The organism is Wenjunlia tyrosinilytica, assembly GCF_014646055.1.
In the GTDB taxonomy this organism is placed as follows: domain Bacteria; phylum Actinomycetota; class Actinomycetes; order Streptomycetales; family Streptomycetaceae; genus Wenjunlia; species Wenjunlia tyrosinilytica.
Genome location: NZ_BMMS01000027.1, coordinates 1 through 56827 on the forward strand (window position 1 = coordinate 1; position 56827 = coordinate 56827).

48 protein-coding genes and 2 pseudogenes are annotated in these 56827 nt (G+C 71.2%); 20 read left to right on the forward strand and 30 right to left on the reverse strand.

The window, feature by feature from the left end; all coding sequences use genetic code 11:
• Both IEY86_RS26580 and IEY86_RS26585 read left to right on the forward strand, forming a co-directional pair.
• A partial coding sequence (locus IEY86_RS26580; protein ID WP_189134400.1) for a 1-deoxy-D-xylulose-5-phosphate synthase N-terminal domain-containing protein occupies positions 1-1421 on the forward strand: 1421 nt, incomplete at its 5' end.
• A gap of 8 nt (positions 1422-1429) precedes the next feature.
• Positions 1430-2833, forward strand: coding sequence for an aspartate aminotransferase family protein (locus IEY86_RS26585; RefSeq protein ID WP_189134401.1), 1404 nt, complete (start codon positions 1430-1432; stop codon positions 2831-2833).
• Positions 2834-2942: 109 nt separating this feature from the next.
• Here IEY86_RS26585 and IEY86_RS26590 read toward each other — a convergent pair whose 3' ends face one another.
• Entirely contained in the window at positions 2943-5942 is a 3000-nt protein-coding gene (locus IEY86_RS26590; protein WP_189134402.1) for a glycoside hydrolase family 2 TIM barrel-domain containing protein, read from the reverse strand.
• A gap of 152 nt (positions 5943-6094) precedes the next feature.
• On the opposite strand from IEY86_RS26590, the gene IEY86_RS26595 reads away from it, so the two are divergent.
• Positions 6095-6385, forward strand: a complete 291-nt coding sequence (locus IEY86_RS26595; RefSeq protein ID WP_189134403.1) for a hypothetical protein — start codon at positions 6095-6097, stop codon at positions 6383-6385.
• A gap of 96 nt (positions 6386-6481) precedes the next feature.
• Here the strand turns inward: IEY86_RS26595 and IEY86_RS26600 are convergent, their stop codons facing one another.
• From IEY86_RS26600 to IEY86_RS26610, 3 genes are all read right to left on the reverse strand, one after another.
• Positions 6482-6769, reverse strand: a complete 288-nt coding sequence (locus IEY86_RS26600; protein WP_189134404.1) for a YiaA/YiaB family inner membrane protein — start codon at positions 6767-6769, stop codon at positions 6482-6484.
• Between the two features lie 64 nt (positions 6770-6833).
• Positions 6834-7652 carry a tyrosine-protein phosphatase gene (locus IEY86_RS26605; protein WP_189134405.1) on the reverse strand — a complete coding sequence of 273 codons (819 nt, stop codon included), beginning with the start codon at positions 7650-7652 and terminating at the stop codon, positions 6834-6836.
• A gap of 126 nt (positions 7653-7778) precedes the next feature.
• On the reverse strand, positions 7779-8735 hold the full coding sequence (locus IEY86_RS26610) for an STM4015 family protein (protein WP_189134406.1): 957 nt from the start codon (positions 8733-8735) through the stop codon (positions 7779-7781).
• A gap of 279 nt (positions 8736-9014) precedes the next feature.
• On the opposite strand from IEY86_RS26610, the gene IEY86_RS26615 reads away from it, so the two are divergent.
• Genes IEY86_RS26615 through IEY86_RS26625 form a run of 3 tightly spaced genes read left to right on the forward strand, consistent with a single transcriptional unit; the run spans position 9015 to position 11922 of the window.
• Positions 9015-9953 (forward strand): ATP-grasp domain-containing protein, encoded by a 939-nt coding sequence (locus tag IEY86_RS26615; RefSeq protein WP_189134407.1) that lies wholly within the window; start codon positions 9015-9017, stop codon positions 9951-9953.
• Between the two features lies 1 nt (position 9954).
• The gene (locus IEY86_RS26620; RefSeq protein WP_189134408.1) at positions 9955-11217 is read left to right on the forward strand and encodes an ATP-binding protein; all 1263 of its coding nucleotides are present in this window, start codon (positions 9955-9957) and stop codon (positions 11215-11217) included.
• A gap of 54 nt (positions 11218-11271) precedes the next feature.
• The gene (locus tag IEY86_RS26625) at positions 11272-11922 is read left to right on the forward strand and encodes an alpha-ketoglutarate-dependent dioxygenase AlkB family protein (protein ID WP_189134409.1); all 651 of its coding nucleotides are present in this window, start codon (positions 11272-11274) and stop codon (positions 11920-11922) included.
• Here the strand turns inward: IEY86_RS26625 and IEY86_RS26630 are convergent.
• The gene (locus IEY86_RS26630) at positions 11919-12641 is read right to left on the reverse strand and encodes a cytochrome b/b6 domain-containing protein (protein ID WP_189134410.1); all 723 of its coding nucleotides are present in this window, start codon (positions 12639-12641) and stop codon (positions 11919-11921) included. The two genes, IEY86_RS26625 and IEY86_RS26630, sit on opposite strands and share 4 nt — an antisense overlap.
• Positions 12628-13341 carry a molybdopterin-dependent oxidoreductase gene (locus tag IEY86_RS26635; protein ID WP_189134411.1) on the reverse strand — a complete coding sequence of 238 codons (714 nt, stop codon included), beginning with the start codon at positions 13339-13341 and terminating at the stop codon, positions 12628-12630. The genes IEY86_RS26630 and IEY86_RS26635 overlap by 14 nt, the downstream gene beginning before the upstream one ends.
• Positions 13342-13723: 382 nt before the next feature.
• Between IEY86_RS26635 and IEY86_RS26640 the strand changes: the two genes are divergently transcribed.
• From IEY86_RS26640 to IEY86_RS26650, 3 genes are all read left to right on the forward strand, one after another.
• A complete protein-coding gene (locus tag IEY86_RS26640) occupies positions 13724-14095 on the forward strand; it encodes an MmcQ/YjbR family DNA-binding protein (RefSeq protein WP_189134412.1) in 372 nt (123 codons plus the stop codon).
• A gap of 89 nt (positions 14096-14184) precedes the next feature.
• The gene (locus IEY86_RS26645) at positions 14185-15837 is read left to right on the forward strand and encodes a peptide-N4-asparagine amidase (RefSeq protein WP_373287098.1); all 1653 of its coding nucleotides are present in this window, start codon (positions 14185-14187) and stop codon (positions 15835-15837) included.
• 302 nt (positions 15838-16139) lie between these two features.
• Positions 16140-16316, forward strand: a complete 177-nt coding sequence (locus IEY86_RS26650; protein ID WP_189134413.1) for a tail-anchor membrane protein — start codon at positions 16140-16142, stop codon at positions 16314-16316.
• Between the two features lie 59 nt (positions 16317-16375).
• On the opposite strand, the gene IEY86_RS26655 is transcribed toward IEY86_RS26650, so the two are convergent.
• The 5 genes from IEY86_RS26655 to IEY86_RS26675 all read right to left on the reverse strand — a co-directional run bounded on the left by IEY86_RS26655 (position 16376) and on the right by IEY86_RS26675 (position 23097).
• Positions 16376-17269, reverse strand: a complete 894-nt coding sequence (locus IEY86_RS26655) for a glutamate ABC transporter substrate-binding protein (protein ID WP_189134414.1) — start codon at positions 17267-17269, stop codon at positions 16376-16378.
• A 244-nt stretch (positions 17270-17513) separates the two neighbouring features.
• A complete protein-coding gene (locus IEY86_RS26660; RefSeq protein WP_229698778.1) occupies positions 17514-18482 on the reverse strand; it encodes an anti-sigma factor RsbA family regulatory protein in 969 nt (322 codons plus the stop codon).
• A 187-nt stretch (positions 18483-18669) separates the two neighbouring features.
• The gene (locus tag IEY86_RS26665) at positions 18670-21201 is read right to left on the reverse strand and encodes an ABC transporter permease (RefSeq protein ID WP_189134415.1); all 2532 of its coding nucleotides are present in this window, start codon (positions 21199-21201) and stop codon (positions 18670-18672) included.
• A gap of 58 nt (positions 21202-21259) precedes the next feature.
• Positions 21260-22081: an ABC transporter ATP-binding protein gene (locus IEY86_RS26670; protein WP_189134416.1), complete on the reverse strand. Its 822-nt coding sequence runs from the start codon at positions 22079-22081 to the stop codon at positions 21260-21262.
• 134 nt (positions 22082-22215) lie between these two features.
• Positions 22216-23097, reverse strand: a complete 882-nt coding sequence (locus IEY86_RS26675) for a hypothetical protein (protein WP_189134417.1) — start codon at positions 23095-23097, stop codon at positions 22216-22218.
• Positions 23098-23308: 211 nt separating this feature from the next.
• Here IEY86_RS26675 and IEY86_RS26680 point away from each other — a divergent pair, with 211 nt between their 5' ends.
• Both IEY86_RS26680 and IEY86_RS37620 read left to right on the forward strand, forming a co-directional pair.
• On the forward strand, positions 23309-23527 hold the full coding sequence (locus IEY86_RS26680; protein WP_189134418.1) for a hypothetical protein: 219 nt from the start codon (positions 23309-23311) through the stop codon (positions 23525-23527).
• A 115-nt stretch (positions 23528-23642) separates the two neighbouring features.
• Positions 23643-23771, forward strand: a complete 129-nt coding sequence (locus IEY86_RS37620) for an LPFR motif small protein (RefSeq protein ID WP_265805606.1) — start codon at positions 23643-23645, stop codon at positions 23769-23771.
• Between the two features lie 353 nt (positions 23772-24124).
• Here IEY86_RS37620 and IEY86_RS26685 read toward each other — a convergent pair whose 3' ends face one another.
• The 3 genes and pseudogenes from IEY86_RS26685 to IEY86_RS26690 all read right to left on the reverse strand — a co-directional run.
• Positions 24125-26407 (reverse strand): molybdopterin-dependent oxidoreductase, encoded by a 2283-nt coding sequence (locus IEY86_RS26685; RefSeq protein ID WP_229698780.1) that lies wholly within the window; start codon positions 26405-26407, stop codon positions 24125-24127.
• A 33-nt stretch (positions 26408-26440) separates the two neighbouring features.
• Positions 26441-27343 (reverse strand): beta-sandwich domain-containing protein, encoded by a 903-nt coding sequence (locus tag IEY86_RS38630; RefSeq protein ID WP_506016883.1) that lies wholly within the window; start codon positions 27341-27343, stop codon positions 26441-26443.
• 15 nt (positions 27344-27358) lie between these two features.
• Positions 27359-29707: pseudogene (locus tag IEY86_RS26690) on the reverse strand (GH92 family glycosyl hydrolase); the annotation flags it as partial.
• Between the two features lie 523 nt (positions 29708-30230).
• Here IEY86_RS26690 and IEY86_RS26695 point away from each other — a divergent pair.
• Positions 30231-30764 carry a methylated-DNA--[protein]-cysteine S-methyltransferase gene (locus IEY86_RS26695; RefSeq protein WP_189134420.1) on the forward strand — a complete coding sequence of 178 codons (534 nt, stop codon included), beginning with the start codon at positions 30231-30233 and terminating at the stop codon, positions 30762-30764.
• Positions 30765-30780: 16 nt separating this feature from the next.
• On the opposite strand, the gene IEY86_RS26700 is transcribed toward IEY86_RS26695, so the two are convergent.
• The 4 genes and pseudogenes from IEY86_RS26700 to IEY86_RS26715 form a co-directional block, all read right to left on the reverse strand.
• Positions 30781-31053, reverse strand: coding sequence for an alpha/beta fold hydrolase (locus tag IEY86_RS26700; RefSeq protein ID WP_373287099.1), 273 nt, complete (start codon positions 31051-31053; stop codon positions 30781-30783).
• 338 nt (positions 31054-31391) lie between these two features.
• Positions 31392-32012: pseudogene (locus IEY86_RS26705) on the reverse strand (DedA family protein); the annotation flags it as partial.
• Between the two features lie 202 nt (positions 32013-32214).
• Positions 32215-33417 carry a YncE family protein gene (locus IEY86_RS26710; RefSeq protein ID WP_189134422.1) on the reverse strand — a complete coding sequence of 401 codons (1203 nt, stop codon included), beginning with the start codon at positions 33415-33417 and terminating at the stop codon, positions 32215-32217.
• A 44-nt stretch (positions 33418-33461) separates the two neighbouring features.
• On the reverse strand, positions 33462-35336 hold the full coding sequence (locus tag IEY86_RS26715) for a glycoside hydrolase family 5 protein (protein WP_189134481.1): 1875 nt from the start codon (positions 35334-35336) through the stop codon (positions 33462-33464).
• A 205-nt stretch (positions 35337-35541) separates the two neighbouring features.
• Between IEY86_RS26715 and IEY86_RS26720 the strand changes: the two genes are divergently transcribed.
• Complete coding sequence (locus IEY86_RS26720; RefSeq protein ID WP_189134423.1) at positions 35542-36423, forward strand: acyl-CoA thioesterase; 882 nt, start codon at positions 35542-35544, stop codon at positions 36421-36423.
• A gap of 38 nt (positions 36424-36461) precedes the next feature.
• Here IEY86_RS26720 and IEY86_RS37625 read toward each other — a convergent pair whose 3' ends face one another.
• From IEY86_RS37625 to IEY86_RS26740, 4 genes are all read right to left on the reverse strand, one after another.
• Positions 36462-39182, reverse strand: coding sequence for a protein kinase domain-containing protein (locus tag IEY86_RS37625; RefSeq protein WP_189134424.1), 2721 nt, complete (start codon positions 39180-39182; stop codon positions 36462-36464).
• Between the two features lie 118 nt (positions 39183-39300).
• Complete coding sequence (locus IEY86_RS26730) at positions 39301-39840, reverse strand: FcoT family thioesterase (protein ID WP_189134425.1); 540 nt, start codon at positions 39838-39840, stop codon at positions 39301-39303.
• A gap of 102 nt (positions 39841-39942) precedes the next feature.
• The gene (locus IEY86_RS26735; RefSeq protein WP_189134426.1) at positions 39943-40215 is read right to left on the reverse strand and encodes a GlsB/YeaQ/YmgE family stress response membrane protein; all 273 of its coding nucleotides are present in this window, start codon (positions 40213-40215) and stop codon (positions 39943-39945) included.
• Positions 40216-40296: 81 nt separating this feature from the next.
• Complete coding sequence (locus tag IEY86_RS26740) at positions 40297-40731, reverse strand: hypothetical protein (protein ID WP_189134427.1); 435 nt, start codon at positions 40729-40731, stop codon at positions 40297-40299.
• 118 nt (positions 40732-40849) lie between these two features.
• Between IEY86_RS26740 and IEY86_RS26745 the strand changes: the two genes are divergently transcribed.
• Both IEY86_RS26745 and IEY86_RS26750 read left to right on the forward strand, forming a co-directional pair.
• Positions 40850-41695 (forward strand): helix-turn-helix domain-containing protein, encoded by an 846-nt coding sequence (locus IEY86_RS26745; RefSeq protein WP_189134428.1) that lies wholly within the window; start codon positions 40850-40852, stop codon positions 41693-41695.
• Positions 41674-41964, forward strand: coding sequence for a DUF397 domain-containing protein (locus IEY86_RS26750; protein ID WP_189134429.1), 291 nt, complete (start codon positions 41674-41676; stop codon positions 41962-41964). The genes IEY86_RS26745 and IEY86_RS26750 overlap by 22 nt, the downstream gene beginning before the upstream one ends.
• A gap of 13 nt (positions 41965-41977) precedes the next feature.
• On the opposite strand, the gene IEY86_RS26755 is transcribed toward IEY86_RS26750, so the two are convergent.
• Positions 41978-44083 carry a restriction endonuclease gene (locus tag IEY86_RS26755; RefSeq protein WP_189134430.1) on the reverse strand — a complete coding sequence of 702 codons (2106 nt, stop codon included), beginning with the start codon at positions 44081-44083 and terminating at the stop codon, positions 41978-41980.
• A gap of 348 nt (positions 44084-44431) precedes the next feature.
• Here IEY86_RS26755 and IEY86_RS26760 point away from each other — a divergent pair, with 348 nt between their 5' ends.
• The 3 genes from IEY86_RS26760 to IEY86_RS26770 all read left to right on the forward strand — a co-directional run bounded on the left by IEY86_RS26760 (position 44432) and on the right by IEY86_RS26770 (position 48089).
• A complete protein-coding gene (locus tag IEY86_RS26760; protein WP_189134431.1) occupies positions 44432-45721 on the forward strand; it encodes an ABC transporter permease in 1290 nt (429 codons plus the stop codon).
• Entirely contained in the window at positions 45718-47217 is a 1500-nt protein-coding gene (locus tag IEY86_RS26765) for an NADH-quinone oxidoreductase subunit NuoF family protein (protein ID WP_189134432.1), read from the forward strand. The genes IEY86_RS26760 and IEY86_RS26765 overlap by 4 nt, the downstream gene beginning before the upstream one ends.
• Positions 47218-47348: 131 nt before the next feature.
• Entirely contained in the window at positions 47349-48089 is a 741-nt protein-coding gene (locus tag IEY86_RS26770) for a DUF4142 domain-containing protein (protein ID WP_373287100.1), read from the forward strand.
• A gap of 211 nt (positions 48090-48300) precedes the next feature.
• On the opposite strand, the gene IEY86_RS26775 is transcribed toward IEY86_RS26770, so the two are convergent.
• Genes IEY86_RS26775 through ku form a run of 3 tightly spaced genes read right to left on the reverse strand, consistent with a single transcriptional unit; the run spans position 48301 to position 51459 of the window.
• Positions 48301-49335 (reverse strand): PHP domain-containing protein, encoded by a 1035-nt coding sequence (locus tag IEY86_RS26775; RefSeq protein ID WP_189134434.1) that lies wholly within the window; start codon positions 49333-49335, stop codon positions 48301-48303.
• Positions 49336-49345: 10 nt separating this feature from the next.
• Positions 49346-50320, reverse strand: a complete 975-nt coding sequence (ligD, locus tag IEY86_RS26780) for a non-homologous end-joining DNA ligase (RefSeq protein ID WP_189134435.1) — start codon at positions 50318-50320, stop codon at positions 49346-49348.
• Positions 50321-50334: 14 nt separating this feature from the next.
• Positions 50335-51459 (reverse strand): non-homologous end joining protein Ku, encoded by a 1125-nt coding sequence (gene ku / locus IEY86_RS26785; RefSeq protein WP_189134436.1) that lies wholly within the window; start codon positions 51457-51459, stop codon positions 50335-50337.
• A gap of 31 nt (positions 51460-51490) precedes the next feature.
• Between ku and ligD (IEY86_RS26790) the strand changes: the two genes are divergently transcribed.
• Positions 51491-52393 carry a non-homologous end-joining DNA ligase gene (gene ligD, locus IEY86_RS26790; RefSeq protein ID WP_189134437.1) on the forward strand — a complete coding sequence of 301 codons (903 nt, stop codon included), beginning with the start codon at positions 51491-51493 and terminating at the stop codon, positions 52391-52393.
• Positions 52394-52420: 27 nt separating this feature from the next.
• Here ligD (IEY86_RS26790) and IEY86_RS26795 read toward each other — a convergent pair whose 3' ends face one another.
• Positions 52421-53731 (reverse strand): cytochrome P450 family protein, encoded by a 1311-nt coding sequence (locus IEY86_RS26795; RefSeq protein ID WP_189134438.1) that lies wholly within the window; start codon positions 53729-53731, stop codon positions 52421-52423.
• A 332-nt stretch (positions 53732-54063) separates the two neighbouring features.
• Here IEY86_RS26795 and IEY86_RS26800 point away from each other — a divergent pair, with 332 nt between their 5' ends.
• Entirely contained in the window at positions 54064-54672 is a 609-nt protein-coding gene (locus IEY86_RS26800) for a flavodoxin family protein (RefSeq protein WP_189134439.1), read from the forward strand.
• Here the strand turns inward: IEY86_RS26800 and IEY86_RS26805 are convergent.
• The 3 genes from IEY86_RS26805 to IEY86_RS26815 all read right to left on the reverse strand — a co-directional run bounded on the left by IEY86_RS26805 (position 54650) and on the right by IEY86_RS26815 (position 56779).
• Positions 54650-54874: a DUF6332 family protein gene (locus IEY86_RS26805; protein ID WP_189134440.1), complete on the reverse strand. Its 225-nt coding sequence runs from the start codon at positions 54872-54874 to the stop codon at positions 54650-54652. The genes IEY86_RS26800 and IEY86_RS26805 overlap by 23 nt on opposite strands.
• Positions 54875-55137: 263 nt before the next feature.
• Complete coding sequence (locus tag IEY86_RS26810) at positions 55138-55620, reverse strand: SseB family protein (protein WP_189134441.1); 483 nt, start codon at positions 55618-55620, stop codon at positions 55138-55140.
• A gap of 403 nt (positions 55621-56023) precedes the next feature.
• Positions 56024-56779, reverse strand: a complete 756-nt coding sequence (locus tag IEY86_RS26815) for a crotonase/enoyl-CoA hydratase family protein (protein ID WP_229698791.1) — start codon at positions 56777-56779, stop codon at positions 56024-56026.
• Positions 56780-56827: the final 48 nt, after the last annotated feature.

The following is a 56827-nucleotide window of genomic DNA, read 5'->3' on the forward strand; positions in this document are numbered from 1 at the left end:
ACAACATCGCGGCGGCCAAGGACCGGCCGCTGGTGATCGTGGTCAACGACAACGAGCGGTCCTACGCGCCCACCATCGGCGGGCTGGCCAACCACCTGGCCACGTTGCGCACCACGGACGGCTATGAGCGGTTCCTCCAGCGCGGCAAGGAGATCCTCGAGCGCACCCCCGTCATCGGCCGCCCGCTGTACGAGTCCCTGCACGGGGCGAAGAAGGGCTTCAAGGACGCGTTCGCACCCCAGGGCATGTTCGAGGACCTGGGCCTCAAATACGTCGGGCCCATCGACGGCCACGACGTGGAGGCCGTCGAGTCGGCGCTGCGCCGCGCCAAGCGGTTCCACGGCCCGGTGCTCGTGCACGTCCGCACGGTCAAGGGCCGCGGCTGCGACGCCGCCGAACGGGACGAGGCCGACCGCTTCCACGCGGTGGGCCAGGTGGACCCGGTCACCTTCAAGCCGAGGGCGTCGTCGGGCCCCTCGTGGACATCGGTGTTCGGTGACGAGATGGTGCGCGTCGGCGCCGAGCGCGAGGACGTCGTCGCCATCACGGCCGCCATGCTCCAGCCGGTGGGGCTGGGGAAGTTCGCCAAGGCGTACCCGTCGAGGGTGTACGACGTCGGGATCGCCGAGCAGCACGCGGCCGTCTCCGCGGCGGGACTGGCCACCGGGGGGCTGCACCCCGTGGTCGCGGTCTACGCCACCTTCCTCAACCGCGCCTTCGACCAGGTCCTGATGGATGTCGCCCTGCACAAGTGCGGGGTGACCTTCGTCCTGGACCGGGCGGGTATCACCGGGTCGGACGGCGCCTCGCACAACGGCATGTGGGACATGTCGGTCCTCCAGGTCGTCCCCGGGCTTCGGCTGGCCGCCCCCCGCGACGCCGACCAGCTGCGCCTCCAACTGCGCGAGGCCCTCGCGGTGGACGACGCGCCCACCGTGGTGCGCTTCCCCAAGGAGTCCGTGGGGCCCCATGTGCCCGCTTCGCGGCGGATCGGCGGTATGGACGTCATCCGCGAGAGCGGGGCGGAGCGGACCGATGTGCTGCTCGTGTCGGTGGGCGCGCTCGCCCCCATGTGCCTGGAGACCGCCGAACTGCTCGACGCGCAGGGGATCTCCACCACCGTCGTCGACCCCCGGTGGGTCAAGCCGGTCGACGAGGCACTGCCCGCGCTGGCGAGCGAGCACCGGGTCGTGGTCACCGTCGAGGACAACGGGCGCGTGGGCGGTGTCGGCTCCGCCGTGGCCCAGGCCCTGCGCGACGCCGGAGTCGACGTCCCCCTGCGTGACTTCGGCATCCCTCCGCGCTTCCTCGACCACGCCTCCCGCAAGGAGGTCCTGGCCGAGGCGGGCCTGACCGCACCGGACATCGCCCGCGCCGTAGGAGCGCTCGTGGCCAAGCTGGGCGCAGCACAAGAGGAGTGAGGTCAGACGTGACATCCGACGCCGGCCCCGAGAAGGGCTTCGACCTGGGCAGGCTGCTGGTCGAGCGTGCGGGGGAGCGCTACGCCCTGCACGCCCGGCATCTGAACCACCAGTTGCCGCGGATGCTGCACACCATCGGCTTCGACAAGGTCTACGAGCGGGCCGAGGGGGCCTATTTCTGGGACGAGGACGGCCATGACTACCTCGACATGCTCGCGGGGTTCGGCGTCTTCGGCCTCGGCCGCCACCACCCGGTGGTACGCAAGGCGCTGCACGACGTCATCGACGCGGGGCTGGCCGACCTGACCCGCTTCGACTGCCCGCCCCTGCCCGGACTGCTGGGCGAGCGGCTGCTCGCGCACAGCCCGCATCTGGAGCGGGTGTTCTTCTGCAACAGTGGGACGGAGGCGGTCGAGAGCGCGCTGAAGTTCGCCCGGTACGCCACCGGGCGGCGCCGGATCCTCTACTGCGACCACGCGTTCCACGGTCTGACCGCGGGATCGCTGTCGGTCAACGGCGAGGACGGCTTCCGCAAGGGGTTCGATCCTCTGCTGCCCGACTCCGCGGTCCCGCTGGGCGACCTCGACGCCCTGGAGCGGGAGCTGCGCAAGGGCGATGTCGCGGCGTTCATCCTCGAGCCCATCCAGGGCAAGGGGGTGCACGCCGCCCCGCCCGGCTACCTGCGGGCCGCCCAGGAGCTCCTGCGCAGGCACAAGGCCCTGCTGATCGCCGACGAGGTGCAGACCGGGCTCGGCCGCACCGGCGACTTCTACGCCTATCAGCACGAGGACGGCGTGGAGCCGGACATCGTCGCGGTCGCCAAGGCGCTGTCCGGAGGCTATGTGCCGGTCGGCGCCACCCTCGCCAAGGGGTGGATCTTCGAGAAGGTCTACTCCTCGATGGACCGTGTCCTCGTCCACTCGGCCAGCTTCGGGTCCAACGCACAGGCGATGGCCGCGGGACTGGCGACCCTGGCGGTCATGGAGGACGAGCGGACCGTCGCCAACGCCCGCGTGACCGGTGACCTGCTGAGGACACGGCTGGCCGCGCTGGTGGACCGGTACGAGCTCCTGCACGATGTGCGGGGGCGGGGGCTGATGATCGGCATCGAGTTCGGGCGGCCGAAGTCACTGAAGCTGCGTGGAGGCTGGACGATGCTCCAGGCGGCACGCAAGGGCCTGTTCGCCCAGATGGTCGTGGTCCCGCTCTTCCAGCGCCATCGCATCCTCACCCAGGTCTCGGGCGACCATCTCGAGGTGATCAAGCTGATCCCGCCGCTGATCATCGGGGAGCGGGAAGTGGACCGGTTCGTCGAGGCGTTCACCGATGTGATGGACGACGCCCATCGCGGCAGCGGTCTGATGTGGGACTTCGGCCGGACGCTGATCAAACAGGCGGTGGGCAGCAAGTAGTCGTGCGGCTGGCTGCCGTCTCCGGTTCGGGGGCGGTCGGGCGGGGACCCCGGGGCTCGAGCGAGCGCCGGGCCGGAGCAATGAGGCCGCCGACGGCCGCACGGCGCCTTCACCGCGCGCTGAACGACAGCCGGAACATCTCGGGTCGGGGAACCAGCCGGTGCTGCGGAAGGACACCGGGTCCGCATGACGCGGAGCCGATCCCCTGGTGCGCCAGGTCGAGATTGACGTAGACCCGGTCGCGTCGGCGCAGTTCATGCGTATGGGCGGCAGCCTCCAGGTCCTCGCTCGTCCAGCGGCGCACCGCCAGGTCGAACAGGGGGCCGCCGTCGACCCGTAGCCCGCTCCTGTCGGGCGCCGTCAGACGAGCCCACCGCACCCGGGTGCGGTTGCCGTTCTCCTGCGGGAAGACGTACGGGGTCTGCATCCGGTCCACACTCAGCCGGTGCAGGCCCACCCTGGCCGCGCGGCCCGCATCCCGGTAGGCCTCGCCGGGGCCGTCCCCGAACCACTCCACGGTGCCGAACCGCTCGGGCAGGGCCAGCCGCACCCCGAAGCGGGGGAGGGTCCGCGACCACTCGCCGACCGGTTCGGCGCTCAGCTCCAGGTGCAGACGCTCCTCGTCCCCGGTCCACTGGTAGGACACGAGGTAGTGGTGGTCATGGGCGGGAGGGGCCACCCGGGTGCGCACGACCATGGCGTCGTCGCTCCTGTCGACGGAGACGACACGGTGGCGCAGGCGGTCCAGTCCCACGACGCGCCATCCGAGGTCCTCGCTGAGGCCGTGGTGGCCGCGGTCGTTGTCCGTGGGCGCCCGCCACAGGTCCAGCCGCGGGCCCTCCACCTCCACGCCGCCGATCCGCAGCAGGGCTCCGGTGCGGGCATGGAAGACGCCGGGACCGATCCGCAGGGTGCCGTCGTCGCCGTCGCGCGGCCGCGCGAGGGCGCGCCGGGCACTGCGGTCCGGGGCCGAGTCCACCGACGAGTCCCCCCGCGAGTCCCCCACTGAGCCGACCGACGAGTCCAGCGCCGAGAGCCGCGCCTGTCCCCAGGCGATCTCATGGCCCGCCTCGGCCCAGGGCTGGTCCTCGCGCAGCACCGCCCGGGCGGTGAACCAGGTCTCGCCCGGCCCGGTGGCCGTCTTGGGCAGCGGCACCACCGCCGATTCGCCGGGAGCGAGCACGGGTACGCCGAGGAAGCCGTCCGAGGGCTCGGGGCCGGGCTTGCCGCCGTGGCCGGCCCGGTCCTCGGTCTCCAGGGCGCCGCTGTCCACGACCACGGCCCATGGGTAGACCAGGTGCGCCGTGTCCCGGAAGTCATGGAGGTTGGTGACGCGGACAGTCCCGTCCTCGGGGTCCGGGGCGATCCTGACCGGCTCGACGACCTTCTTGAACTCGATCAGCCCGGGGGAGGCCGTGCGGTCGGGGAGGACGAGCCCGTCGGCGATGAAGTTGCCGTCGTGGACCACTTCGCCGAAGTCGCCCCCGTAGGCGTACCAGTGGCTGCCGTCCGGCGCGGTGCGGTGGATGCCGTGGTCGATCCACTCCCACACGAAGCCGCCCTGGCACCGCTCGTACCTCTCGAACAGCTCCTGGTACTCGGTGAGGCCGCCCGGCCCCGCGCCCATGGCGTGCGCGTACTCGCACAGCACGAACGGCAGTGAGCGACGGTGCTCGTCGGCGGCCGGGTCCTCGGTGACGGGCTCCTCGCGGCGGCCGATGGCGTCGACCTCCTCGTGGGAGGCGTACATCCGTGAGTAGACGTCCACGTAGGAGCTGTCCCAGTCGCCCTCGTAGTGCAGCGGCCGACCGGGGTCGCGGCCCTTCGCCCACTCGGCCATGACCCGCAGATTGCCGCCCTTGCCCGCCTCGTTGCCGAGCGACCACATGATGACGGCGGGGTGGTTCTTGTCCCGCTCGACCATGCGGCGCATCCGGTCGGTGAAGGCATCGGTCCAGCGGGGGTCGTCCGAAGGGTTGCCGCGCCAGCCCACGACGGTGAACCCATGGGTCTCGAGGTCGCACTCGTCCACGACCCACAGCCCCAGCTCGTCGCAGAGCCCGAGGAAGTCCGGGTGGGGCGGGTAGTGGCTGGTGCGGACGGCGTTGATGTTGTGCCGCTTCATCATCAGCAGGTCCTCGCGCATCGTGGCGAGGGGGACGGCCCGGCCGTGCTCGGGGTGCCACTCGTGGCGGTTGACCCCGCGCAGGAGGATCCGGCGCCCGTTGACCTTCAGCTGCCCGTCCTCGATCCGGACCGTGCGGAAGCCGAGGCGCAGCCGCACCCGCTCCGGGCCGCGCACCAGCTCGGCGTCGTAACAGCGGGGGAGTTCGGCCGACCACGGCTCGACGCTCTCCAGGACATGGGGACCCGCCGCGTCGACGGCCTCCAGTCCGAGCTCGGGGACGCTCAGCACCGTGCCCTCGGGGGCGTCGACGCGCAGGGTGCCGGAGCCGGTGAGATGGTCGTAGTCCGCGTGCACGAAGAAGTCGTCCAGGCCGCCGGCCGGGCGCGACAGCAGTGTCACGCTCCGGAAGATGCCGGACAGCCACCACATGTCCTGGTCCTCGATGTAGCTCGCGCTGGACCACTGGTGGACGCGGACGGCGAGGACATTGCGGCCGGGGCGCAGGGCGGCGGCGACGTCGAACTCGGCGGGCAGCCGGGAGCCCTTGGCGTGGCCGAGCTCATGGCCGTTCAGCCAGACCCGGAAGCACGAGTCGACACCGTCGAAGCGCAGGACCGCCGCGCCCTGCGGCCAGTCGGCGGGCAGCTCGAAGGCGTGCCGGTAGTCGCCGGTGGGGTTCTCGTCCGGTACGTGCGGCGGGTCGACGGGGAAGGGGAAGCGCACATTGGTGTACGCGGGGGCGCCGTGCCCGTGCATCTGCCAGTGGGCCGGAACGGGCAGCCGGTCCCATTCGGCATCGTCGTAGCCGTCCTTCTCGAAGCCCCGGTCGGCCTCCTCCGCGTCGGCCGCGGTCGGGCTGAGGCGGAACCGCCACACTCCGTCGAGGAGCACTGCGGGGGCGTTCGAGGCGAACGCGGCGCGTGGCGCCTTCAGTCCTGAGTGGGGGGCGATGTCCTCGATGTACGGTGCGGGAACGGCCACGCGGCCGAACCTAGGGTGGGGTCGACCGATGGTCAACCCCGCCGCGCGACACTCGTGCCAGGTGTGCCCGCCGCCCGATGGACGCCGCCTCCAGGGCTTTTCGAGAGGCCCTGCCGACCCTCGCACCACCGAGCCTGGAAGGGACACAAGCGATGACGCTCGTACCGTGGGACGCGAAGTTCGAGGACGTGCTCAGGGCGACCCTGCCCATGCTGGACCCGACGTCCCGCCTGGAGCCGAGCACCCGGCTCCTGGACTACGGGCTGGACGAGGAGCGGCTGGAACAGATCGCCGACAGGCTCGAGGAGACCTACTGCGTGGTCCTGCCGCGCGAGAGCCTGTCCCTGGCCGACACGGCGACCCCCGGGTCGGTGTGGGAGATCCTTCAGGCCACGGTCGCGGCGCTGTGGGCCGACGACCTGATCACCCTCGGGGCAGCGTAGTGGGCCGCTCCGCAGGGCCGGCGCGGTGGGGCCGCTCCGCAGGGCCGGTGTAGCGGCGCTCCGCGGCGATGGGAGCCGTGTCGCGGGGCCGGCTTCCTACACCGGCTCCTTGAACGGGTCGTGCTCGGCGAGCAGCTTGTCGAGTCTGGCCTGGTCCACCCGGCTGACCACCCGTGTCTCGTCCTGCTTGTCACGGATGGTCTTGGCGAGGGTGAACGCCGACGTCACCAGGTAGAGCACGCCGAGCGCCAGGAAAGCGCGTACCCAGGCGCCCACCGGCAGGTAGGCGATGCCGACCCCCACCGCGGTGCCGGACACGGCGAACGACAGGATGGCCTGCACATGGAAGGCCGCGGTGGTCCGCGGCTGCGTCGCATTCGTCATGCCTGAAGGATCGTCAGCCGAGACTCGCCGCACATGAGTACGGATACTCAATCCGAGGGTGGGTTCATCCCTCGCCGTCGAGCAGGAGCGCGCGCAGCCGCTCGCGGCGCTGCGGGCCGCAGTCCAGGCCCTCGGTCAGATAGCGCTCGGTGCTGCCCCAGTGCTCCTCGATGGACTGGTAGGCCGACTCCAGGTACTCGACCCTGGCCTCGAACAGCGGTCTGAGCAGTTCCAGCGCCTCCCCGTTCGAGCGGTGGGTGCTGCCGTCGTCCCGGCGCAGGCGGTAGCGGTTGCGGACCTCGTTGCTGCGCAGGTAGTCGGCCTCGATGGCGTCCCGCTCCACGCCGAGCGCGAGGAGCACCACGACGATCGACATGCCCGCGCGGTCCTTGCCCGCCGCGCAGTGCATGAGCGCGGGCAGCCCGTCCTCCTCCGCGAGGGTGCGCAGCAGGCGGGAGTGCTCCGCCGTGCGCTCGCGGACCATCCTCCGGTACGACTTCTGCATCCGGGTCCCCGCCCGGCCCTCGCCCAGCCTCTCGCGCAGCGCCGCCACGTCGCCGTCGCGCACGGTCTTCCAGAACTCCGCGCCGTGCGCCGGGTCGCTCAGCGGCATCCGGACGTGCCGCACTCCCGGCAGGTCGACGTCGGGCCCCTCGAGCTCGATGTCGGAGTCGTTGCGGAAGTCGAAGACGAAGCGCAGCCCGAGGCCCCGCAGGAACCGTGCGTCCTCCTCGGTGGCGAAGGCCAGATGCCCGCTGCGAAAGAGCCGCCCGGACCGCACCCGCCGCCCGTCCGCGGTGGGCAGCCCTCCCACATCCCTGAAGTTCCGCACCCCCTCCAGGCCTGGCTCGGTGGGGACGGTCTCAAAGATCTCCTGGGACACCGGCACTCCTCGTATTCGGGCACACCACGGCTCAGCGAGTTCGACCATACGTCAGCGCCTCGACCCCGCATCCTGCCCCCGCTGAGCGGTCCGGCGGCCCGCTCTCGCCGCGGTGCCCGCGCCGCCTCACTCCGTCACGGCGGCGTAGCGCCAGATCCCCTCGCTGTCCTCCTCCGGCTCCTCCTGCTCGTCGAGGTCCACCTCCACGCCGTGGGGCTCCAGGGCGGCGCGCAGGCGGGTCGTCATCGCGTCCGAGAGGTAGTGGTGGTGCAGATCGAGCAGCTGGAGGTGGGTCAGGGACCGGCCTTCCAGCAGGGCCTCGGCGCCCGTGTCGGTGAGGGTGCCCATCGACAGGCTCAGGGAGGTCAGCCGCGGGACGACCGGGGCCTTGGCCACCCGCGCCGCCAGCTCGTCCTGGACCTCGGTGTTCTGCAGGCCCAGATGGCGCAGCTCCGGGAAGCGGTCGGCCTCCAGCAGCGGGGCTATGTCCTCGACCGTCCAGTCCCCGCCGTACTCCGGGACGCCGAGCCACATCTCGAGCCACCGCAGCGCGGGCAGCTCGCTCGCCGCGACGCCCCGCACCACCTGCGCGGGCAGGCCGCCGGACTCGAAGGCGAGCGTGCGCAGCCGCTCGTGCCGAACGGCGGGGAACGCCAGACCGTCCCCTCCGCGCACCCCCAGCTCCTCCAGCGCGGGGAAGGCCTCCAGCAGGGGGGTGACATCGGCCTGCTGGATCCAGGAGATCTCCGTCTCCCGCGCCACGAGATCCCCGAGGAAGACCGCCACCAGCCCCGTGAGCCTGTCGCGCGCGGCCGTCACCAGCTCGATCACGGGGGCGCAGTCCTCGTCACCGGCCTCGCCCCACTGGCCTATCACCAGAGCACGCACACCCGCGGGATCAACCGTCTCCAGGAATCTCTTCCAGCACTCCTCGAACGACTCGCCGCCGTCGGGGTCCACCGCCAGCCGCCAGGCCACGCTCTCCGGCTCCGGAAGCGTGCTCTGCTCGTCCGGCTCCCCCCGCCGCGGGAAGTCGTACGCGGGCAGGCAGTGCAACTCCTCGAGATGCGCGTTCACGGTCATGCGGGTGACTCCTGACGCCGCGGGATCTGTTTGTGCCCATTCCTATCAACCGCCACTGACATCGATCCTCGGCCACCGCCCCTGTAGCCGCCGCATAGGGGTGCGCGAGCACCCCTGCGGGGCGCTTCTAGGTGTCCACCAGAACATGGCGTCGGCCGAAGAACATGGCGTCGGCCGAATCCGGAACCGATCAAGGGGCAGCGCCATGAACAGCGAGCTGGGCACGGGCGAGGCGACCTCCGGTCCGGCAGGCACTGCCGCACAGGTCGGAGGGGCGAGATGACCACAGTGATCCTGGACCGGCCGTCCGGCCCGCTCCACCCGTACCCGCGGTGGCTGGGCGACAGCGGCGGGGATCTGGCGCTCCTCACCGGGCGCCCCCCGGCCGAACTGGGGCCCGGCGACCTCGCCGGATACGCCGAGGTCCGCTCCTGCGCCGACTACGCCACCTCCACGGAGGTCGAGCGCTGCGCCCTGGACCTCGCCCACCGCACCCGCGTCACCTCCCTCGTCGCCATCGACTCCCACGACCTGGTCAGGGCCGCCGCGCTGCGCGACCACCTCGGCATCCCCGGGCAGACCCGCGAGCAGGCCGTCGTCCTCCAGGACCTGGTGCTCGCCCGGCGGGCGCTGGAGCGGGCCGGGGTGCCCGCCCCCGTCGCCGGTCCCGTCCAGCGCGTGGCCGACCTCTACTGGTACGCCCACCGCTGGGGCTACCCGCTGCGCGTACGCCGACGCCGCACCCCGGGCTGGGCGGAGACCGCCGTGCTCACCAACGAGGCCGCCGTGCGCGCCCTCACCCTGGACGGGCTGTCCCACGACCCGGACGCCGTGCCCGCGCTGATCGCCGAGCGCTACCTCGAGGGCCCCCGCCACCGGGTGGCCGCGGTCCCCGACGACGACGGCACATGGATGCTGCGCCGCACCGGCTGGACCGGGGTCGCGGCGGCCCGCCCCGACGCCCCGCTGCCCGAGGACCTGGCCGCCCTGGTGCGCGCGGCGCTCGACGTGCTCTCCCCGCGGGGCAACGCACCGCATCTCGTGGAGGCCGTTCGCGGCCGGGGCGGCCAGTGGCTGGTGGAATCCGTCGCCTGCGGACTGCGGGACACCAGGGCGGACGAGGTGTTCGGCGGTGTCCACGGCTGGAGCGTGTACGCCGCCGCCGCCCGCGCCCAGGCGGGACTTCCGATCCGCCGTGTCACCGGAATGGTGGCGTGAGATGAGCGTCCTCATCCTGCACCAGGGCTCCCTGGCGGCGGCTCCGTACGACCGCTGGCTGCGCGACTACGACGGCGATCTCCTGCTCCTCGCCTCCCGGGAGCACCTGCATCGGCTCGGCGAGGACGTGCCGCCCGCCGGCAGCGGCTACGCGCGGTTCGAGGCGCTGGACAACTACCAGGTCAGCGGCCGGGTCGAGGCCCGCGCGCTGGCGCTCGCCCGCGAGTACGGCGTCAGCCGCGTCATCGCCTGCCATGAGCGCGATCTGGAACGCGCCGCCCAGTTGCGTGAGGTGCTCGGCCTTCCCGGGCAGCGGCTGGAGAGCGCCGTTCCCTTCCGCGACAAGCTGGTCATGAAGTCGCTGGTGCGCGACGCCGGTGTGCCGGTGGCCCCCTTCGCCGACATCCAGTGCGCCGTCGACGTCGTCTCCTTCGTCCAGCGGCACGGCTACCCGGTGGTCCTCAAGCCGCGCGACGGCGGGGAGTGCGTCGGGGTACGCCTCCTGCGCACCCCGCAGGACCTGGAGACCTTCCTCACCCGGGACTTCGACCTCTACGGGCCCGGCCTGCCGAATCTGCTGGCGGAGGCCTACGTCCCCGGCGCGCTGTGCCACATCGACGGACTGGTCGTCGGCAACCGCACGGTCCTCGCGCTGCCCTCGCAGTACCTCCACGCGCTCGTCACCTACCGGCAGGACCGCGGAGGGCGCCTGGATGTGACCCTCGACCCGGAGGACCCCCTCGCAGGGCGGCTGCTGGAGTTCACCGAACGCGTCCTCCAGGCCCTCCCGGGGCCGGACCACTTCGCCTTCCGCGCCGAGGTCTTCCACACCCCGGACGACGAGTTGCTGCTCTGCGAGATCGCCAGCCGCGCGGGCGGCCGGGGCGTGCGCGATGTGATCCGCGCGCTCTACGGCCTCGACCCCTCCGAGTACTGGGTGCGCGCGCAGGTGGGCCTGCCGCTCCCGGCCGTCATCGGTGAGGAGCGGTTGGAGCCGGCCGGTACGGCGGGCAGGCTCCTGCTGATGAAACGGCCCGGCGAGGTCATCTCCGTGCCCGAGCATCCCGGCTTCCCCTGGGTGGAGCGCTACCGGATCCATGTGGAGCCGGGGCAGCGGGTGGGACCGCCGGAGGACTTCGCGGACCTCATGGCGTCGTTCGTCGTCTCCGCGCCGAGCCGCACCGAGTGCGAGGAGCGGATGCGGGTGCTCGGGGCCTGGTTCGACGAGCACGTCCGCATCGCCGAGCCGCAGCCCCTGTCCTAGCCGGGTACCGGCCGCGTGCACGTCGCGCGTCGTGGCCGCGCCTACGCTGGAGGGATGAGCGCCGAGCTGTTCCCCAGGCCGCGGGCCGAGGTCGCTCCGGGCGCCGTCCATGTGCCCGGATGGCTGGACCTGGAGGCGCAGCGCGAACTGCTGGAGGCGTGCCGGGAGTGGGCGCGGCCTCCGGCCGGCCTGCGCAGGGTACGGATGCCGGGCGGCGGGGAGATGTCGGTGCGCTCGGTCGGACTCGGCTGGCACTGGTTCCCGTACGGCTACGCCCGCACGGTGGTCGACGGCGACGGTGAGCCCGTGAAGCCGTTCCCGCCGTACCTCGGTGAGCTCGGACGCGCCGCCGTCACCGAGGCGTACGGGCGCCCCGGCACCGACGCGTTCGACATCGGGCTGGTCAACTTCTACGACGACGGCGCCAGGATGGGCCTGCACCGCGACCGCGACGAGCACGCCGACGCTCCCGTGGTGTCGTTGAGCCTGGGGGACACCTGCGTCTTCCGGTTCGGCAACACCGAGGACCGGGGCCGCCCCTGGACCGACCTCGAGCTGCGCAGCGGGGACCTGTTCGTCTTCGGCGGCCCCTCGCGTTTCGCCTATCACGGGGTGCCCCGAGTCCTGCCCGGCACCGCCGAACCGGCCCTCGGGCTCAAGGGACGGCTCAATGTCACCCTGCGGGTGTCCGGCCTGGAGGGCTAGGGCGCGCTCCCGGACTCCGGTCCCGATCCTGGCCCCGCCCCCCGTCGCGCCCCTGCCTGCGTCGCAGCCCCTGCCTCCGTCCCGGAGGCCGCCCCCGGCTCCCACAGCGGGTGCTCACGCCTGGCCCACTCGCGGCTCACCGAGCCGGTGCGCATACCCCGGCGGGCCTGGGGGTCCTTGGCCGCCATCCACAGATGCCCGGCGATGGCCACGGCGACCGCAAACGCCAGCCAGTCGTGGACGAAGGTGGCACCCGTGCGCCAGAGCAACGGGACCAGCCCCGGAAACCACAGCACGAGCCCCGTGCCCAGCATCACCAGCACCGTCCCGCCGGTGAACGCGGCGTACAGCTTCTGGCCCGCGTTGAACTTGCCCGCCCGCTCCCGGTCGGCGGCCGCCCGTCGCCTCAGCACACGCGCGCGCAGCCAGTCGCCGTCGTGCGGGCCGAAGCGGTTGAGCCGCTCCAGGTCCCGGCGGAACGCCTTCGAGGCGAGGCCCAGCAGACAGGGCAGCGGCAGGGCCAGTCCCGCCCATTCGTGCACGGTGACCACGAGGTGGCGCCGCCCCACGATCTCGGCCAGCGGTGGCAGGTAGAGCGCCGCCGCGGTGGCCACGCAGACCAGGAAGAGCGCGGCCGTCGCGTGGTGGACCCACCGCTCGGCGCGGGTGAACCGGCGCACGAGCGCGGCTGCGGGGCGCACGGCATCAGACGGGAGCATCGCCACGCCCGTTCGAGCGGCCGACCCACGCGTCCACGTCGTACCCCCGCCGCTCCCAGTAGCCGGGTCGCACGTTGTCGGTGACGCTGATGCCGGACAGCCACTTGGCGGACTTGTAGAAGTACATGGGCGCGACGTAGAGCCGGACCGGGCCGCCGTGCGCGTGGCCGATCGGCTTGTCCATCATGGTCATGGCCACGAGGACATCGTCACGGCGGGCCTGGGCCATGGTCAGGCTCTCGCTGTAGGCCCCGTCGAAGCAGGTGAACCGCACGGCCTTGGCGCCGCGTTCGACCCCGGCGGCGTCCAGCAGCTCCGACAGGCGCACCCCGGAGAACGGTGTGTGCGGCACCCGCCAGCCGGTCACGCACTGCACATCCCGCACCAGCTTCGTCTGCGTCATCGCCCGCAGATCGGACAGTCGAAGGCTGAGACGGGAGCGGACCATGCCGTCCACGGTCAGCCGGTAGTCGGCCTCACCGCGGTGCGGGACGGAACCCGTCACCGAGTAGTACCGAAAGCCCCCGGCACCGGGCACGAACCCGCTCAGGCCGGTGGGGTCCTTGCTACTGACGGCCGCGAGCACACCGTCCAGCCGGTTCTGCACATACGCGCCCCCGGCCACGCCCGCCGCGCCGAGTCCGAGCATGCCGAGCACCACCCGCCGGCCGACGGGTGAGCCCCTGCTGTCGCCTTCCATACCTCGATCAGAGCACGTCGAGGGGCCCGGCGGAACCGCCGACGGCGGCCGTGAGCGTTTCGTAAGGGGGAAGGAAGGGGTGATGGGGGGAAGGGGGCGGCGCACGGGCGGCGTCACAGGTGCGGAGGCATTGCGGGTGCGGCGTTGGCGCTGCGGGATTGGCAGTGCGGGACTCGCAGGGCGGGATTGTCGGTGGTGGGCGCTAACGTCGCGGGCGAAGAGGCACCACCCCTATTTCCCCGTGCCTTCCGCCCCACCAGCCCCCACAAGTCTCACCCCGCCGCAGTCCCGTCGTTACCGTCAGTCCCGTCGTAACCGTCAGTCCCGTCGCTACCGTCAGTCCCGTCCTTACCGTCAGTCCCGCTCGTCATGGAGGACCGCAATGGCCGTCGCCGCCGACGATGTCCGCAGGATCGCGCTGTCCCTGCCGGAGACCTCGGAGAAGCTCTCCTGGGGAATGCCCACGTTCCGGGTGCGCGGCAAGATCTTTGTCTCCCTCGCCGATGACGACGAGTCCATGGGTGTCAAGTGCCCGATGGAGGACCGGGCGGAGCTGATCGCGGCGGAGCCGGAGAAGTTCTTCATCAAGGAGGGCCACGACGACAACTACGCCTGGATGAGAGTGCGGCTGGCCGCCGTGGAGGACGAGGAGGAGCTGCTGGCGATACTCGCCGACTCCTGGCAGCAGGCCGCTCCCAAGTCCCTTGCCTCGGCGCATCCTTCGGGTCCGGCCCCGTCAGCGCCGAGGTCCTGAGCGGACCGGAGCCGTGACCGGACTCGCAGTCTTGACCGGACCTGCTCAAGAGGAGATCGTCTCGGCAGTCGACTGAGAAGGAGCGGTCCGTGCGCAGACCCCTGCTCGCCGCACTCGTCCTGGGTCTCGGGCTCGTCCTGTGCCCCGGCAACGTTGTCCACGCCGCCGAGCCTCCCGCGGAGTTCGGCCGGGACTGGGACGACCCGGTGACCGCGGCACCTCCCGTCGACAAGCCCGACGGCCCGTCCTGCCGGGTGAAGATCGCCGACGAGAAGTTCCGTGACTTCACGCCGTACAAGGGCACTTATGAGCCGCCGAAGCAGTGCGCGGGACGGTGGAGCAAGGTCGTCCTGCGGATGGAGGGCGCCGTGGCCGGGCGGCAGTACGACAGGCTCGGCTACCTCAGCATGGGTGGGGTCACGGTCTTCAAGACCTCCACCCCGGAGCCCTCACCCGACGGCATCCGCTGGTCGGTGGAGAAGGACGTCACCCGCTACACCGACCTGCTGAGCAGACCGCAGCCGGTCGAGATGCTGATAGGCAACGTCGTCGATGACACCTACACCGGAGTCATCGACGTCCAGGTCCATCTGACGTTCTATCAAGCCGAGAAGGGCGACGGCGGACCCGCCCGTGGCGACCACCCCCGGCACCCCACCGGAACCGGCACCCCCGATCGGGTGCTGCCCCTGTCCGGAGCCCGCCAGGAGGACGGATCGCTGACCGGGGACGTCACGGTGCCGCGCAACACCGAACGGCTCCTCGCCGAGGTGTACGCGACGGGTTCCGGCGGCGGCTGCGAGGAGTTCTGGTATCTGTCCACCCGCTCGGACACGCCCTACTCCTGCCACGCGGACAACGGGCCCTACCGGGAGGTCCAGGTCAGCGTGGACGGCAGGCTCGCCGGAATCGCGGCGCCGTATCCGCACGTCTACACGGGCGGCTGGTCCAACCCCTTCCTCTGGTACACCGTCCCCGCCCCGAGGGCCTTCGACATCAAGCCCATCGCCTACGACCTCACCCCCTTCGCCGGGCTGCTGAACGACGGCCGGGCCCACGAGATCAAGGTCACCGTCCTCGGAGTGTCCGCCGGGCAGACCGGATGGGACACCCCCACCGATGTGCTCGTGTGGCAGGACTCCGGGCGTGAGCGGGTCTCCGGCGAGCTCGTGCGCCACCACGAGGGACGGCTCACCGACTCCTCCGAGTACACCCCGGCCACCGACGCGCGTCCCGAGCACCGGGTGGACAGCCGCGGAGCGCATTCGCTGGCGACCACCGGCTACGTCGACACCTCGCACGGCCGCGTCTACACCTCGGTCGACCGCAGGCTGGCCGCGGCCTCCGCCCACCTCTGGACCGACGGCGAGAACAAGGACGCGCTCACCGCATCCTGGGACGACCGCGAGAAGGTGACCGTGACCGGTGGCGGCACCCCGGCCGTGACCTCCGAGCACCGGCGCTACACCATGGACGGCGCCACGGCCATCGGCGCGGGGGACCGCCTGAACACGGTCATGACCCTGACCGACTCCGGGACCACGGCCGCGATCCGCAGGGGCAGGCCCACCCTGACCCGCTTCGACGACACCTACCGGGGCGACGCGACCTTCACCCTCAATGTGCCCCGCGACCAGCGGCACGCTGTCGGCACCTCGTCCGAGCGCTACCGGATCACCGGCACCGGCGGCGGCTACGACCGCACGACAGCGACACGGAACGGATTTCTTGTGACGCCCTGACCTGGGCAACCGACTGCGGCCATTCTGCTGCCGGGCCTTTTCGCTGCCAGGCTTTTCTGCTGCCGGGCTCTTCTATGCCGGGGCCTTCCGCTGCCTGGGCCCTTCTGCTGCCTCGGCCCTTCTGCCACCGGGGCCCTTGTGCTGCCGGCCGCGACGGGTACCTCTCCTGCCGACCGGGGACGGCGCTCGTAGATCACCCGAAGGGAGTAGAGCTCGAGGGAACTCGTCGGCTTTGCCCTCCGTTGACCGGACAAGAAGCTCTGACCGATCGCGGCAGTCGCCGTGGACAGGAGGCGTCGCCGATGTCGGACCGTACGAAGTACGTCGTCATCGCCGTCGTGGCGCTGATTCTCTTCATCCTCCTACCGGGTTGGGTCAAGCTCGCGGTGATCGCGGTACCCGTCGCCGGTTACCTGATGCTCGACCCCACGCAGCGCCGCAGGCTCCGTCGGCAGAGCCGCAAGCAGATAGGACGCTGACCCCGGCAGGGCGGCAGCGTCCCCAGCTGGGCGGTGACGGCTCAGGGCGAGGCGTGCCTTCAGGTGCAGGGGTCGAGATCCGGGGTGAGCTCGGAGGCGCCCTGCTGGCGCAGCGTGCCGAAGAGCGCGTTCACCCAGGTGCCGTCGTTGTACGAGTCCCACAGGGTCTGCTTGATGAACTCGCACATCGCCCGGTCTCCCTTGCGGTAGCCCACGCCATAGCGCTCCTGCGTGAAGGGATCACCGACGACCTTGAGTGCCTTCGGGTGCTGCGCCGCATAGCCGAGGAGGATCGCGCCGTCGGTGGTGAAGGCGTCGACGTTCTTGTTGAGCAGTTCCCGTACGCAGTCGCTCTCCGCGGGGAAGGTCACGGGCGTCACCCCCGACACCTGCTTGAAGGTGTCGATGGAGGTGGTGCCGGTGATCGAGCAGACCTTCCTGCCCACCGTGCTCTTCGGCCCTTTGATGCTCTTCTCGTCCTGGCGCACGAGCAACTGCTGGCCGGTCGTGTAGTAGGGCCCCGCCATGCCGACGATCTTGCGGCGCTCCGGGGTGATCGAGTAGGTGGCGAGCACAAGGTCCACGGTGCGGTTCCGGAGGAACTTCTCACGGTTGGAGGAGATGGTCTCGACCCACTTGATATGGCTGGGCTTGATGCCGAGCTTTCCGGCGATGATCCTCGCGATCTCGATATCGAACCCTGTCAGGTGGTGCGAGCCGGGTTTGAGGTATCCGATGCCCGGCTGGTCGAACTTCACGCCTATCTTGATCTTTCCCGCGTCGTGCAGCTTGGCCATCGTGCTCTCGGGATCGAAGTCGGGCGCGCTGTCCACCCTCACGATGTCGTCGCCTACCGGGCTGGACTGACCGCACCCCGCCAGGCACAGACCGGTGGCGGCCAGGGCTGCGACCAGGCTGGATGTCCGCGGGCGTCGCAGGCTTCGGATCTTCATAGGGTTCTCCGCTGGATGGGCCGGACCGAGTTGGGGGGAAGTATGTGCCCAGGCCGGGGTCTCGCACAGAGGATTCAGGGTTCTCTGGGGTTACTGCCCAGTCGATGGGCAGCAGCGCCCCGCGACCTCGCACATTGCCCCGACGACGGGGCGGCGACATCCAGGCGACATCCAAGTGCGGCGACATCCAAGGGGCGGCGACATCCAAGGGACCGCAGTGGCCCGGTCAAGGGGACTCGGGGGCCTAGCGGGGCACGCCCGCCATGTGCATGCGCACGGTCAGGCTCCCGGCGCCTGTCCGGATCTCCACCAGATCGCAGACCTGCTGGATGATCCACAGGCCTCGGCCGCCGGTGGCGGAGTCCAGGGTCGGCCGGGTGCGGCCCACCATGGGGTTGGGCAGCTCTCCGCCGTCGTGGACCTCGGTGACCAGGCGGTCGCCCTCGGTCCAGAGCCGGAGGGTGCCGTCACCACCGGAGTGGGCGATCGAGTTGGCCGCCGCCTCGCTGATCGCGATCAGCAGATCGTCCTTGCGGCGCGGCTGGACAGGGAGGCTCTCCATCCAGGCGTCGGCGAAGTGCCGTACGAGGCTGAGGCAGCCCTTTCCGAAGGTGAGGGTCTCGGCCTGCTCGGGCTCGGGCAGGGGGATGTCGCAGTCGGAGCAGACGGCGGACGGCTCGGCGTAGGCGGGGCTGCGGCCCGTCACCCCGTCCTCGATCAGCGTGGGATGCGTCCGCCTGGCGTCCTTGATGACGGCCGTGGGCAGGCCCGCCACGTCGTAGGGGCACAGGATGGTGGCCGATCGGCCGTGGAAGGCGGTGTTGATCAGCGCTTCATGACGCGTGGCCTCGCGCATCTCCGCGGGCGTGCGCTGCGCCCAGATGGGCTCTCCCACAATGCGTACCGCCTGGCCGCGGTGGCTGTTGGCGAAATCCTGGAGGGCGGAAAGGATGCGGCCCGGGTTGCGTCCTAGCTGGGTCATGTCGGCGCTGGCCACGCCGCCCGCCTCCGAGCCCAGACTGTCGCGCAGCGCGTCCAGCCGCTCCCCGGGCACGGCCACGAACACGGGCTCCCCGGCCTCCTGCGCCGCGCGCACGAAGCCGCCCACCCCTGTGAGGTACTGGTCCATACCGTCGTAGAAGAGCGCAGGATGCACGAACTTCGCGCCGTCACCCATGACGGGTGCCCGGTCGAAGCGAGTCGCCCGCACCATCCGCCGAACTCCTTCCCCTGTGTCCGTCCGGCTGCCCACTTACGGTAGCTCCAAGCATCCCAGCGCCCACTGCCGCTCCGCTGGATTACGGCGGAGCGGCAGACTGAGGCATGGGTCACCGAAAGGGCCTTCGCGCGTGCCTCGAAGTGGTCCGGTGCGCCCCATGGGTGGGGGTGCGCCCCGCCCGTCACTGGGCGCTGATGGCCTCCAGGGTGTTCAGGCGTGCCGCCCGCCGCGCCGGCCAGACCGCCGCCAGCACCCCGACGACGATCGCGATGAGCACGAACAGTCCGATCCGGTCCCAGGGCACGGTCATCGAGTACTGGGGGAAGGAGCTGCGCAGCAGGTGGCCCGAGGACCACGCCAGGAAGATCCCCAGCCCGATGCCGAGCGCCGCGCCGAACAGCGAGATCACCACGGACTCCAGCCGCACCATCTGCTTGACCCCGGAGCGGGCCAGCCCGATGGCACGCAGCATCCCTATCTCGCGGGTACGTTCGAAGACCGACATGGCCAGGGTGTTCACAACGCCGACCACCGCGATGACGACGGCCATGCCCAGCAGCCCGTACATCATATTGAGGATGGTGTCGATCTCGCCCGCGTCCTCGCGGCGCAGCTGTGCTCGGTCCTGGACCTTGATCGCCGGGTTGCCGCCCAGGGCCGCCTTGATGTCCTTGTCCAGCCCTTCGGCCCGTCCCGGGGCCGCCTTGATCAGGACCTTGTCGTCCTTGGCGGGGGAGATGTGCCGGCTCGCCAGCCGGGTCGAGGCGACGGCGTCGTCCACCACGTCGTTGTCGGCGTAGATGCCGCGGATCCTCGGGTGTTCCTTTCCGCCCTCGTAGAAGTCCAGCTCGGCCCGGTCCCCGACCTTCCAGCCGTGTGCCTTCGCGGTGGTCTCCGAGACCGCCACCCCGCCCGAGCCCAGCCCTTCGGCAGAGCCGCTGGTGAACGTCAGATGCGTGACCTCGGCGATCGCCGACACATCGGTGCCGGTCATCAGGGCCGGGGCGCCCTTGATCTGGAAGCCCACCGAGCGGATCGGAACGGCGGCGGCGACCCCCGGTGTCCCGGCGACCTTCTTGGCGACATCGGGGGAGAGCCCGCCGAAGGTCGCCATGGAGACCGCGTAGTCGGCGGTGAGGTCCTGCCCGGCGATCTTGTCCATGCCCTCGTTGGCGGAGGTCCCGGCAACGGTCAGGCCGGTGATGAGGGTCAGGCCGATCATCAGGGCGGAGGCGGTGGCGGCGGTGCGGCGCGGGTTGCGCAGCGCGTTCTCCTTGGCCAGCTTGCCTGTCACGCCGAACAGGCGGGTGGAGACCCTGCCCGCGAGCGAGACCATCGGACGCGACAGCAGCGGCGCGAGGACGATGACCCCGGCCATCGTCAGCGCGGAGCCGGCCATGGCGGGCACCAGACCGCCGCTGTCCTTGAGGGTGGCGACGTACAGCATGGTCAGGACACCCAGCGCGGTGAGCAGGATGCCGATGGCGTTGCGCACCCGCAGGCTCCGCACGGACGGGGCCTGGTCGACGGTGCTCAGCGCCTCCACGGGGGCGATCTTCGCCGCCTTGCGGGAGGGCAGCCAGGCCGCCAGGACGGTCACGGCGACACCCACGGCGAGCGAGGACAGGACGGCGCCGGGGCTGACGACGAGGGGGCCGTCGGGCAGCTCGGCGCCGGTGATGTTCAGAAACGACCGCAGGCCGACCGCGATGCCGAGGCCGAGCACCAGCCCGGCGACGGAGGCGACCAGGCCGAGCACGCCCGCCTCGACGAGCACCGAGCGGGTCACCTGGCGGCGGGACGCCCCGACCGCCCGCAGCAGCGCCAGCTCACGGGTGCGCTGGGCGATGAGCATGGTGAAGGTGTTGGCGATGATGAAGATCCCGACGAACAGCGCGATACCGGCGAAGACCAGCAGGGTGTTCGCTATGGCCCGGGTCTCGGCGTCGATGGCCCGGGACTGCTCCGCCGCCAGCTCGGCGCCGCCGCGCGCTTCGGCGCCTTCCTTGGGCAGCACGTCCTGGACCTGCCGGGTCAGCCGCGCCTGGTCGGCGCCGGGCTTGGCCGAGACCACGAGCTCGGTGAAGTGGCCGGGGGTCAGGAACAGGCGCTGCGCCGTCGCGGTGTCGAACAGGGCGAGGCTGCCGCCCGAGGTGACCCGGGGGTCGTCCGTGGTCACGATGCCGACGAGTTTCTTGGTCAGCACCGGCCCGTCGGTGGCCAGCCGGACGGTGTCCCCGATCCCGGCCCCGGCGTGCCGCGCCGTCTTCGTGTCCAGGGCCACCTCGCGGGAGTTCGCGGGGGCGTGGCCCTCCTTCAGCGGGTAGCGGCTGTCCTTGCCGTCGGGCCCGGGGGCGTAGTTGGCCCCGAGGCTGCCCCAGGCGTTGCCGATGGCGTTGCCGTGCTTGTCGGCCACGATGGTCGTGCCGTCGACGGAGGCGCGCAGCGACGAGACGCCGGGCAGGGCGCGGATCCGGTCGGCGAGCCGGGCGTCGAGGGCGCTCTTTCCCCCCTTGCCGCTGCCGTCCGTGGAGTCAACGGAGACGGCGACGTCCGCGAGGCTCTTGGTCATGCGGTTCCTGAAGGCGCTGCCCACGCTGTCGCTGAAGATCAGCGTGCCGGAGACGAACGCGACGCCGAGGAGGACCGCGAGGGCGGTCATCATCAGCCGGGCTTTGTGCGCGAGGACATTGCGCAGGGCGGTGCGGAACATGGTGGTCTCAGTCCTGGGTGATGGCGTCGGAGGGTGACGGGGCGTCGGGACCGCCGGGTCAGCGGGGGTGACCGGCCGGGCGCGGCATACGGTCGAGGACGTCCTCCGCCGTGGGGCGCAGCAGCTCGTCGACGATGCGGCCGTCGGCGAGGTAGATGACGCGGTCGGCGTAGGAGGCGGCCACGGGGTCGTGGGTGACCATGACGATGGTCTGGCCGAGTTCGCGGACGCTGTCGCGCAGGAAGGAGAGGATCTCGGCGCCGGATCGGGAGTCGAGGTTGCCGGTGGGCTCGTCGGCGAAGACGATCTCGGGGCGGGAGGCCAGGGCGCGGGCGCAGGCGACGCGTTGCTGCTGTCCTCCGGACAGCTGCGCCGGGCGGTGGGACATCCGCCCCGACAGGCCGACGGTGTCGATGACGTGGCGCAGCCAGTCCGGGTCCGGCTTGGTCCCGGCGATGTCCATCGGCAGGGTGATGTTCTCGGCGGCGTTGAGGGTCGGCAGCAGGTTGAACGCCTGGAAGATGAAGCCGACCTTGTCGCGGCGCAGCTGTGTGAGGTGCTTGTCCTTGAGGGCGGACAGCTCGACGTCGCCGATGCGGGCGGAGCCGGAGGAGACGGAGTCCAGGCCCGCCATGCAGTGCATGAGCGTGGACTTGCCCGAGCCCGAGGGGCCCATGATGGCGGTGAACTCGGCCTTGCGGAAGGTGACGGAGACGGAGTCCAGCGCGACCACCCGGGTCTCGCCCTGGCCGTAGACCTTGCTGAGGTGGGTGGCCGACGCCGCGGCGGTCGCGGTGGCGTATGCGGTGTGGCTGGCGCGGTAAGCGGCCGGGTGGCTCACGGGTTCTCCTCGGGCGGGGACAGCGAATGTGCTTCCCATATGCTCGAAGAGACGGCCGGCCGGGGCTTCGGCCGTCCGGCCGGAACCACCCCTGGCCGAAAGGCCGATAACCCCGGCCGCCTTCTCATCCTTCGGGGTGCAACCGCCCCGGCCCGCGGTGCGTCGGCGGCGTGTCAGCCGTCGGCCGGACGGAATTCGTAGACGGTGGTGGCGACCACGCACACCCCCGGCTGGACGACGAGTGCGCGCAGCTTCCGCGCCCGTGCGTCGTAGTCGACGCCCTCGGACTCGAACGTCCCCGAGCAGATGCTGCGCTGCGGCAGCGGGCCGAGGCTGGTCACATGCCCGGTGACCTCCTGGCCGTTCAGCGGGTGCGGCAGGTCCACCTGGAGGAGCGGCTTGGGCGTCGGCCACTGGTCCGTGGCGGAGTCGTCCGAGGAGCACACCAGCCGGGTGTCGCTGACGAAGTCGCAGCCCTGGATGTCGCGGACCGTGTGGTCGAGAGTGATCTGCCCGGCCTGGGGGAGGGAGCCGCCGGTGGAGGGCGTCGAGGGGTTGAGCAGGGGCGCGGGGAAGACCTGGAAGCGGCTCTGGTCGCCCCACTCGCCGGAGACCAGCCACTGGGCGTCGGGGGAGACGGCGGCGAAGGAGTTGTTGAGCCTCTCGCCCGCGTCGAGCCGGTGCTCGTAGAGGTAGCGCCTACCACCGGGGGTGGTCACGGCGAACATCTTCGACGTCGCGGTGTCCCCGCCCTGGTAGGCGTCGAAGACATGGCCGCGCGCGGTGTCCGGGTCACCCACATGGCCCCAGCCCTTGATGCGCAGGGACAGGGGTATGGAGGCGAGCCCCCGGTATACCAGGGAGCCGTCGTCGAACGACGCGATGCCCTGGCTTCCCGTGAGGGAGTTGACGTTGTACGAGCCGGTCTCGGTCCATCCCTCCGAGACGGGGGCGGCCGATGCGGCGGTGGCGGCGCCGACGGTCAGGGCGGTGGCGCCGAGCAGCGCTGCGGCGGCTCGGGCCGCCCTGCGGGCGGGGGTGCGAAGCGGGCTCATGCTTTTCTGTCACCTCGTCAGGTCCACGTCAGGAAGGTGAGCCTAGGGCGGACCAATGCCGAGGGGCTACCCCTGGGTAACCAACTTGCTTTGAATTCCCAGTTGTTGGACCCCCGGCACGGGCAGGCAACCCTGCACGCGCGCCCATCTGATCGGGTGACAAGTGGAAAGCGGCCGTCCACCGTTCGGGGGCGGCGTCGTTTTCCAGGGCATGGACGCCACCCGAGACTCCGGCGAGCCCGGCGACAGCGGGGACGGAGGCGGAGACGACGACGAATGGGAGAACCACGTCCTGCGCCGCCGCGCCGCCGCGCACGCCCCGGACTCGCCGATCTACGCCGCGCTGGTCGGCCAGTGGCTGGCCATGGGCCGGGCGGTTCCCGGACTGGGATCCGACCCCGTCATCCCCGAGCAGTTCAGCCGCCGCTGAGAGCGGTGCGGCACCGCGGCCGTGGGCGGATGCAGGAACGTATCGCCGGGAGGTTTCCCCCTCGCCCCCCCGGAAAGGCGCACGTCAACGGCAGCCCACACAGCGGAGGTACACCATGCTCAAGGCAATCGGCGACGCCCTCCGGGCCATCGGCGGCACCCTGGCAGCCGTCGTCTCGCTCCCGTTCCGCCTGCTGGGCCGCCTCTTCGGCGGCGCCTCGGACTCGGCCCACGGCCACCACTGAGGCGCCCGGAGCGTCCCCGGCGGGACAGCCCGCCGGGGACGCAGCCCGGCCCGGCCTCGGCCCGAACCCCCTCTCCGGAGGTCGCCCCGGCTCGGGCTGGGAAGGTTGTCCGGGCCGACCGGGGGTCGGCCTGGTGGGGCCGGGTGAAGTTGTCCGGGCCGACCGGGGTCCGGCTGTTGCCGGACCGAGAGCTATGGCCGTCGGCCGAATCCGGGTCGGGAAGCTGCCTGAGCCGGTAGGCGGAAGCCCGCTGCGCAGGTCGCCCCGGGTCGGGCTGGCGAAGGCACTCCGGGCCCGGGCGGCCGGACGGCCGCCCGGGCGCGGCTCGCAGATGCCGGGGCGCCCTCCGGCGGCTACGGCTCCGCCAGGACCTCCACCGGGATGCCGTTCAGGACGGCGGTGCCCGACAGGGGGTCCACTGGGGCCTCGTCGGTCAGGGCGTTGCTGTTCACCCCGGGGTGCTCCGCTGCCACTCCGGCTCGGGTGCCCGGACGGCCGTGGCCCCAGCCGTGGGGGAGGCTCACCACGCCCGGCATCACCGTCGCCGTGATCTCCGCCGTCGCGCGCACCTCGCCCACCCTCGAGCGCACGAGCACGCCCGACCCGTCGTCGGCGCCGATCCGCAGCGCGTCGTCCGGGTGGATCTGCAAGGTGCAGCGGTTGCTGCCGCCGGACAGCAGCGGGACGTTGTGCATCCACGAGTTGTTCGAACGGAGCTGGCGCCGGCCGACCAGCACCAGGCCGCCCTCCGCCTCCCGCTGTTCCTCCAGCCATCCCGCCAGCCGCCGCGCCTCGGCGAGCAGTTGCGGCGCCGCCAGCTCCACCTTCCCGCTCGGTGTGCGCAGCACCTCCGGGAGCCTCGGTTCCATCGGCCCGAGGTCGATCCCGTGCTCCTCCTTCTCCAGCACATCGAGGCTGAGCCCCCCGTAGGGACCGCCCCTGAGCATCAGGTCCAGCATCCGGTCCTCGAAGCGCCGTCCCGAGACCGCCGCCAGCAGCTCGTCCGGGTCCTGCCCGAACACCTGCGAGGACGGGTCCGCGACCAGCCGCCGCGCGGTCTCGGCCGCCACCAGCGCGTCCATCTGCTCGACGCTCGCACCGCCGCCCGCCGCGATGGACGCCAGGCGCAGCAGCACCTCGGCCTCGCTGCGCTCGTGCGCCCCCAGCGGCACGCTCGGCGGCGAGTAGTTGGCCACATTGCGCACCGTGAAGCTGGTGAACACCAGGTCGTAGTGGCTGCGTGCCAGCGGGGACGGCGCGGGTAGCACGACGTGCGCGTACCGGGTCGTCTCATTGAGGTACGCGTCCAGGCTGACCATGACGTCCAGGGTCTCCAGCGCCGCCGCCAGCCGCTCGCCGTTGGGCGTGGACAGCACCGGGTTGCCCGCGATGGTGAACAGCCCGCGCAGCCGCTCCCCGCCGGGGCCGGGTGTGTCGATCTCCTCGGCCATCGCCGCGGCGGGGAACTCCCCGAACACACTCGACAGCCCCCGAACCCGCGTCCGGCGTGAGCCCGGGATCCGCGCGCCCCGGCCCCGTCCGGGCTCACCCGCGGTGTTCGGCGAGCCCGTCGCCGGCTTGGGCCAGAGGACACCCCCGGGCCGGTCGAGGTTCCCGGTGAGGGTGTTGATCACGTCGATGAGCCAGCTCGCCGCCGTGCCGAACCCGGCGGTGGTGGTCCCTATCCGGCCGTACACCGCGGCCGTCGGAGCGGCCGCCAGCTCGTGGGCCAGACGGCGGATCGTCTCCGCCGGGATGCGGCACACCGGAGCCACCGCCTCGGGGGTGAACGGCCTCAGCGCGCCCGGCAGCTCCTCGAGTCCCGACAGGTGGGGCCCGGCGTGCCCGGGATCGGCCAGTCCCTCGGCGAACAGCGTGTGCGCCATCGCCGCCAGCAGGGCCGCGTCCGTACCGGGCCGGATGGGCAGATACTCGTCCGCGATGTCCGCCGTGCGCGTGCGGCGGGGGTCCACGACGACCAGCCGGCCGCCCCGGCGCCGCAGCTTGCGCAGCCGCCCCGGCAGATCGGGGGCGCTCAGCAGGCTCCCGTTCGACGCCATCGGGTTGGCGCCCAGCACCAGCAGATAGTCGGTGCGGTCCACGTCAGGGATGGCCACCGACAGCTCGGTGCCGAACATCAGCCCCGAGGAGACCTGCTTGGGCATCTGGTCGACGGTGCTCGCGCTGAAGCGGTAGCCGGTGCCGAGGGCCCGCATCAGCACCGGTCCGTAGAGGGAGGCGGCGAGGTTGTGCACCACCGGGTTGCCCACATAGGCGCCCACCGCGTCTCGGCCGTGCTCGGCCAGCACCGGCGTCAGCAGTCGCTCGACCTCGGCGAACGCCTCGTCCCAGCCCACCTCCGTCCAGGTCCGGCCGCGCCGGATCAAAGGAGTGCGCAGCCGGTCGGGGTCGGAGTGCAGCTCGCCGAGGGCCACCCCCTTGGGACACAGGTAGCCGCGGCTGAAGGGGTCCTGGTCGTCCCCCCGCACCGTGAAGCGCCCGTCGGGCCGCTCGGTGATGCTCAGACCGCAGGTCGCCTCGCACAGCGGGCAGGTCCGGTACGTCGTCCTCGACCCCGTGGGCCGGTTCGCTGTCGACTGGGTGGCCGTCACGTTACTGTCGCGTAGCTCCGCCATGCGACGGAGCATAGGCACGACTGCGTCCTCCTGTCAGCGGTTGCGGCCGCTCATGGCGTACACCAGCAGCCGCGGTTCGTCCGGCAACGTGACCGAAACCGCCTCCTTGTCCTTGTCCAGCGGCAGTGTGGTGTGCCACACGCTCACACCGATCCCGTCCGGAGCGCCCTCGGCGTTGTACCGGCTGCCCGCGACCACCGCCGTGTCCTCGCCCTGCCGGGGCCCGCGCGCCGCCCAGTCCGTCGCCGCGAGCCTCACCTTGTCCGTGCTGCCGTCGGCGTATGTCACCTCGGCCGTCCCCAGGGCGTCACCGTGGTGCGCCGCGACCAGGAGCTCCAGCGAGGCGTAGCCGCGCCGGGTCAGCGGCAGCTTCTGCCCGTGTGCCGTCACGAAGTTCTTCGCCGTCCCCGCCGTGTCGGGGAACCGGTAGGCGGACCCCACCACCGCCCCGGGTCCGGCCGCGGGCATCGTCTCGGCCGGATAGCTCGACCCCGTGCCGTCGAAGTCGCCCTGGCCCTTGCTCCCCTTGGCCGACACGCCGTCGCTGTCGTAGGCGGCGGACAGATCCTGGGGGCAGAAGCCCTGGGTGCCCTCGCACGTGGCGGTGACCACATGGATCCTCGCGGTCCGGGTGACGGAGGCCCCACGCGCGTCGGAGACCGTGACCGTCAGCGGGTAGACGCCGTCGGCGGTGCCCTTGGGCACGGAGATCCGCACCGCCGTCTCGTGCGTGGTCGGCAGTCCTCGCGAGGTGACGGTGAATCGGCTGAGCGCCGGGTCGGCGGTCAACGGCTTCGGCGCCGAGACCGCCACCTTCCCCGAGATGCCGCCCGGCTGGGTGAACACCCCGGTGACGGTCAGCTCGAACGGCTCGTCGGCCCCGGACAGCACGGTCGGGGCGGCGGGGTGGACCGCCGCCGACAGCGCGTGCCGCACGGGCTCGCGGCCGTCGATCGGCGGCGGAGCGGCATTGTCGGCCGTTCCCCACCGCGACGGCGTGGCGCCGACGGTGAACGACAGGTCCCGGCCCGCCGCCAGGTCGTCACCGCTGATCCAGGTCTTCGAGTGCGCCCTGCCGCCGAGCCGCGCGGACTGGATGTACCGGTTGCTGTCGGAGGTGCCCTCGGCGCTGATCCGCACCCGGCCGCCGGGGTAGTAGCGCTTGTCGAGCGTGAGGTCCACCTGGTCGAACACCGGCGTGGACAGCTCCCACACATCCGCGCCCGGCACCCCCGGGTAGATGCCGATCGAGGACAGCACCGCCCAGGACGACATGGTGCCCAGGTCGTCGTTGCCCGTGATGCCGTCGGGGGAGTCGGAGAAGAGGGTCAGCGCCGCGTGCACCACGTCGGTGGTCTTCCACGGCTGGCCGGTGGACAGGTAGGTGTAGGGGGCGAGCAGGTCGGGCTCGTTCTGGGGGTTGTACTTGTCGGCGTTGTAGTAGTCGTACGGCCCGTTGATCCACACCTTGCGGGCGGTGCCCTCCGGGTCCTTCAGCAGCTCGTCGTAGGCGAAGAACGAGTCGAGCCGTTCACCGGCCTTCGCCTTGCCGCCGATCAGCCGCACCAGGTCCGGCAGATCCTGGGGGACCAGCCACATGTACTGCCAGGACGTGCCCTCGTGGAAGCCCACGCTGTTGGCGGGGTCGGCCGGCCCGGTGAAGACCCCGTCCTCGTCCCGCGCCCGGAAGAAGCCGGTGCGGGGGTCCAGGACGCTGCGGAAGTTCTGGGCGCGCTCCAGGTACCGCTTGGCGTCGGCGCGGTGGCCGAGGTCCTTCGCCATCCGGCCCAGCGCCGCGTCCGCCAGCGCGTACTCCAGCGTCGCCGAGCCCCCGCGCTCGAAGTCGGAGTCACCGGGCTTGTCCTTGGGGCGCGCGGTGTCGTGGGGGACGAAGCCGTGCTCGATGTACTCCTTGTTGGCCATCCGGCCGACGTACGGGGAGTCCGCGGGAGGCACCCCGTCGGCGTTCTTCGTCAGCGCGCGGTAGGCCTGCTCCTCATGCCCCTTCAAAAGCCCCTGCTGGTAGGCGTTGGCGAGGAACGGGGTGACCGGATCGCCGGTCATGATGTTGGTCTCGGCCGTCCCGTACCCCCACTTGGGCAGCCAGCCGCCTTCGGCGTCCACCCTCAGCAGCGACAGCGCCATGTCCCTCGACTCCTGGGGCGCGAGGAGGGAGAGCAACTGCTGCTGGGTGCGGTACGTGTCCCACAGCGACCAGTTCTGGTAGTAGGTGAAGCCCTTCGCGGAGTGCACCTGGCCGTCCCAGCCGGTGTAGCGGCCGTCCACGTCACCGCCGAGGTTCGGGGCGAGGAACGCGCGGTAGAGCGCCGAGTAGAAGGTGTGCCGCCGCTCGGTGGTGCCGCCGCGCACCCGTACCTGCCCCAGCCGCTCCTCCCAGGTCCGGCGTGCGTCGGCCGCCGTCCCGTCGAACGAGCCGCCGCCCTCTGCCTCGAGGTTCTCGGCCGCCCCGTCCGCGCTGACGTAGGACAGCGCGGTCGTCGCCACCACGTCCCGGTCCTCGCTCGTGTCGAAGCGGACATAGGCGCCGTTGCGCCCGCTGCCCTCCGCCGTCCGCGCGCCGTCGGTGACCTGGTCGCGCCGCCAGGTGCCGAAGGAGGTGAACGGCCGGTCGAAGCGGGTGACCGTGTACACCGTGTAGGTGCGGGGCGTGTCCTGGCAGAAGCCCCGGCCGGTGGTGGCGGTCCGCACCGTCCGGTCGTCGAGGACGGTGACGCTGCTGGAGGTCACGCGGTGCAGCGCCTGACCGGTGTTGAGCAGCACATTGGCCTTGTCCGTGGCGGGGAAGGTGTAGCGCTGCCACCCGGTGCGCGCGGTGGCGGTCAGCTCGGCCGTGATGCCGCCGTACGACTTCAGCCCGACCCGGTAGTAGCCGGGTGACGCGCTCTCGTCGTCGTGGGTGTACTCGGCGGCGTAGCGCGCGTAGTCCGTCGAGGCGATGTCTCCGGTGGTGGGCAGCACCGGCAGGTCGCCGCCGATCCCGCAGCCCACACCGGACAGGTGCACCGAGCTGAAGCCCCGGATGTGGTCCTGGTCGTAGTCGTAGCCGGTGTTGTGGCCGGTGTCGGGGGACAGCTGCACCATGCCGAACGGGAGCGCGGCGCCGGGATAGGTGTTCCCCTCGTTCCGTGTCCCTATGAACGGATTGACCAGGTCGGTCGGCTGACCGTCCTTCACCGCGTCCGGCGCGGCCGCGGACGACGGGGAGACGAGCCCCCCGCACAGCAGCGCGACGGCCGCCGCGGCCGCCGCGAGGACTCGCGGGCGCAGGCGTGTTCTCATCCCACTCCTCCGAAACTCTGGTTCGCTTCTGCGCCCGCTCGGCGGACGTCCGGCCACCTCGCGGGCTCCGGGCCGGCAGCCGGGCGGGCAGCCGGGCGTGCGACGCTCACGGAGAAACCGACCGGCTGGCGCCGACTGGCACCGGCTGACGTGGACAACGTTGTCAACCGTGACGCGCAATGCGCCAGATGCTCGACCCGCGCCGGTGATTTTGTCAAGGCTTCGTCAAAAAGCCGGTGTGGTACCAGCCGTGAGGGGCGCTCGGGTATGGCGGCGGTGGCCGGGCCCATGCCCAGGCGGGGAGCGGGAGCCGTCCGGGGGCTCCCGGCCGGGGGTGCGGCCGACTGTTCCTTCGAACCCATGGACGCAGCATTCCTCGAAGCGGCCCCGCGGAGGTGGAGCCGCGCCGCCCGGCGCGTCCCGCCGGACCAGCAGGGCGCACGGGACGGGGCGGGGGGCACGGGTTTCGGCCGCCCGCGCCGGGCAGGCCCGTGATGTCGGTGCCGGGTCATACGCTGAACCCATGAACGCCGTGACGCTCGTGTGGACCACCGTCCCGTCGCCCATCGGCCCGCTCATGCTGGCCGCGAGCGAGCGCGGCCTGGTGAACGTGGTCTTCCACGCCGGTGAGGCCGAGGAGCGCGAGGCGCTGGCGAGGCTGCGCCGCAGCCTCGGCGCGGAGCCGGTCGAGGACGCCGAGGCGCTGCGGGGGGTGACCGACCAGCTCCACGCGTACTTCGAGGGTGAGCTGAAGGCGTTCTCGCTGGAGCTGGACCTCCGGCTGGCCACGGGCTTCAACCGCCGTGTGCTCAATGCCCTGGCCGAGCGGGTCGCCTTCGGCAGGGTCGCCAGCTATCAGGACCTGGCGAACTGGGTGGGCGAGCCCGGCGCCGCGCGGGCCGTGGGCGTCGCCATGGCCACCAATCCGCTGCCGGTCGTCGTCCCGTGCCACCGCGTGGTGGAGAGCGACGGGGGACTCGGCGGCTTCGGTGGCGGGCTGGAGACCAAGCGGGAGCTGCTCGCCCTGGAGGGAGTGCTGCCCCCGGCGCTGTTCTGAGGCGGGTGGGGGCTCCTCAGTAGTCCAGGAGCGCCGCCGTGGTCGCCGCGAAGCGGTCGGCGTCGTCGACGAGGCGGTCGCGGCGGTAGGAGGAGGTGGCGTCGGGAATGGCTGACCCGCCCGTCCCTCGAGGATCCAGGAAGATCAGTCGGCGGTGCGTGGAGAGCCCGCCGAGGTTGCCGAGGTCGAGGGAACCCGCGGGCCCTCCCGGCAGGCAGACGACCGGGTCGCCTTCTCCCTGAACGCGGTGGGCGAGCCGGGTCCCGTCGGGCGCGCAGAAGGCAGGCATGAGGTGGATGCTGTCAGCCGGCCCGAGACGCGACAAGCGGAATTCGGCGTCCCCGACGGCTACTCGCCCGCCGGAACGGGGGCCGCCTCCGCCGCGCCCGTCCCAGCCACGCCGGTGCCGGCCGCGCCCGTCCCAGCCACGCCGGTGCCCGCTACGCCGGTGCCAGCCGCGCCGGTGCCCGCTACGCCCGTCCCAGCCACGCCGGTGCCGGCCGCGCCCGTCCCGGCCGCCGCGGTCCCGGCAATGTCCGTGCGCGCCGCTCCTCCCGGCACCGGCGCCCCGGCCGGTGCCTCCTTCGGCGCCTGCGCCGTGTCCGTGCCGACCGCCTCCACGCCCATCTCCGCTGCCTCGGCCGCCGGTGCGGCCGCTGTCGCGCGGCGCTTCATCACCACGAACGACACGACGCCGATCAGCACCGCGGCCGCCAGGCCCGCCCACGAGAAGCGCTTCAGCCAGGTCTCGGCCACGACACCCACGTAGTAGATGACAGCCGTCGTGCCGCCCGCCCAGACCACGCCGCCGAGTACGTTCGCGATCAGGAACCGCCAGTACGGCATGCCCAGCGCTCCCGCGAGAGGCCCCGCGAAGATCCGCAGCAGGGCGATGAAGCGGCCGAAGAAGACCGCCCACATGCCCCAGCGGTCGAAGGACTGCTCCGCCTTCGCCAGATGCCCGGGCCCGAAGTGCTTGGGGAATCTCCTTCCCAGCTTCTCGAAGAGGGTCCGGCCGCCCTTGCGGCCGATGCTGTAGCCGATCGAGTCGCCGATCACCGCCCCCGCGACGGCGCAGGCGCCCACCGCCCAGGGGTTGACCACTCCACGCGCCGACATCAGCGCGGCCGTGACCAGGGTGATCTCACCGGGCAGCGGGATGCCGAGGCTCTCCAGCCCGATCACCAGGCCGACCACCAGGAGCACGGCCACCGGTGGGATCGTCTCCAGCCACTCGTTGACGTGCACCGCCGCTACCTCCGCCGAAATACGTGAATCCCCGTAAAAAGTACGGGGGCACGCGAGACCGGTCCCCCCGCGCCACAGCGAGGGTAACCGGGTATCCCGTCGGCGGTTGCCGAGCCGGCGCCCCGGTGAGTAGGACTCCCCGGAGCGCCGAGGGGTTCCGCGATACGGCGCCCTGCTCGTTCAACGCGGCTTTCGCCCCGTTTCAGCCGGCCGCCGGATCCAGCGAATCCAGGGCCACCCGACTGGCCTTTCCGAGCCGCTCACGCTGCGGGAAGTCCCCGACCGGCACCCGCGCGACCTCCTTGGCGGTGCGGTAGTCGATCACCGAGACCTGGTCCAGCTTGCTCAGGGTCACAAAGCAGTGGTCGCCGTCGACGCTCGTGGTGGACCAGTACGGCAGGGCGCCCTGCGGGTAGTGCACAAAGCCGTCCGTGGTCAGCTCCGGCCGGGAGACGACGGCCGTGTAGTCGTCGATCGTGCCCGCCTGGCACAGCTTGGTGGTGTCGCCGGACAGCGCCATGCCGTGGTGCGCCGAGTTCTGCGGATAGTCGTCGGGGGCCAGGGCCTTGCCGTGATCGCTGAACGGCATCTCCACCGTCCTGGTGATCTTCCCCGCCACCAGGTCGTACTCGATGAAACCGTTGAGGTACGACAGCTGCGCGTACATCGTCTTCTCGTCCGGGGTGATCACGGCGGGGCGCACCCCGCGGTCGAACTGGTACACCCGCTTGACCTTCAGCGTCTTCGCGTCGGCCACCGTGAGCTGCTTGGCGCCCTTGAGCCCGCTCAGGATCTTCGGCAGCGAGGTGATGCCGATGCTCGCGTTGTAGATCCGCTCGCCGTTGGCGGAGTACATGTTCTCGTGCGGGTACGTCCCGGTGGGGAACTCGCCGACGATCTTCCCGGTCGAGGTGTCGATGGCCTGCGACTTGCCGGCCGTGATCGCCGAGACGATGAACCGGCTGCCGTCGGGGGACAGCGCCGCGTGGTCGGCCTTGAGCCCGGCCACATGGGTGCGCCACAGCATGGTCCGGCTCGCCACGTCGAAGGCGGCGGCGTCCCCGAGGTTGCCGCGCGAGACATAGAGGGTCCGCCCGTCCTTGGACATCTGCGCGTCGTCCACGAACTTGTCGCCCCCGGCCTCCTTCCGCACCTGCTCGTACAGCGCCCGCTCTATCGGGTTCATCCCGTCGAGGATCGCCTGCAGATCGGGGATGACGTTCATGGAGCCGAGGTTCTCGTAGGTGCGGCCGTCCAGGAAGCTGACCGTGCCCGCGACGCTGTTGCCCACGAGCAGGACGTCGCGCGGCCCGTCGTCGGCCTTGGCGGGCACCGCGCAGACGGATGCCACCACCGCCGCGCACGCCAGCGCTCTGAGCGCCCGGCTCCTCTTGCCCCAGTACATGGTCGTCGTCCCTTCGGTCGGTTTCCGCGGTCGGGCCGCGGGCTTCAGGTGAGTTTTCGGCACAGCAGGGCGTCGGGTGTCCTCGAGGAGCCCACCCGGGCGGTGTAGGCGATGCCCGCCGCGTACTCGTCGTCGGCGCACTGCCCCTTGTAGAGCCCGTGGGCGAAGTCGCCGCCCTTCGCCGCGGCGGGCCGGTTGTCGCCCCGGTCGAACCAGACCGTCCGCCCGGCGGTGCCGAGCCGAGCGCCCGACTCGGCGCACAGCGCGGCGGAGACGGCGGCGCCCCGAACGCTGTAGCCGATGAGGAACCGGCCGCGTGGGCACTGGAGCTTGGTGTAGCCGGACGCCCAGTCGGAGTCGACATGGCTCTCGTCCCGCACCACGGTGTGGGCGCCGGTGCCGGACCACATCCCACCGCGGGCGGTGTCCGTGCACAGGCCGCGGTTGCCGGTGTGGCTGAGCCCGACGATCCGCTGCCCGTCCGGGCAGACCGCCTTGCGCGCGCCGGAGTCCCAGTCGGGGAGGGCCCGCATGCGCAGGCTCCGCACGGCGTCGCCGTTGTCGGTGCTGAGCATGTCCCAGGTGTCCGTGGGCGGGATGTACCCCGTACGGCCCTCGGCGCCGATGAGCCTGCTCCATGCCCCGGCCCGCCAGTCGTCTCCGTCGAACAGCCCCATCCGGTGCCCCGCCGAGTCCCAGTGCATGAGCGCCCAGCCGTTGCCGGTCCGGTTCTCGTGCAGGCCCACCAGCGGCCAGTAGGCGAAGTCGGTGTCATTGGCGATCAGGTAGTCCACGAAGTCGCCGAACCACTGCCGGGGCTTGTTGCCGGTCTCCTCGCGACCGCCGACGCCGAACTCGCTGATCCACAGCGGCGCCGTGAAGTGCTTGTCCGCCTCGCCGGAGACATAGAACGCCTGGCGTCGCAGGACGTCGAAGAGCGCGTCACGGCCCAGGTCCTGGTACCGGGGGTCATGGGTCTCGCCGGAGCCGGTCGCCCCGCTGTGGTTGGGCCCGGTGTAGCCGTAGAAGTGGGCCGAGTAGACGAGTTTGCCCGACGTCACGAGGGTGTGCGACAGACGCTGGACGGGCTCCAGGGTCGGCCGTCCGTGGGGGAGTCCGTCGACGGGGACGCCGGTCCAGTTGATGCCTTCGACGACGACCAGGAGATCCGGATCGGCCTCGCCGAGGATCCGGTCGCCGAGGTGCTGGGAGGCGGTGAACCAGTCATGGCTGTCGCCGAGCCCCCAGTTGGGGTCGTCCAGGGGGCTGCGGCGCACCTCGTTGTAGAGGTCGGCGCCCACGACCCGCTTGTTGTCCTTGTACCGCCGGACCATGGACAGCCAGTCGCTCTCCCAGGCGGCGTCGCTCTGGCCGGTGTTCCACCGCTCGTTCCCGTCGAGTCCGCAGCACCAGCGCGAGGTGTTCGTGTGGTTGTTCAGGATCACCGCGAGCCCGGCGTCGGTGAGTGCCTTGACCGACGCGTCGTACACCTGGAGCGGGGTTCTGCCGCGCAGTTGCGGGTTGGCGGCGACCGAGGCTTCCGCCACGGGGCGCCGGTCGTGGATCATCTCGTTGGAGAACGGCAGCCGGATGCTGTTGAGGCCGAGTTCCCGGAAGCTCGCCACGATCTCGCTCATCGGCGCGCGGTCGAGTCCGAGCGGCATCCGGTCCGACTTCTCCCCGGCGTGGTTGTTCGCCGGATCGTCGGGATCCCCGGAGCCCGTCCAGGTGCCGCTGGCGCCGTGCCAGTTGCCCGCCTTGAGCTTGAAGCGGTTGCCGTCGGCGTCGACGATGTAGCGCCCGCGGGTACTGAGCGGGGGTGTCCAGGCGGCCGGGGCCGGGACGGAAGCCGTGTTGACGGGAGTGGCCGGGGCAGGAGCCGGGTCGGCCTGCGCCGAGCCCGGGACGGCGCCCAGCATCGTCGCCACGGACGCCCCCACCACCGTCCATCTGATGACGACGCCCACGAAGCCCCCCACTCCTACCGGCCAGTATTGGCATGTGCGCGCCATCATGGTGGGTCCGGCTCAAGAAGAACAGAGGTCGGTGCGGCAGACTCTTGGCTTGGGCGCCGCGGAAGTGATCGGCGCGTATGGGATCGCACTGGAGATCTAGGGAGCGCTCATGGGAGACAGCCGCGCCGCGAACCCGGTGGACCGCCTCGTGGATCTGCTCGACCTCGAGCGGATCGACCTGAACATCTTCCGAGGCCGCAGCCCCGACGAATCCCTCCAGCGCGTCTTCGGCGGCCAGGTCGCGGGCCAGGCCCTCGTCGCGGCGGGACGCACGACGGACGGCGAACGGCCCGTCCACTCCCTCCACTCCTACTTCCTGCGGCCGGGCACCCCGGGCGTGCCGATCGTCTACCAGGTCGAACGGGTCCGCGACGGCCGCTCCTTCACCACCCGCCGGGTCGTGGCCATTCAGCAGGGCCGCATCATCTTCAACCTCACCGCGTCCTTCCACGCGCCCGAGCCCGGCTTCGAGCACCAGGTCGCCATGCCGGACGTGCCCGACCCCGAGACGCTGCCCACCCTCTTCGACGAGGTCCGCGACCACGTCGGCCGACTCCCCGCCCAACTGGAGCGCATGTCCCGCCGCCACCCGTTCGACCTGCGCTACGTCGAGCGGCTGCGCTGGACCCAGGAGGAGCTCAAGGAGGTCGAACCCCGCAGCGCCGTCTGGATGCGGGCCGTCGGCGACCTCGGCGAGGACCCGCTGGTCCACGTGTGCGCCCTGACCTACGCGAGCGACATGACCCTCCTCGACGCCGTCCGCGTCCCCGTCGAGCCGCTGTGGGGCCCGCGCGGCTTCGACATGGCGTCACTGGACCACGCGATGTGGTTCCACCGCCCCTTCCGGGCGGACGAGTGGTTCCTGTACCAGCAGGAGTCCCCGATCGCCACCGGCGGCCGGGGCCTGGCCCGGGGCCTGATCTACGACCGCGAAGGCCACCTGCTCGTCTCGGTGATGCAGGAGGGCCTCTTCCGCCGCATCGGCGACTGACCGCCGGGCATCCGGAGCCGGACGGGAGCCTCGGGGGGTCACAGGTCGCCGATGGCGGTCGTGGCATCCTCGTCGGGCCAGTCCGACAGCGGCTGCGGTCCCTCCTCCTCCCCCTCCTCCAGTGCCTCCGGCCCCACCTCCGCTCCCGCCTCCGGGGTCTCGGCCAGGTCGGTCAGGAATTCCTCGGGGCTCTGGGGCCGGGAGGCGGGGGAGCGGTCCACCGTCCTGCGGATCAAGGCGCGCATCCTGGCGGAGACCGGCAGGTCGTCGATCGGGAGCTCCTCGTGAAGGATGCGGTACAGCAGATGAGGCACCGACTCCGCCGACCAGGGCGCCCGGCCGGAGAAGCACTCGTACATCAGGATGCCCAGCGCGTACAGATCCGCCCTGATGTCCGTGACCGTGCCCGTGATCTGCTCGGGCGCCATGTACCCCGGGGTCCCGATCACCATCCCCACCACGGTCACCTGCGTGCTGTCCGTGGCCGACGGCCGGGCGATGCCGAGGTCCACGATCACGGCGCCGCGACCGGGACTGAGCAGAACATTGCTCGGCTTGAGGTCGATCCTGGAGACGCCCATGGTCTCGACGAAGTCCAGCGCCTCACCTATCTCCCGGCCGATCCGCGCCACCAGCCCGGTCGGCAACGGACCATGCGTGTCCAGCAATTCCCGCAGCGACGGTCCCTCGATCAACTCCATGATCAGCGCGGGTTCCGTGTCCGGCCCGCCCAGGGCGTCGAGGGTGCGGGCGATGTGCGGATGGTTCAGCCGCTGCCCCACCTCGGCCTCCCGCCGGAACCGGGCAAGCATCTCCTCGTCGTCCAGCAGTCCCCTGTGCAGGCACTTGATCGCGACCTCCTGCCCGGTCAGCAGGTTCCGCCCCCGGTAGACCGACCCCATACCGCCCTGCCCCAGCAGGCTCCGCATCTCGTACCGGTCGGCCAGGACCCCGATGGCGGGTGTGCCGTCCGAGGACGGCGGCTCAGGCCAGTCGTCCGGCCCGGACGGTTCCTCGCCCGGCACTGGGGCAGGGGGCCGGGCAACGGACCGCGCCCGGGCCAGCGTGGTGTCGAACATGCCCGATCCCGACGGTGGCGCGACGATCCCCAGATCCGCGCGCTCGCTCTCGCTGCTGCGCACGAAACCCGCCAACTGCCTTTTGTAGGCGTCCGAGAGCTTGTAGTAGGCAAGCGAGGTCTCCGCCCGCCCGCCGTACCTGGTCGCGTCCGGCCTCCCGGGCTCACTCACCACATCGAGCACCCCCGCCTGGGTGAGATGGCGGAGCAGCCTCTCCACCACCGGAAGCGTCATCCGCAGCAGGGGATCCAGACCCGTCGTGCCGGTCACCTCGGCGGAGGTGAACGGTCTGCCTTCGCTGCGCAGCGCCCAGTCCACCACGTGGTAGCCGCCGAGCCGCCGCCTGTCGTCGTCGATGGCCACGGCGGCGGGTCTGTCGGCATCGTCGGAGCCCATGGCGGCCGCCACGATCGCCTCCAACTGGGCGTAGAACTCGATGCGCGACCAGTCCTCCGGCCGCACCAGCAGCGAGGGCTTTCCGCTCTCCCAGTGCACAAGGGTGTTGAACTCCTGGAGCAGCCTCCTCGGCACGCCTCGGGCCTTGAAGCGCAGATAGCCGGTGAACTGATCCAGCTGCCAGTCCTCGGGGAACGGGGGCGGGGCAGCCGGGAAGCCGTTCAGGTCGGTCGTGCCGTCCGGCCGGGGCGGCTGAGTGGGGTGAGGCGGCCACAGGGGCGGAGGCGGCCACCGCCTTTCGTCCACGTGGGTGAGGCCGTGTACGAGCCGCTGCGGCGCCTCCCACAGGCACGGGACGTACATCCGCCAGCCGAAGACGCTCTCGTAGACGCCATTGCCGCGGTCGACGTCGCGGATGGCCTGATCGTGGAGGTCGGGCCCGGCGACCACGATGAAATGCGCTCCGCGAGCGGTCAGCACATTCTTCAGCCGGCCCAGCAGGGACTCCAGTTCCGCGATCGCCGCCTCCTGGTTGTCGGTCAGCTTGTCGACCTCGTCCAGCACGACGACCGGATGCACCCGGAACCGGGCGCCGCTGCTCAGCCGCCTTCTGCCGAATAACCCACGGCTCGGCGGGGGTTGTGGCTCGAGACGGCCCTCGCTCCCGTTCAGCAGATGGATGATCCGCACGAGGTCGTGCTCGACATCGGTCTCCGAGTAGGCGAGGAACGCCGCCTCCGTCGCCTGCGAACGGGTCCTGCGGCCTTGGAAGTTCATGGTGGGCGTCAGCCCGTGCTTCGGGGCGAGGCCGAGCGTGGTACCGCGCTCCCTGCTCTCCGATTGGGTCTGCGTGAACGACAAGGAGGTACGGGTGTAGGCGAGCAGGAGCGAGCGCTGCACGTCACGCGGCAGGCGGGCGAGGAGGCTGCGGTCGTCCAGCGCCTCGAAGATCCGCCGCACGATGGCGAACAGCAACTGGTCGGTGGTCATGGAACGGGCCACGTTGAGATGCGCGACCAGCAGGACATCCGCGCTGCCCCACTCCACCGACGCCTCGGCCAGCGCCCGCAGCACCAGCGTCGACTTGCCGACACCGCGGAATCCCGTCACCAGGAACGCCCCGCCGTGCGAATACGTCAGCCGCTCCTTCAGCGCGCCCACCAGGGCCTCGTGCCCCAGGACGGGAATCGCCCGGTCCCCCATGGGCAGCGGTTCATGGACGTAGCGGAACTGACTGTGCAGCGGAACATGCAGCACGACGCCCCCCGGTGCATCCTGGGCCACCCGTCCCAGCGTATGGCCTTGGACCGGGACGTTCCGATGATTTGCGGTGAGTTGCGAGCGTCGTCGAGGCTTCCGGGCCCCCGGTGCCAACCTCGCCCACTTCCCAACGCGGCACTGTTCACCGAGCAGGGGGCAGGTCCGTGAGGGCGACGCGGAGGTCGCCCGAGCAATTGCCGCCGTCGTCGTCCCAGAAGCGGCAGGAAATCTCCAGCGCGATCAGTGACCCGGACGGGTCCTCGCGCCGACCGCGGTCCCTGATCTCCAACTCGCCGTGGAAGCTGCTGGGGCAGACGCCCCGCCGGAAACGGCTGCGCAGTTCCACCACCGCGACGTCCGACAACTGCCGTTGCCAGTAGTCGTCCGTGGTCCAGCGGCCGAAGGGTTCGATCAACCGCCCATGCACGGCCCGGGCGAGGGTGAAGTGCATGAGCTGATCAAGACAGATGGCGAACTCCAGCGCGCCGAAGTGCCCGCTCCCCCTGACGCAGCAGGACTCGGGAACGGTGAACTCACCCCGAGCCGCCACCGCCGACCCCGCCCGCTGAGGATCGGCGAGGGCAGCGGTACGCAGAGCGGCGGTGCGCAGATAACGGCAGTGGGGGTGGTACGGCTCCAGGGCTCGGGTCAGCAGGACAGCATCGAGGTCGTCGTCCACCACTCCCGAACCCCTTGCCTCACCGCCGACGGAACGCGGCAGCCTGGACCCCGCCGCCTCTGCCACCAACGACGGCGGGGTGCGGTGGTCACCCGAGCAGGCAGATCAGCGGGCCACGCGACGGCTCCCGGAACGGTCGACGGCGGCGATGCCGAGTGCTGCCAGGCCGATCTGGATGATCCACTCGATCCAGTCGACGCCCTTGGTGTCGGCGACGCCGATGGCGCTGGCGACAGCGGCTCCGACAAAGGCGGCGACGATGCCGACGAGGATCGTGAGCCAGATGGGGACATGCTGGCGGCCCGGCAGCACCAAGCGGCCGAGCGCTCCGATGACGAGGCCGATCACGAGCGCACTGATGATGCCCGAGATTTCCATTGCAGGCTCTCTTCTTGGGGTCGAGGCAATCCCGAGTGCCCCGCGAGCGCCGCGCCAAACAACCGCACGCGGCGCGAGCCTTCAGCGATCACTCCCGGTGCCGCCGGCCCGCACACCGCCGACGTCACGGTTGCGTTCCGGACAGGGGCGCCCGGTGGCTCGCTCGCACTCGCACGGAGGCCACTTCGTCAAGGAATCCAGAAGGGGAACGGGGTCGCTCGCGCGCACCCGGATCTGCGTACCCTGACGAGTGACGATTCCCATCCGGTTGACGCTGTAGACGCGCAGGTCCATCGTGTGCGTCCTCCGCATGCCGCCCACGCCCCGAATGCGATCGATCAAACGTACGGCCACGTCCGCGCGAATCGGATCAACGGATACGTAGGCGCGTCCGTCAATGGGTTCCATCCCACGGGCCTGAATCCAGAACCCCTGTGCAGCTAAGGCGAGTTGTAAGTCTTCCGCGACGCGCTCGCCGGTGAGGCGGGCGTCCGAATTATCGGAATTCGCATCCATGAGCACTCCGTGCGGTGTATCAATTACCTTGAGTGGTCATAGGCTTGCGCTGAGGAGCGGCGCTGACCAGTAGGGACGCGACTACCGCCGAGGCGGTAGGTAATGGAGGTGGCATGACATGGGCAGGAAGCCTCGGGACCTCGATCCGACATCGTCCGTGCAGGCGTACTACGGCTCGGAGTTGCGTCGGTTAAGGGAGAAGGCGGGGCTGTCGCACGCGAGGCTGGCGGAGATTCTGAATTACAGCCCGGCGCTCGTCGGGCACATCGAGACGGCCACGAGGATGCCGACCCCGGAGATGTCAAAGGCATTGGACGCTGCCTTCGACACGGACGGCCAGTTCATCCGACTGTATCCGGTGGTGCGGCGGCTGGCGTTCCCCGATTATTCGCAGCGCTTTATGGAGCTTGAGGCGCAGGCGGATCGGATCTTCATCTTCATGGTCGGAACGATGCCAGGACTCGTGCAGACCGAGGACTATGCGCGGGCGTTCTTCCGGGCCACACGGCCCGGCGATGAGGCAGAACTTGAATCGATGGTGGCGGCTCGCATGAGCCGCCAGACATTGCTCGACCGACCGGACCCTCCGCAGTTGTGGATGGTCCTCGACGAGGCGGTGATCCGCCGGGCTGTCGGAGGTCCCGCTGTCATGCGAGCACAGCTCGCTCAGGTGCTGGATCTGTCCGAAAGGACCGGCACAGTGGTGCAGATTCTGCCGTTCTCGCGCGGAGCGCACGCCACAATGAGTAGCTCGCTGTACCTGCTGCACTTCCCCCAGGGGCCAGAGGTGGCCTACGAAGAGGGAGCCTCCTACGGGCGGCTCATGGAGGACCTGACAGATGTGGGGGAGTGTCAGTTGACCTACGATTTGCTCCGAGCCGACGCCCTGCCACCGGACGAGTCGGTGGCCTTCATCGCGTCGGTAATGGAGGACTGCTTCCCATGCGTACCCCCCTCGACCTGAGCACCGCCGTCTGGCGGAAGAGCAGCCACAGCAACCAGGAGGGAGGCGCCTGCATAGAGGTCGCTCAAGACTTCCCCGGCGCTGTCTCCTGGCGCAAGTCGACCTACAGCAATGAGCAGGGAGGCGCCTGCGTCGAGGTCGCCGATCATGTTCCCGGGCTCGTTCCCGTCCGGGACTCCAAGGACCCCGACGGCCCCGCGCTCGTCTTCGGCTCGGCCGCCTGGGCCGCCTTCGTCGCCGATGTCAAGGCGGGGCACTTCCCCCTCTGACCTGCCCCCCCGCCTACTCCACCTCGATCCCGTAATCCTCCACCAGCGCCACCAGGCCGCCCGGGTAGCCCCTTCCGCCCGCCACGAAGCCCCAGTCGCCGTTCGAGCGGCGGCGGAACGAGCCCAGCGCCAGCGCCGTTTCTCCCGGGCGGCCGTCGGAGACCTCCAACTGGTCGATCTCCGTGCCCGAGGGGTCCGACAGCCGGATGCGCGCGTCCGTGAAGCCTGTCAGATCGGCGTTCGGGTTCACCTCGGGGTCGATGGCCGCGACCAGGACCAAACGGTCCGCCGACGCCGGGAGTCGGTCGAAGCGGACCCAGATCGCGGCCTTGTCCTGGCCGAAGCCCGGCATCATCCGAACGCTTCCGTCGGGCGTCGCCGGGTTGTTGTAGAAGACGAACTGATCCTCGGCGACGACCCGGTTGCCCGTGCAGACCAGCGCGCACACATCCACGGCGACGTTGCCGGTCCACGTCATGCCCAGCACGCTCGCGTCGTCGTCCAGATCGGCGTCCGGGTCGGGGGCGCGGGTCGGCTCGGGTGTCCGTGACGGGCCGCCGCCCAGTCTTCCCCGCAGGCCGTGGCGGCCCAGGAGGTCCACCAGGTCCGTGCCCGACACCAGCGTCAGCGGCTTGCCATTGGCGAAGGCGTGCGAGCCGGGGCCGAATTTGGATGTGGTGATCAATATGCCCTTGTTCGCCCCGGCGTCCTGGACCGTGCCGAACAGGTCCCGGACCGCCGTCGGCGGGACGGTGTTGCGGTAGCGCTTGACCTGCACCACGATCTTGCCGCCCCGGATGGGATCGGGGTCGAGGGCGTCGACGTCCACCCCGCCGTCGTTGGACCGCTGCGTCGTCAGCGCCTGCATGCCCATGGCGCGGAAGAGTTCGGCGACGAGTTCCTCGAACTCGATCGGGTCCATCTCGAACAGGTCGGGATCGTCGTCGCCGGAGTTGCCATGGCTGACCACCGACCGTCCGACATCCTCGGGGAGTCTGCCGGGCGCCACTGCCGTCGGCTTGTCCGGCCGGTCCGACAACCGACCGCGCAGGCCCTCCACCAGGCAGTCCTCGGGCAGCACATGGGCGAGGTCGAGCCGCTCGAAGTCGGTGCGGGGGACCGAGACGGTCGCCAGGAACGTCTGGCTCCTTCGGCCGGTCGCGGGATCGTTGCCGTCCACGAACCCGTTCAGCACCAGCGAGTCCAGGGTGCGGAACTCGTCCGACGCGAAGAGGTCGCGCACCGCGAGGAGCACGCACTGCGCCAGCACATCCCGGTACAGGGCGCGGCGCTCCGTCGCGGGACGCTGGATCTCCTTCTCGCGGTCGGCACCGGGCATGTAGCGCACGACGGACTTGTCCGGCACGACCTCGTAGCCGGGCAGCTCCCAGTTCAGCACCAGTTCGCGGGCGCCGGTGTCGTACGAGGCGGAGACGCTTCGGGGGAAGTCCGCCGGCCAGCCCGTCGAGGCGTACAGCGCGGCCGTGAAGTACTCCACCACCGCGTCCGGATCGCCCTGGCGCAAGGTGGTGACCAGCTCCCGGACCCCGGCGTTGTGCTCGCGGATCGCCGCCAGCTCCTGGTCCGCCCAGGCCTGGTACTGACGCTGATAGGCGGCGAGCTGCTGTTGGCGGTGGCGTTCGGCGGCCTGAGCGGCGTGCCAGTCCTGCTCGTACCGGGCGCGGGCGGCGTCCTGCGCCTGCCGGTTCGATCCGAAGCCCCAGCCTCCCGACTGCTGGGGGTGGTACGCGTTCGGGTCCGGCATGGGTATCGGCTGGGCCAGTTGGCCGGGGGAGAAGGGCTCCACCCGCTCGGTGCGGCCGAGCGAGGAGACCGTGAACGCGGGGGCGGCGCACCCCGCCGACAGCAGGCCGCGCAACCGCTCCACCTGCTCCTCGAGTTCGTCCGTGCGGCGCTGGGCGTCGGCCTCGCGTCGCTGGCGGTAAGCGGCCTGTTGCTCGCGACGGTTGCGTGCCGCGGCCCGCTCCGCCGCACGCTGTCGTCGTTCCTCCTCGCGTTGCTGCGCCGCCATGGCCCGGCGCTGCGCCTCGTCCTGGCGCTGCTGTTGACGCTGTATTTCGGCCCAAGTGGCCATCAATCCGTTGGAGCGGCGGCTCATGCGGGTATGGGTTCCTCTCCGGGGCAGCGCCCGCGCTCTGGCCGTGAAACTCCCCATGCGGTGGGGAACTTGGTGGTACGCGCCCGACTCTAATGGCGGAGTGACCAATTCCGCGCGGACTCCTGGGGAGGGGTCGGCGGAGCGGAATGAGACACTTGGCCGTTTTGTCATGCGCAACTTCAGCGGGTAACCGAAGGTAACGGGCTTCATGATCGGTTACGTTCGAGTAACGTGCTCCCACCCGAGTGCCATGGGAGGCGCCGAATGCCCATACCCCGCTCGCACAAGCGGCGTCGTCGTACACAAGAACGCAATCCAACGCCGCCGACGCCACCGTCACCGCCAACGATGTCACTGCCCGACGGCGTGACGAAGCGGCCGAGCGTCATCGCCACGGCCGTCGCCGTAGGGGTGATCGCCCTGCTCATGGCCGTCGGCGGCTCCTCGATCTTCACCCGCACCCGGGCGTTCCTCGACTTCGGCGCCGGCGTGCTCGCCCTGGTGTCGCTGACCGCCGCCGTCCTGTGGGGGCTGGTCGCCACCGACCGGCTCTTCCTCAACCCGCGCCACCGGATCCTCGCCCAGGGCGTGCACCGCGCGGCCGCCGTGGCCGGTCTCGCCTTCCTCGGCCTGCACATCTGGGTCAAGGTCGCCAACAACGAGGCCGACCCCGCCTCCTCCGTCGTGCCCTTGGCCGATGGCGAGCAGCCCCTGCTCATCGGCATGGGGACGATCGCCGCCTACGTGTTCGTCGGAGTCGCCGTCACCGGCGCGCTCAGGAGCGTGTTCACCTCGCCGAAGCGCGCCCGCCTGTGGCGCTCCCTGCACGCGACCGCCTACGGCGCGTGGGGCGCGTCACTCGTCCACGGCCTCCAGTCGGGGCGTGCGGCGGCCGGATGGGTCAGCACGTTCTACGCGCTGAGCCTGGCCGGTGTCGCCGGAGCGCTCATCCTGCGGCAGAGAGCCAAGAGCGGAGGCGGAGTGCCCAACGCGCTGCGCGGGCCGCTCGCCCCGCTGATGAGGGCGACGGAGCGCACCCAGCTTCCGGTGCCCGAGCGCCCCTCCCAGAATCCCGTCGGCCTGATCGACCCGGAGCCCGCCCCCGGCTCCCGGCAGAGCCAGGTCGGCCGCCCCCGGCCCGAGCCCCCGCGCGGCTTCGCGCCGACCCTCGACGAGACCCGCCCTCTCGACCTCAGCGTCGAGCCGCGTGCCGTCACCGACCAGACGATCCAGATCGACCGGCCGCTGGACATGGACCGGCCGCTGGACATGGACCGGCCGCTGGGCATGGACCGGCCGCTGGACATGGACCGGCCGCTGGGCATGGACCGGCCGCTGAGCACGGAACGGCCGCTGGGCATGGACCGGCCGCTCGGCGCGTCCGACCAGCGCGAGCACGCCGCCCTGCCGGACCCGTTCTCGCGAGGCGGGCGCGATCTGCCCCGCGATCTGCCCTGGGCCGCCACCCCCGCACCGCGCCCGACCACGGCCTTCCCGCGGCAGGCCGTGAACGAGCCACCGGCCGCCCCCGGACCGGGACGCCCGCCGACTCCGAGCGCCGCCGCGCCGGTGCGCGGTGAACCCTGGCTGTCGGGCGACAGCTCGGCGTACAAGCACCTCAGCGGAGGCACCTCGTGAACGTCGCTCCTCCCAGGGTCCTGGCGGTCGGACTCCCCCGTCTGCTCGCCGGCCTCGAGTTCACGGACAGGCTCGACCGCGTGGGCCACCTGACCACCCACGGCACCCTGCCCGCCCTGCGCACCGAGGACGTCATCGCCCTCGCCGAGGACATCGACCTGCGCGGGCGAGGCGGCGCCGGTTTCCCGTTCGCCCGCAAGGTGCGCGCCGTCGTGGAGTCGGCCCGTCGCGGTGACGGACGCACCGCCGTCGTGATCAACGGCAGTGAGGGCGAACCCGCCTGCCGCAAGGACGAGACGCTGCTGCGCCGCTCGCCGCACCTCGTGCTCGACGGGGCGCTGCTCGCCGCCGAGGCGCTCGGCTCGCAGGAAGTCGTCATCGGCGTGACTCAGCCCTACGTGGAGCGGTCGGTGAGCGAGGCTCTCGCCGAACGGGGCCCGTTGGGCCGCTCGGTCCGTGTCGAGATGCTCCCCGAGCGCTTCGTCACCGGAGAGGGAACCGCGCTCACCCGGGGCCTCAACACCGGCATCACCCTGCCGCCCGGACGCAAGGTCCGCACCTGCGACAGCGGTCTGCGCGGACTGCCGACCCTGCTGTCCAACACCGAGACCTTCACCCAACTGGCCATCGCGGCACGCCTGGGCGCGCTCGGCTACCGCACGACCGGACTGCCGGACGAGCCCGGAACGGTCCTGCTCACGATCATGGGCCAGATCGTCATCGAGGCCCCCACCGGCGTCCCGATCTCGCACATTCTGAACATGTGCGGCATGACGACCGGTCAGGGCGTGCTGATCGGCGGCTACCACGGCAAGTGGATCGACGGCACCTCGGCCCAACTGGCCTCGATCTCGCGCGAATCCCTGGGCGCGTTCGGCGGAGTCCTCGGCGCGGGCGCGATCCTGCCGCTGCCCGAGAGTGTCTGCCCCCTCGGGGAGAGCGCACGTGTCCTGCGCTGGCTGGCGGGGGAGACCGCCGGACAGTGCGGGCCGTGCTGGCGCGGACTGCCCGCGCTCGCCGACCACTTCGAGGAACTCGCCTACGCGGGTGGACGGTCCGCCTTCGACGGAGTCAACGCCTACATGGAGGCGGTCAAGGGCCGCGGCGCGTGCAGCCACCCCGACGGCACCGCCCGTTTCGCCCTGTCCTCCCTCGAGGTCTTCAGCGAGGACGTCGCCGAGCACGCCTACGGACGTGGCTGCGGTCGCCCGGTGCGGGGACTGCTGCCGTTGGAGAACGGCGTCGGAGCGCCCGAGCGCAAGGCGCTGCCGGCCGGGCCGTCGTCGCGCACGGAAGAGTCCACCGAGCGTCTCGTCGTCGACTGGACCCTCTGCGAGGGACACGGCCTGTGCGCCGACGTGCTGCCTGACGTGGTCTCCCTCGGCACCGACGGCTACCCGGCCTCGGCGAGCATGCCGCTGCCCGGGCACCTGCGCCAGCAGGCCCGCCGCGCCATCCGGCGCTGCCCGGCGCTCGCCCTCCGGCTGGAGCGCTGACTCCGGCCGGAGCGCCGACAAATATTCGGGCCCGGGCGTTGAGTGATTCATGTCCGTGCCACGTACCACTTGAGGAACCCCGCATGCCCCGCACACGAACCCCCTACGGGGCGCATCGACCAGGAGGCATCTTGCGATCCACTACCGGTACCGGTCTCATCGTCGCCGCCCTGGCCGCCACACTCGCCGCGCTGATCTTCCCCGTGACGAAGTTCAACGGGTCGAACGCCGCCAGCAGCGGCGACCCCAACTCCGGCGCGGTCGCAACGAAGTTCGGTCCGCTCACCCCGTCCGACCGCGACTTCATCGAGAAGGTCCGCCTGGCGGGACTGTGGGAACTGCCCGCTGGGCAGCAGGCCATGGAGCGCGGCAGCACCAAGGCCATCCGCCGCGCCGGTCAGCACCTCATCGACGGCCACACGGCGCTGGACCGCGAGGTTCGCGACGTCGCCTCGCAGCTCGGCGTCGACCTGCCCAATCAGCCCAATGACCAGCAAAGGAGATGGCTGGGCGAGTTGAGCGCGGCGAGCGGCCGCGACTACGAGGTCAAGTTCGCCAACTTCCTGCGGCTGGCCCACGGCAGGGTCTTCGAGTTCGTCGCGAAGGAACGCAACGGCACCCGCAACACCCTGGTGCGTCAGCTGGCCAACAGCGCCAACACCACGGTTCTGGACCACATCACCGTGCTCGAGGAGACCGGTCTCGTCGACTTCGAGATGGTCGCGCGTGAGCAGGCCAAGCAGGCCGCCGCGGGAGGCAAGCCCTCGACCGCCGACCCCAGCTTCACCGCGCCCCCGACCCCGGCGCCCCCGGTCACCCCCAGCAGCGACAACTCGCTGCCCCCGGCCTGGACCGCCCCGCCGAAGAACTAGGCGGGGGCGTTCGGTGCCCTCCGGGTCTTTCATACCGGGGATGACGCAGGATCGGTTGTTCCGGTTGTCGGTGGACGACACCTTCTTTCACGGGCCCAGTCCACTCCTGTGGCCCGGCCCCCAGTCAACTCCTGCGGTCCGGTCCGCACCCGACTCCTCGGCCCCAGTCAAGTCCTACGGTCCGCAGTCGACTCCTGCGTCCCGTCCGCACTCAACTCCTGCGGTCCCGGCTCCACTTCAGCAGCGGCTCCACGGAGAGTGTGTTGACCACCCGTTCGGGAGTGACACCGCACACCGCGGCGCGGGCGCAGCCGTAGATCTGCCAGTCCAGTTGGCCCGGGGCATGGGCATCGGTGTCGATCGAGAACACCACGCCCGCCTCAAGCGCCGTCCGGATGAGGCGGTCCGGCGGATCAGACCGCTCGGGGCGGCAATTGATCTCCAGCGCGGTGGCGGTCTCGGCGCAGGCCCCGAAGACCGCGTCCGCGTCGAACTCCGACTCCGGGCGGCCCCGGCCGCTGATCAGCCGGCCGGTGCAGTGGCCGAGGACGTCCACCCGGGGGTTGCGCACCGCCTCGACCATCCGCCGGGTCATCGCCCGCGACTCCATCCGCAGCTTGGAGTGCACCGAGGCCACCACGATGTCGAGTTCGTCGAGCAGTTCCGGCTCCTGGTCCAGGCTGCCGTCCTCGAGGATGTCGCACTCGATTCCCGTCAGGAGCCGGAAGGGCGCCAGCTCCTCGTTGACCTCGGCGACCACCGTGAGCTGCTCGCGCAGCCGCTGCGGTGACAGCCCGCGGGCGATCGTCAGGCGGGGGGAGTGGTCGGTCAGCACCGCCCACTCATGACCGAGGTCGCGTGCCGTCACCGCCATCTCCAGGATGGGGCTGCCGCCGTCGGACCAGTCGGAGTGCAGATGGCAGTCCCCGCGCAGCGCCTCGCGCAGCCGCTCGCCTCCCTCCGTGAGCGGTTCGCCCGCCTGTTCCTCCAGGGCCACCAGATAGCCGGGCCGGTTCCCGTCGAGGCTCTCGTGGACCACCTCTGCGGTCTTGGGCCCGACCCCGCTCAACTCGGTGAGGGTGCGCTCGCTGTGGCGTCGGCGCAGCTCGTCCGCGGGCAGCTCCGCGATGGCCGCGGCCGCTCTGCGGAAGGCCTGTACACGGTAGGTGGGCGCCTGCTCGCGCTCCAGCAGGAAAGCGATCCGCTGAAGCGCCTCGACCGGATCGGGGTCGTGCCGTGGGGACATCACCGCCTCCTCAGGGGCCGTGCTCGCCGCGGAGCCCGCGCCAGACCGGCTGTCGCATCTGCCCGGCCGGGGTCCATTCGAAGAACTCCACCTCGCCGGTCAGCACGGGCTCGCACCAGCGGACCGGGTGCCCGCGCTCCAGCGCCTGACGCGGATTGAAGAACGGCGGCGACTCCATCTCCAGGCGGCGCAGCTCGGTGGCGAACCATGTGCGGTCGGCGTGCGTGAACCCCGAGCCCACCGCCCCGCAGTAGCGCAGCCCGCCGCCTTCCGGCAGGCCCACCAGCAGCGACTTCATGACGGTCGCCGCGCGGTCGGACGGGATCCAGCCGCCGATCAGCACATCCAGGGTCCTCCAGTGCTTGATCTTGATCCAGTCGCGGGAGCGCTTGCCGGGCCAGTACCGCGAGTCCAGGCGCTTGGCGATCACCCCCTCCAGGCCCATGGTCAGGGTCCAGGTCATCGCCGTGTCGCCCTCACCGTGCCAGGCGGGCGGTACACCGATCCGGCCCGATTCCATGCCCATGCCCTCGAGGAGTTCACGCCGCGCCCGGTAGGGGAGCGAGGTGGTCTGCCCGCCGGAGCGCCACAGGATGTCGAAGACCATGAGGGAGACCGGGGTGGTGCGGGTCGCCGCCTTGATGGCGGGCAGCTTGTCGAGGTTCATCCGCTCCTGGAGGCGGGCGAAGCTGGGCCGCCCCTTGCTGTCCACGGCGACGATCTCGGCGTCGAGGATCACGTCCTCGCCGGGCAGGAGCGCGGGCAGGTCGGCGAGTTCGGGGTAGCGGAAGGTGACGTCGTTGTTGTTGCGGGAGACGAGCTTCATCCCGCCGTCGCCCGGCAGATAGGCGAGGACGCGGATGCCGTCCCACTTCACCTCGAACGCCCACCGCCAGGGGTCGGTCGGCACCGTCCCCTGGGTGGCGAGCATGGGGGACAGGAGCGGCAGTTGCGCGGGCGCCGTCCCGCGGGCCGGCCGGTTCACGGGCTCATGGGGCTTCACGAGGCCTTACGGCGGGAGGCGGTCTTCTTCGCCGTCTTCTTGGCGGTGGTCTTCGCCGGGCTCTTCGCCGCCGTCTTGTCCGCCGTCCGGTCCGCCGCCTTGGCCGCCGTCTTGGCCGCCGTCTTGCCAGTGGTCTTGGCCGGAGCCTTCGCGGCGGTCCTGCCCGCCGTCTTCTTCGCCGCCGCGGCCGCCGTCTTCTTGGCGGCGGTCTTCTTCGCGGTGCTCTTCCTGGCCGCGCCCCCGGAAGGAGCCCTCGACGCGGTCGTCCTCGCCGTACCGCCGCCGGCCGCCGCGAGGGCTTCCTCTTCCTCCTCCTCCGGCTGCGCCGAGGCGGCCTCGCCACGCGACTGGCGCACGCTCTTGACGCTGTCGCGCAGCGCGGACATCAGGTCGATCACATTGCTGGCCGCCGGTACCTCCTCGGCCTCGCGAGGCGGCTCCACGCCCTGGAGACGCGCCTCGACGACCTGCTGCAATGCCTCCTGGTACTCGTCGTGCAGCTCGCCGAGGTCGAATCCCTCGCTGAGGGTGTCCATCAGGGAGCGGGCCATCTTCAGCTCCTGCGGCCGTACCTTGGTGTCCCCCTCGGGCGCGGCCTCGGACGCGGGCCTGACCTCGTCCGGCCAGAGCATCGTCTGGAGCACCAGGACATCGTCGTGGACGCGCAGCACCGCCAGCGACTCGCGCGTGCGCAGGGTCACCTTCGTCACGGCGACCTGGCCCGCGTCGACCAGCGCCTCCCGCAGCAGGGTGTAGGGCTTGGCGCCCGCGCGATCCGCGCTGCCCACGTAGTAGGGGGTCGAGAACATGATCGGGTCGATGGTGTCCTCGTCCACGAAGGCGAGGACGTCGATCGTCTTCTTGCTGGGCAGGGGCAGCTGGGCGAGGTCCTCGTCGGTGAGGATCACCGTTCGCCCGTCCGGAGCCTCGTAGCCCTTGGCGATCTCCTGGTAGGGGATCTCCTTGCCCTCCTCCTCGCAGACCCGGCGCAGCCTGATCCGGCCGCCGTCGTCGGCGTGCACCTGATGGAGGGGGACCCGGTGTTCCTGGATGGCGGAGAACAGCTGGACAGGGACGCTGACCAGGCCAAAGGAAATAATCCCTTTCCAGATACTCCGCATGGTTTCGTCCCTTCGTGGGGACTTTCAGATTATGCCGGAGCGCACCGCCACGACAGTCGAGGGCCGCAGCCTCGTCCTGAGCAACCTCGACAAGGTCCTGTGGCCCGCCACCGGCACGACCAAGGCGGAAGCGCTCCACTACTACGCTCGGATCGCCCCCGCGATGCTGCCCCACCTGCGCGAGCGGCCCGCCTCCTTCGTCCGCTTCCCCGACGGTGTGGAGGCCGAGCGCTTCTACACCAAGAACCCCCCGCCGGGACTACCGGAATGGGTGGCGACCGTGCGGGTGAACGGCAAGGACGGGGTGCGCAGCCATGTGGTGGTCAACGACCTTCCCTCACTCATGGCGCTCGCCAACCTCGCGGCCCTCGAGATGCACGTCCCGCAGTGGCGCGACAGCCGACCCGACTCCCACGACCGGCTCGTCATCGACCTCGACCCCGGGCCGGGCGTCGGACTGGTGGAGTGCTGCCATGTCGCCCTGCTGTTGCGAGAGGCCATGGAGGAGGAGGGGCTGTCGGTCTGGGCCAAGACCAGCGGGGCCAAAGGTCTGCACCTGTACGCGCCGCTGACCGGGCTGCCCGAAGCCCGGGTCTCCGGCTACGCCAAGTCTCTCGCCCGGCGCTTCGAGGACAGCCACCCGGACCTCGTCGTCCACCGCATGGCCAAGGCGCTGCGGCCGGGCAAGGTCTTCGTCGACTGGAGCCAGAACGCGACGGCCAAGACCACCGCCGCCCCCTACACCCTGCGTGCCCGACCGGTGCCCGCCGTGTCCACCCCGGTGAGCTGGGAGGAGATCGCCGAGTGCGCCTCACCGGAAGACCTGGCGTTCACCCCCGAGCAGGTCGTCGAGCGGGTGGCCGAGCACGGCGACCTGCTGGAAGGGCTTCTCGATCCCGCCGCCGCCTCCGATCTGTCGGACGCGCACGCGTAGCGGACGGGGAAGTCGGCTCGGGGGATGTCAGGCGAGGAGGACGGGGAGGGTCCTGGTGCTGTTGCTGATCATCGTCGGCAGCGGGGCCATGCTGCCGGGGTTCCCGGGGTTCCCGGGGTTCCCGGGATGTCCGGGCTGGTCGGGCTGGTCTGGATGTCCCGGCCGGTCTGGCCGGTCTGGCCGGTCGGGCTGGTCGGCGAGCGTGAGGCCGGGGAAGCGATCGAAGAGAGCGGCCAGGGCGATGTGCGCCTGCATCCGGGCCAGGGCGGCGCCGAGGCAGAAGTGCGGGCCATGGCCGAAGGCGAGATGGCGGGTCGGTCCCCTGGTGATGTCGAACCGGTCGGCGTCCTCGCCGTGGAAGGCGCTGTCGCGCCCGGTCGAAGCGTACGACGCCAGGATGGCCGCGCCCTTGGGGATCACCGTGCCGTCGACGTCGATGTCCTCGAGGGCATAGCGCATCGGGAACTGGTTGACGGGAGAGTCCCAGCGCAGGGTCTCCTCGACCACCGCCTCCCACGACCGGGAGCCGTAGCGCACGAGGGCGAGTTGCTCCGGGTGGGTGAGCAGGGCGCGGGTGGCATTGGTGATCAGATTGAGAGTGGTGCCGTGCCCCGCCACGATCAGCAGGACCAGGGTCCCGGCGAGTTCGGTCTCGTTCAGCCGGTCACCCTCGTCATGGGTGGCGATCAGGGCACTGGTCACATCGTCGGCGGGGGAGCGGCGCTTGGCGGCGACCAGGCTGTCCAGATATCCGTACATCGCCCGCTGCGTGGCCAGGACGTCCGCCGGCCCGGTGCTCGTACTGACGATGCTCACCGACAACTCGTGCAGCATGTCCCGGTCCTCCTCGGGCACGCCGAGGAGTTCGCTGATCACACTCATGGGCAGGGGGTAGGCGAAACGCTCGCGCAGATCGACGGGACCGGGGGCCTCGGCGGCGAGCGCGTCGAGGAGTTCATGGGTGATCTGCTCGACGCGTGGGCGAAGGGCCTCCGTGCGGCGCGGGGTGAACGCCTCGCTGACCAGGGCTCGCAGGCGGCGGTGCGACTGACCGTCCGCGGTCATCATGCTCTTCCCGGACACAATGCCGATCATCGGCCACGTCTCCGGCACCTCACCGTTGGCCAAAGCGCTCCAGTGCTCGGCGCCCTTGGCGACCCGGGGGTCGGACAGGAGTCGGTGCAGCGCCTCGTGGCGGGGAACGGCCCATGCCGTCACCCCGTCGGGCAACTCCACCTCGACAGCGGCGGCGATGTCGCGCAACTGGGCGTTCTCCGCGTGCCGGTCGCCTCCTTCGGGGTCAAGTCGGAAGGGGGCACGGGCAGTTGTGGCATCCATGGGGCCATGCTTCGCGGTCCCGGCACGGTTGGGAAGACACTTTTCGCACAGGTGGTTGTGGTGAGTGGCGGGGAACCGTCGTCGCTGGTAGGGGGCGGTCACGTCGTTGGGGCCGGTCACGTCGTAGGGGGTGACCGCGTTGCTGGTGGGGGACGGCCGCGTCGCTGGTGGGGGACGGCCGGGAGGTCGCGTTGCTGGTGGGGGACGGCCGCGTGGCTGGTGGCGGGTGGCGCTCCGGCTTGCGGGTCGTGGCGCTGCGGCTTACCGGCCGCTTGCTTGCGCCGGATATTGATGCTTGCGCATAAGATGCAGGTGCAAGTAAATTGTTCGGAGTGACTACCGAATCCGAGACCACCCCGCGCAGCTTCCTCTTCCTTCTGGGCAGCGCCCGCAAGGACGGCAACACCGAGCTTCTCGCCCGGCAGGCCGCCTCCCGCCTGCCAGGCGACGTCGAACAGCGCTGGCTGCACCTGGCGGATCTGCGGCTGAACCCGTTCCCCGACCTGCGACACGTCGGCGACGGCGTGGCCTACCCGCAGCCGACCGGCAATGAGCGGACCCTCCTGGACGCCACCCTCGGGGCGACGGACCTCGTCATAGCCTCCCCGCTGTACTGGTACAGCGTCTCGGCCGACACCAAGCTCTACCTCGACCACTGGTCGGCTTGGATGCGAGTGCCCGGCATCGACTTCAAGGCACGCATGCGGGGACGGACCCTGTGGGGTGTCGCCGCCCTGGCCGGACAGGACCACCAGACGGCGGATCCCCTCGCCGGGACGCTGCGCCGCTGCGCCGATTACCTCGGTATGCGCTGGGGCGGGGTGCTCATGGGTACGGGGAGCGAGCCCGGCCAGGTCCTCGGCGACGCCTCGGCGCTCGAGCGGGCCGACACGTTCTTCGACGCGTCCCGTACGCCTGTCACCAGCGCCGCAGCACGCTGACCACGCGGACAAGGGCGGCAGCGGTGCCGAGCCCGAGTCCCATCCGCACATCCGTCACGGCGTCCGGACCGCGCAGTCCCCAGAAGACGACCGGGCTCGCCGCGATCACGAAGATCCCCAGCCCGATGAGCCCCGCGGTGAACAGGGCGTAGCCGATCTCGATGGTGATCCGGTCGCGTTCCGTCTGCGTGCGTGTCGGCATGGTCCCTCGAGTCTGCCCCGAGTCCTGGTCGACACGGAAGGGGCCGACATGGAAGGGGCCGACATGGAAGAGCCGACATGGAAGGGGCGATACCGAAAGGGCCGATGCGCGAAGGGCCGACATGGGAAGGGGCCGACTGCCCGGACCGCTGACCGTCCGGTCCGCGGAAGGAGCGGATCGGCGGATCAGTCGGCCCTTCGGACAGTCGGCCCTTGGACAGTGGGCCCGCGGGGTGGTCGCCGCGCGGGGCGGGTGCCTGGGAGTCAGCCGCCACCGAGGTTTGGAAGCGTCTTGACGCCTCGTGCCGTCAGCGTCACGGCCTCGGGCGCACCCGCGTCGATGGTCAGCGACAGGTCGTCGGACGGCCAGTTGTTGGCCAGCGTCGACAGGGGTACCAGGTGGTAGCGGTGGATCTGTGGCAGTGCCTGGGCCATCCGCACCTCGGAGGTGAAGACGGGCACGAGTCGGGCGCCGTCCTCCTGCTCGAACACCGGAAGGCTCATCGTGCCCTCCTGTTCGTCGGCGTCCTCCGGGGCGGTCGGGTCGGGCAGCAGGACCTCGCTTCCGGCCAGTGCGGTCAGTGCGGCCTGGTCCGAGCCGTTCTCGGCAAGGGCACGCAGCGCCTGCTGGGCGACCGGGGTGTCGCCGTCGGTCCCGGAAGCGGCAGCGGACGCGCCGGGAACCACGGAGTCGGCGGAGTCCGGGGGGCCTGCCGGGTCGGAGGGGTCGCGGGGAAAGTCGGTCATGGCGCAGTCCAATCTCGGTGGTCTCATCGACGGCCTCACTGGTCGGCCGGTCCGCGGCCGGTGTCGTGAGCCGGTGGGTATTCGGTCGTTACACCTCGGGGAGCGCGAGTCCCACTGCCCCGAGGCGTGATCGGCTACCCGGCATCCGCGCCTCCATGCATCCTCACGCACGCCAATGATCGGATCAGCCGAATGCGGCGATCCGCTGATCGGGCGAGCGCTGATCGGCCGAGCGCTGAACGGTTGAGCGCTGATCGGCCGAACGCTGATCGGCCGAACGCTGATCGGTCGAGCGGAATGCGGCGTAGGCCGCGGGAGGCTTCGTTGGCCGTGGGAGCTGCGCCGACTGCCGGAGCCTTCGTTGTCACCTGCGTCACCTGCGGCGGACTCCGCGGACGGCTCCCTACCCTTCGTCGAACGAACCATGCCGACCGGCGCCCGCGTTGAACCGCGCCACACCACCCGTGGTGTCGGTCCGCAGGGACTCCAGCCCATGGGCGAACTCATTGGCGAGGGCTTCCTCCTCGCTCAGCCCCCACTGCTCCAGCAGGGACAGCCGGTCCTGCCGCAGACACGTCCGGGGGAACGCCGCCAGGCCCTCGGCGAGCTCCACGGCCGCCTCCAGGGCGTGCCCCCGCGGGACCAGACGGTTGGCCAAGCCGATCGCGTGGGCCTCCCGCGCCTGGACCGGGCGGCCGGTGAGCACCATGTCCATGGCGCGGCTCTGGCCGATCAGACGCGGCAGGCGGACCGTTCCGCCGTCGATGAGCGGCACTCCCCAGCGGCGGCAGTACACACCGAAGACCGCCGTCTCGTCCGCCACGCGCAGATCGCACCACAGGGCCAGTTCCAGACCGCCCGCCACGGCCGGACCGCTGACCGCCGCGACGACGGGCTTGCTCAGCCGCATGCGCGTCGGGCCCATCGGGCCGTCGCCGTCCGTCTCGACCCGGTTCCCCGAGGCAGTGCCGATGGCCTTGAGATCCGCTCCCGAACAGAAGACACCGCCCGCGCCGTGCAGCACGGCGACGGCCGCCTCGGGATCCGCGTCGAACGCGCGGAACGCCTCGGCGAGCGCCCGTGCCGTGGGACCGTCGACGGCGTTGCGCACCTGGGGCCGGTACAGCTCGATCGTCGTCACCGAGCCGGAACGGCTCACGCGGACGGGCTCCGGGTTTGTCTCCCGGTGCGTCTCCGCGTTCGTCTC

Coding starts and splice junctions, on each gene's coding strand:
- IEY86_RS26595 (WP_189134403.1), top strand. CDS start 6,095: ATGACGCTCGTACCGTGGGACGCGAAGTTCGAGGACGTGCTCAGGGCG.
- IEY86_RS26600 (WP_189134404.1), bottom strand. CDS start 6,769: ATGACGAATGCGACGCAGCCGCGGACCACCGCGGCCTTCCATGTGCAG.
- IEY86_RS26610 (WP_189134406.1), bottom strand. CDS start 8,735: ATGACCGTGAACGCGCATCTCGAGGAGTTGCACTGCCTGCCCGCGTAC.
- IEY86_RS26615 (WP_189134407.1), top strand. CDS start 9,015: ATGACCACAGTGATCCTGGACCGGCCGTCCGGCCCGCTCCACCCGTAC.
- IEY86_RS26620 (WP_189134408.1), top strand. CDS start 9,955: ATGAGCGTCCTCATCCTGCACCAGGGCTCCCTGGCGGCGGCTCCGTAC.
- IEY86_RS26625 (WP_189134409.1), top strand. CDS start 11,272: ATGAGCGCCGAGCTGTTCCCCAGGCCGCGGGCCGAGGTCGCTCCGGGC.
- IEY86_RS26630 (WP_189134410.1), bottom strand. CDS start 12,641: ATGCTCCCGTCTGATGCCGTGCGCCCCGCAGCCGCGCTCGTGCGCCGG.
- IEY86_RS26635 (WP_189134411.1), bottom strand. CDS start 13,341: ATGGAAGGCGACAGCAGGGGCTCACCCGTCGGCCGGCGGGTGGTGCTC.
- IEY86_RS26640 (WP_189134412.1), top strand. CDS start 13,724: ATGGCCGTCGCCGCCGACGATGTCCGCAGGATCGCGCTGTCCCTGCCG.
- IEY86_RS26650 (WP_189134413.1), top strand. CDS start 16,140: ATGTCGGACCGTACGAAGTACGTCGTCATCGCCGTCGTGGCGCTGATT.
- IEY86_RS26655 (WP_189134414.1), bottom strand. CDS start 17,269: ATGAAGATCCGAAGCCTGCGACGCCCGCGGACATCCAGCCTGGTCGCA.
- IEY86_RS26660 (WP_229698778.1), bottom strand. CDS start 18,482: ATGGTGCGGGCGACTCGCTTCGACCGGGCACCCGTCATGGGTGACGGC.
- IEY86_RS26665 (WP_189134415.1), bottom strand. CDS start 21,201: ATGTTCCGCACCGCCCTGCGCAATGTCCTCGCGCACAAAGCCCGGCTG.
- IEY86_RS26670 (WP_189134416.1), bottom strand. CDS start 22,081: ATGGGAAGCACATTCGCTGTCCCCGCCCGAGGAGAACCCGTGAGCCAC.
- IEY86_RS26675 (WP_189134417.1), bottom strand. CDS start 23,097: ATGAGCCCGCTTCGCACCCCCGCCCGCAGGGCGGCCCGAGCCGCCGCA.
- IEY86_RS26680 (WP_189134418.1), top strand. CDS start 23,309: ATGGACGCCACCCGAGACTCCGGCGAGCCCGGCGACAGCGGGGACGGA.
- IEY86_RS37620 (WP_265805606.1), top strand. CDS start 23,643: ATGCTCAAGGCAATCGGCGACGCCCTCCGGGCCATCGGCGGCACCCTG.
- IEY86_RS26685 (WP_229698780.1), bottom strand. CDS start 26,407: ATGGCGGAGCTACGCGACAGTAACGTGACGGCCACCCAGTCGACAGCG.
- IEY86_RS26695 (WP_189134420.1), top strand. CDS start 30,231: ATGAACGCCGTGACGCTCGTGTGGACCACCGTCCCGTCGCCCATCGGC.
- IEY86_RS26700 (WP_373287099.1), bottom strand. CDS start 31,053: ATGCCTGCCTTCTGCGCGCCCGACGGGACCCGGCTCGCCCACCGCGTT.
- IEY86_RS26710 (WP_189134422.1), bottom strand. CDS start 33,417: ATGTACTGGGGCAAGAGGAGCCGGGCGCTCAGAGCGCTGGCGTGCGCG.
- IEY86_RS26715 (WP_189134481.1), bottom strand. CDS start 35,336: ATGCTGGGCGCCGTCCCGGGCTCGGCGCAGGCCGACCCGGCTCCTGCC.
- IEY86_RS26720 (WP_189134423.1), top strand. CDS start 35,542: ATGGGAGACAGCCGCGCCGCGAACCCGGTGGACCGCCTCGTGGATCTG.
- IEY86_RS26735 (WP_189134426.1), bottom strand. CDS start 40,215: ATGGAAATCTCGGGCATCATCAGTGCGCTCGTGATCGGCCTCGTCATC.
- IEY86_RS26740 (WP_189134427.1), bottom strand. CDS start 40,731: ATGGATGCGAATTCCGATAATTCGGACGCCCGCCTCACCGGCGAGCGC.
- IEY86_RS26745 (WP_189134428.1), top strand. CDS start 40,850: ATGGGCAGGAAGCCTCGGGACCTCGATCCGACATCGTCCGTGCAGGCG.
- IEY86_RS26750 (WP_189134429.1), top strand. CDS start 41,674: ATGCGTACCCCCCTCGACCTGAGCACCGCCGTCTGGCGGAAGAGCAGC.
- IEY86_RS26755 (WP_189134430.1), bottom strand. CDS start 44,083: ATGAGCCGCCGCTCCAACGGATTGATGGCCACTTGGGCCGAAATACAG.
- IEY86_RS26760 (WP_189134431.1), top strand. CDS start 44,432: ATGTCACTGCCCGACGGCGTGACGAAGCGGCCGAGCGTCATCGCCACG.
- IEY86_RS26775 (WP_189134434.1), bottom strand. CDS start 49,335: ATGTCCCCACGGCACGACCCCGATCCGGTCGAGGCGCTTCAGCGGATC.
- ku (WP_189134436.1), bottom strand. CDS start 51,459: ATGCGGAGTATCTGGAAAGGGATTATTTCCTTTGGCCTGGTCAGCGTC.
- ligD (WP_189134437.1), top strand. CDS start 51,491: ATGCCGGAGCGCACCGCCACGACAGTCGAGGGCCGCAGCCTCGTCCTG.
- IEY86_RS26795 (WP_189134438.1), bottom strand. CDS start 53,731: ATGGATGCCACAACTGCCCGTGCCCCCTTCCGACTTGACCCCGAAGGA.
- IEY86_RS26805 (WP_189134440.1), bottom strand. CDS start 54,874: ATGCCGACACGCACGCAGACGGAACGCGACCGGATCACCATCGAGATC.
- IEY86_RS26810 (WP_189134441.1), bottom strand. CDS start 55,620: ATGACCGACTTTCCCCGCGACCCCTCCGACCCGGCAGGCCCCCCGGAC.